We start from the raw sequence: 57,476 nt of genomic DNA, 5'->3' as shown, positions 1-57,476 counted from the left end.
GCCGCTGCTGCGGCCGCCGCTGCGGCAGCTGCCCAAGGAAGGCCTGCGCCTCCTGAGCCCCCGTACTCTCCTCCGCCCGCCGGTTCGCCGTCAGCGTTCGGACTTCGTCATCCCTTCGCAAGCTATGTGCCCATTACGTCCGGGTTTGGTTGGCGGGCAACCCCGCCCGGAACCATCGATTTCTACGGCACGGGTGGTTACATGCACACGGGCATCGACTTCGGTGCACCCTGCGGCACTCCTGTTTACGCAGCAGCCGCCGGTACTGTCTTCAACTCTGGTTGGAACTCGGCAGATGGCGGTGGATGGCGGGTCAAGCTGTCCCACGGGGTGGTGCAGGGCAACTCCCTGACGACCATTTACTACCACAACAGCAGCATTGTGGTGTCCAACGGGCAGCAAGTATCGCAGGGGCAACTCATTGCGTACTCGGGAAGCACAGGTAACTCGACGGGGTGCCACGCACACTTTGAAACCTGGTTGAACGGCGCCGCAGTGGATCCGATGACCCTCCTCTAGTGGCCCGACCCTTCGTCAGGGATAAGGGCCGGCGGGCTCTGGCGTACACTAGTTGAAATCCGCATCTAACAAGGAGTTCTAGCGTGCCCAAGGAAAGTGGCCGTAAGGTAGTGGCCACCAATCGGAAGGCCCGGCATAACTACCATGTCCTGGATACCTATGAGGCCGGCATTGCGCTGATGGGTACCGAAGTGAAATCCCTCCGTGAAGGCCACGCCTCCATGGTCGACGGCTTCTGTACCTTCTACAATGACGAGCTGTGGATGGAGGGCATCCATATCCCTGAGTATCACCAGGGGAGCTGGACCAACCATGCCGCGCGCCGCCGTCGTAAGCTTTTGCTTCACCGCGAAGAACTGGACAAGATCTCCCAAAAGATCCGCGAATCCGGCTTCACCGTGGTGCCCTTGCAGCTTTACTTCCTGGACGGCCGGGCGAAGGTTGAAATAGCCATAGCGCGAGGTAAAAAGGACTACGACAAGCGCCAAACGCTTCGAGAGCAGCAGGATAAGCGCGAATCGTTGCGCGAACTGCGGGAGCGCAACCGCCGCTAGGTTCGAACGTAGATGCACCCGCCCAGGACTTGTGTCGCGGGAATGATCTTCCGGGTGCATGCGTTATGATGGATAGTCCGGTAGGGATTTTATCGCTTGATGAATGCCTTGCCGGTTTGGTAACAGAATACGGGGATGATCGGTTTCGACGATGTTAGTCGCGACAGGTGAAGCGGGCCGAGGATGCAGAATTATCTCGTAAACGCTGTCTGCAAACCAATAAGTGCCGAATCTAAGCGCACTGACTTCGCTCTCGCTGCCTAAGCAGTAAGACAGTCCGTCAGCCCGGGGTTGCTATCGCCCCGGTTCCTGGCGTCATTTAGATAGCCACTGCTGTTTGCCTTCGTCATTGAGGTAAACGGGACTTTTAGATGACTGGGCCCGGATCAGCCACCTGTTCGCAGGATGGCTGGGGCCGAGAAAATCCGACGCGAACTGCGCCCGGAGAAGCCCTGACAAAACGACATCGGACGGGGGTTCAATTCCCCCCATCTCCACCGGAAAGCCCTCGGATCCTAGTGATCCGGGGGTTTTTTCTTTGCCTGAACCTGATCGCACATACCGTTCACCCACGGCGTAGGGGAACGTGGACTAGCTGCCCTAACTTGGCCGTTGTACAGGGTAGGCACTGAACTGTACTGGACAGGACGTGCACGGCACCGCGGTGGCAGGAGGCATGTGATGAGTACCGAGCCAGAGTTTGAAATTCCGGATGACGGCCGGGATGCAGAACTTCCTACAGAGCAGGATGATGACGCGCCCTTGGATGCGTACTCACAGATCGTCATCCGGGTTGCGGACTCTGTCACTCCGCACGTCGCCGCTATTGAGATGACGAGTGCGCGCCGGAACGGGCAGCTGCGTGTGGGCAGTGGATCGGCTGTGGTCTTCACCGGCGACGGGTACATGCTCACCAATGCCCATGTGGTGGCGGGTATCCAGTCTGGAAGAGCGGTGTTTGCGAACGGCAAGCAGACCGACGTAGAGCTCGTGGGGGCGGACCCGTTGTCTGACCTTGCGGTGGTACGAGGCCTCAAACCCACGCCGCCACCCGCCATTTTGGGTAACGCCGATTCGTTACGTGTTGGCCAACTGGTGATCGCGGTGGGCAATCCGCTGGGCCTTGCGGGATCCGTGACTGCCGGCGTGGTCAGCGGCCTGGGACGTTCCATCCCTGTCCGTGCAGGGGAGCACCGGCGGGTGATTGAGGATGTCATCCAGACTGACGCTGCCCTTAATCCGGGCAACTCCGGTGGTGCCCTGGCCGACACCCGTGGCCGCATCGTGGGCATCAACACGGCCATTGCTGGACTGGGCCTTGGACTCGCCGTACCTATTAATAGGACAACCCAACGGATTATCGCCTCCCTGCTCAAGGATGGGAGGGTGCGCCGCGCCTACTTGGGTTTGGTGAGTACGCCGATCCCGCTCGATGCCAGTGCGGTGGTGCGGACTGGCCAGAAAGAGGGCCTCCGTGTGGTGGAGGTCATCGCCGGCTCGCCTGCGGAATTATCGGGGCTCCAGCCAGGGGACCTGGTGCTTCGGGCCCAGGGCAGGGCTGTATCAAGTGCAGAGAGTCTGCAGAAGTTGCTTTTTGCCGAGGCCATAGGCGAACCATTCCCCTTGACTGTGCTGCGGGACGGCAAAACGGTACAGCTAATGGCCGTTCCCTCGGAGATGAGCCAGCAATGACGAGCCAGCAACAATGAGCCGAGCCTAGGCCTGATCCTCGCGGACATCGACCACGCCCACAAAGCGGCTGCCGACGCCTTCATATTCGCTGCGCACGTCACCAAGGAACAGTTCCGGCAGTTCACTGTTCTTATGGTGCCCACAAAAGACGAACGAGAAGTTGGGCCACCATTTTTTGGGCCGCACCGCCTCTGAGTACCCGCACACTGCGCAGGTCAGATGCACCCAAACTGGCCGTTTGCCCGTCCGGTTGGCACGTGACTGGACCAGCCAGGCTGGTGGATTGTCCTGGAGGCTACGAAGTTCCGCTTCTGACAGCCGTGACGGGATGCCGTGGCGCTGGGCCATTTCCATGGAGATATCAAGGGCCAATGCTGCGTCACGTCTACTAATCACTGTTTAACGATACGGGACTTCGCCATGGACGAATGCCGCGTAAGCTGTCCACATGACGGACGCAGCGGCCTTGCTGCCGAGAACGCCCCTTCAAAAGCGCGTGCTCGTGGTGGCTATTGTGGCTTCTTTTATCGCCATCCTGGACGGCTTCGTGGTGAACCTCGCATTGCCGGCCATCGGGCGCGAACTCGGCGGTGGCCTGGTCATCCAGCAATGGGTGGTGGATGCCTATCTGTTGACCCTCGGGGCCCTCATCCTTGTCGCCGGTTCATTGTCGGACCATTTTGGGCGGGCGCGGATCCTCCAATGGGGGCTGGCGGGCTTTGCGCTGACCTCGGTGATGTGCGGCCTGGCATGGAACGGGGAGGTCCTGGTGGTATCCCGCGCACTTCAAGGTATCGCGGGCGCCCTCCTTGTGCCCAGTTCGTTGGCCATGATCATTACGTCGTTTTCGGGCCCCTCCCAGTCCAAAGCCATAGGCCAATGGTCCGGGTGGACGAGCGCCGCTGCCATCGTGGCACCACTGATTGGCGGAGTCTCCGTGGACCTGCTGTCGTGGCGGGTGATCTTCTTCATCAACGTCATACCTGCTGTCGCTATCTGGCCCATGCTTGCAGGCCTTCGCGCGTCGGATGCGGCCAGGGACAAGAGCAAGCGAATCGACTACCTCGGCGCCGTGCTGGCCATGATTGGGCTAGGTGGTCCCGTCTATGCATTCATTGAACAGGGCCGGATGGGTTGGATGAGCGTCCAGGTATGGCTGCCGCTCCTAGTCGGTGCCATGGCGATGGTGTTGTTCCTGGTCCACGAGGCCAGGACCAGGGAGCCGATGTTGCCGTTGAGGCTGTTTGCCATAAGGAACTTTGGTTGGGGCAACCTTGCAACGCTCGCGATTTACGGTGGGATATCGCTGGGATTCTTCGTCCTGGGCATCTATCTCCAGCAGGTTGGGGGCATGGGGGCTACCATCGCGGGAATCGCCCTGCTTCCGGCGACCGTCATCCTGATGCTGACTGCGTCCTACTTCGGTGGGCTGGCTGGAAAGTATGGTCCTCGATGGTTCATGACAGTGGGGCCGCTGTTATGCGGTGTGGGCTTTCTGATGTCCCTCTCCATCCAGGAGCCTCTGAATTACTGGACCCAAGTGTTGCCGGGGCAGATCGTCTTCGGCGTGGGACTTACCACTCTCGTTGCGCCACTCACCGCCGCAATTCTAGGCGCGGTACCGCAAGAGGAGGCAGGGATCAGCTCCGCGGTAAACAATGCCGTGGCACGTATCGCAGGTCTGATCTGCATTGCCTTTGCCGGCCTGATCGTTGGTCCGGTGTTTACACGGGAGGGCTTGTACAATGCCTTGATTGTCACAGCGGCCCTGTTCGTTGTCGGGGGCGTGGCGTCCGCCGTCGGGATCCGTAACCCGCTTACCGAAGCGGCAGTTACCGCTGACAGCGCCCCGGATACAGCGTCCGACGACGGCGGGTCGGCCGGCCAGCGCAGCTAGCCGATGCACTGTGCATAGTCAACGCGGCACAGTCAGCGCAGCACAGTCAGCGCGCGGGAAGCACGCAGCCTTCGTGGACTTCGGCGCTTTGGACCCAAAGTGCCGCTGTAACTTCGTCCGCGAGATCGAATTCGCGCCGCTGGGGTCCGCTGCCAATCCGGACCACCAAGGCTCCGCCGAATGGTTTGCGCCCCACCACCTCCACAGGAGCATCCAAGGTGATCTCTTCCGACGCGAGATAGCGAAGAAGATCTGGATTTTCGTCGCTGATTCGGGTGATGCGGCCTGAGTGGCCTTCGTCCAACTCGATCATGCGGTACGCGTGAGGGAGTTCCACCGATCCGTCAGCCGAAGGAATCGGGTCGCCGTGAGGATCCCGGAGGGGATGGCCAAGCTTGGCGGCCATGCGCTCGATGAAGGTATCGGACACCGCGTGTTCCAACATCTCAGCTTCATCATGGACTTCGTCCCAGCTGTAACCGAGTTCGTCAACGAGGTAAGTCTCAATCAGGCGGTGCCGCCGGACCATGGACAGCGCCAGTCGCATGCCCTCCGGAGTCAGCCTGATGGCACTGTAGGGTTGGTGGTCCACCAGGCCTTGGTCCTTGAGTTTGCGGACCATTTCAGACACCGAGGAATTGGCAACGCCAAGCCGCAGGGCAAGCTGCGAGGACGTAATCGGTTTGTCCTGCCACTCCGTATAGGAGTAGATGACCTTAACGTAGTCCTCGATCGAGGAGGAGGGCGTACTGGTCTTCACACACCTAGCCTACCGTGGCGGGACGCCGTGGATCTTGCGTGCCCGCCAGGTGGTCGTCAGGTACGGCAACCCAACTAGTTGGCCTGGGGTATGGCCGAGATGATCGAAGAGGTACCACTCCAGGTTTCCCATGACCTTTGCGCGGGTGGCTTCATTTGCGCGGAGGTAGTAGCTGCGCGATTTTGTGAGCTCCATGATGTCCTCCGGTGACACCGCGTCCTCCCAGCTGGTGAGATGGCTCTCCAAGTCCGTGAATTCCGGTCCGATAACTGGCCGGAAACCGGGCTTGTGCACATCTCCGGCGTGCATGATTCGTGACAACCTGTGAACCCAGGGCACGGAAGTGTCCAGCTGGTTCCAAATGAGGCCAAGGACTCCATAGGGACGGAGGATCCGGGCAATCTCTTTGCTGGCTTTCATCGGGTCACACCAATGCCATGCTTGGGCAACGCTGACGACGTCGAATGCTGAGTCCGCCAGCCCTGTGGCCTCGGCTGTACCCTCCAACACCTCAACGCCGGGATAGGACTTTCGAAGTTGCTCCAGCATGTCTGTGGAAGGATCGACGGCGGCCACCTGCAGGCCGCGTTCCACGAGCAACGCGGTGAATTTTCCTGTGCCTGCACCAATATCAGCTGCGGATTTCGCTCCAGGAGGAAGAAGCCAATCCACTGAGTCTGTGGGATATCCGGGCCGAACCCGATCGTAGTGTTCGCCGCCGTCCTGGAAGCTCTGGCCCAGTTCGTGGCGTCGCGTGGCATGCAGCTTGGGACCACCCGGCCTGCCAGCGCTGCTGGAAAGAAGGCTGCCGGAAACACTTCCGCCGGAATCCCGAGGGGAACGCACGGCCACGCACTGACTCCTTTACCGCGAACGCCATTTACCCTACGAATTTACCTCACGGGCGACAATGAAGATCCCGGCCTGGGCCAAGGCACCGCTGACCAAACTGTGGCAGTGTTTAGTCGATCGTGCAGGGTGCAGCCCCTGCGGTGCCCGGGGTGTTTGGTGCCCATTCCGGATAGGTGCGGTGGTCATTGGCCGGTACCCATCGGCCCTCATCCACTACATAGTCCCAACCGAGACCCGTGCGCTTGAGTTCTTCGATACCAGCGAGCAGTCGTGTGGCATCCTCCAGACGCGAGCCTACGCCGAAGCTGGCTCGCAGCGAGCCTGAAGGGAGGCCGAGCCGCTTGAGGAGGGGATGGGCGCAGAAGCGCCCGTCACGAAGTCCTACGCCGTGTTCGGCGGCGAGGTAGGCGGCGACCAGCCCGGCGTCGAATCCTTCCACGGAGAAGTTGACCACGCCGATGGTGTCCTCGGAGTCGCTGAAGATCCGGTGAACGGTCACGCCGTCGATTGCTTCAAGTCCCTGTACGAGGTATGAGCGGATGGCAGCTTCATGGGCGTGCCAGGCCTCTTGATCCAAGTCGGCGAGCACCTGCGTCGCACGGGCCAGTGTTGCCGCGCCGAGGACGTTGGGGGAGCCGCCCTCATGGCGTGCAGGACCGGAAGCCCAGCTGACCGAGTCCAAGCGGGCTTCACGAACGGCGCCACCGCCAGCAAGGTGGGGAGTGCCGGCGTCAAGCCAGTCAGGACGACCCACAACAACACCGGCGCCGAACGGAGCGTAGAGCTTGTGCCCGGAGAACACGATGTAGTCGACGTCTGCTGCGGCGATGTCGATGCGGCGGTGGGGGGCAAGCTGAGCGGCGTCCACCACAATCCGGGCTCCGTATTCGTGCGCAAGTGCCGCGAGCTCCGCGATCGGCAGGATTTCACCGGTCACGTTCGAGGCCCCCGTGACCGCCAGCAGTGACACGCCGCCTTGGCTGAGTTCCTCGCGGAGCTTGGCCACGGTAGCTGTCAGTGTCGAGGCAGCTACGACACTGCGGTGAGGGACACCCTGCCAGGGGAGGAGATTGGCATGGTGCTCGATGTCCAGGTAAAGGACCTCGCCCGTTGGCTTTCCGTCCAGCTGAGGGAGGCAGCCCGCCAACAGGTTCAGTGAGTCCGTGGTGTTCCGGGTGAAGATCACGGAATCGTCGGGACGGCCCCCAACGAACTCCCGGACGATGTCGCGGGAATTCTCGTAGACCGAGGTGCTGATCTGGGAAGCGTAGCCCGCGCCGCGGTGGACACTGGCGTAGTAGGGGAGGATCTCGTTGAGATACGCAGAAACGATTGTCAAGGCTGGAGCGGATGCTCCGTAGTCAAGGTTGGCGTAGCGGACGTGGCCACCCTGGATCAGGGGAGCTTGCAGCTCTGCACCTGTGACGGCGGCCAAGGGCCTGCCTGCAGCGGCTTCGTGCCTTGCTTCTTCGACCACAAGGGACGTCAGAACGGTGGAGTTGAACGTAGCAGTGCTCATGGGACCTCACTCAAGAGGGACCCCCTACGGGGATCCGCGCTTGCCGCATCCGTTCCGGACCGGCCGGGTCGTCACCCGGGGCACCCCACCGCGAATGGAGGGTTGCCGGCCAGCAAACCGGGGTTTAGCGCTGGCACTCGTGACCTGTAAAGAGGTTAGTTCACGCCTCTGGCCTGTTCCAAAGTCGCCCGCTTTGTTAAGCACATTGTTACGAAGGGTCTTCAAACTGGGCTTTGGGCGAAGAAAAGACGGCGGATGCCCCGAAAAGGAGGCACCCGCCGTCGAAAATTCTGTGCAAAGCCTGTTTGCTTGTTGGTGCTGCTGGGTCAGAGGAGGTCATCCAGGGCAGGGTTGAGCCGCTTGAGGACCTCTGAATGCAGGATGGAGTTGGTTGCCAGGGCGTTGCCGCCGAAGGGGCCGTCCTCGCCTTCCAACGAGGTGAACCGGCCGCCGGCTTCCGTCACAATGGGAACGAGTGCTGCCATATCGTAAAGATTCAACTCTGGCTCGCAGGCGATATCCACAGCCCCCTCGGCAACCAGGCAATAGGACCAGAAGTCGCCGTAGGCGCGCGTGCGCCAGATGTCTTCCGTCAGCCCCAGGAATTCGTCCAGATTGCCGCGTTCCTTCCAACCGGAGAGGCTGGAATATGACATTGAGGCATCCGCCAACCGCGACACGTTTGACACCTTGAGCCGGGTGGCTGAAGCCAGTGAGCGGCCCATATAGGCGCCCATGTCCTTTGCTGCCCACCAACGCTTGCCCAGCGCGGGAGCGCTGACAACCCCAACGACCGGCTCGCCTTCGTCAACGAGTGCAATCAGGGTGGCCCACACGGGAACGCCCCGAACGAAGTTCTTGGTTCCGTCGATGGGGTCGATGATCCAGCGCCGGGAGCCGTGGCCGCTGCTGCCGAACTCCTCGCCGAGGACGGCGTCACGGGGGCGGGAACGCGACAATTGGCCACGGATGGCTTCTTCCGCAGCCTTGTCGGCATCCGTCACGGGCGTGAGGTCAGGCTTGGTCTCGATCTGCAGATCCAAGGCCTTGAAGCGGTCCATGGTTTGGGCGTCCACGGAATCCGCCAGCACGTGGGCCAGTCGCAGGTCGTCGTTGTAGCTGGAAACGGGTTGGGTCATGCCACCAAACTATCGTGAAACGTTCCCCGCAGTTGGATCGTGGTGCACCGACACTTAGTTGACGGTACCGAGTTCCTTGGTCTCTTTCGCTTCCAAACGCGGGTCCGCGCCCAGCAGTCGCCGGAGCGAAGACAAGCGGGCCACTCCGGAAGGACCGGCATGTCCCTCGTTCACCCACGCGTCAAGTCCGCAATTGATGGCGCTGGCATCGTGCTTGCAACCGCGGTCGCAAGTTTCGGTGCCAGGTTCCAAATCGGGGAAGGAATGCAGGATGCGGTCGGGGTCCACGTGTGCCAGGCCGAAGGAGCGGATACCGGGTGTATCGATGATCCAGCTACCGGGAGGTGCGTCTGCCAGCTTCAGGGCCAACGCCGACGACGACGTGTGCCGGCCCCGCCCGGTGACGGCGTTGACACCACCGGTAGCACGCTCGGCTCCTGTGAGGGCATTAACCATGGTGGACTTGCCGACGCCCGAATGGCCCAGCATGACAGTCACTTTTCCATCAAGGTGGGCCCGCAATTCGGCAACGGCGCGGCTGTCCAGCCGCGCTGACAGTCCGTCGTCCGAGCGGGCGTCAATGCCGGACGCTTCATCGTCTGCCGTACGGCTGATGATGATGGGAAAGTCCAGGCTGAGATAGTTGGACAACAGCTCGGCAGGGTCCTTGACGTCTGCTTTGGTGACGAGCAGCAGGGGCTCGATACCGGCGTCGTAGGCTGCAACCAAGGCGCGGTCGATAAAGCCGGTTCGGGGCTCCGGATTGGCCGCGGCGACCACCACCACAAGTTGGTCTGCGTTGGCCACCACCACTCTTTCGATGGGGTCGGTATCATCAGCGCTGCGCCGGAGCAGCGTCCTGCGCTCCTGTATGCGGACCAATCGGGCAAGGGTATCCGGCTCTCCCGATACATCGCCCACCAAAGCGACAAAATCGCCGGGAACAACAGGGTTTCGTCGGAGTTCACGCGCGCGTGCAGCGATGATAATGCGTTCATCAGAGGAGTCTTCCCCAACGATGGCGGTGTATCGCCCGCGGTCCACCGTGATGATCCGGCCGATGACCGCGTCATCATGACTGGGGCGGTCCTTGGTGCGGGGCCTTGATCCTTTTTTGTTCGGACGGATCCGGACGTCGGATTCGTCCCAGGAGCTTGCGTCGCGGCCCATGGTCAGTTGCTGGCCTCACTGGTGACGGTTTCATCGTCGCCTGTGCCCTGCTGCAGCATGGCCTCCCACATCTGCGGAAATTCGGGCATCGTCTTGGACGTGGTGGCGATATCCTCCACCTGAACGCCCTGAACGGCGAGCCCCAAAATAGCGCCCGCTGTAGCCATGCGGTGGTCGGCGTAGCTGTGTACGACGCCTGGATGCAGGGTGGCAGGGCGGATAATCAGGCCGTCAGCTGTTTCTTCCGCGTCTCCGCCGAGCCGATTGATTTCAGCGGCCAGCGCGGCGAGCCGATCGGTTTCGTGGCCACGAAGGTGCGCGATGCCGGTCAGCCGTGAAGGACCTGTAGCCAGTGCGCACAGCGCAGCGACCGTGGGCGCGAGCTCACTGGTTTCGTCAAAATTGGCGCCTTTGATTTCCGGGCCACCCTTTACCGTGAGCGTACCGTTTTCCAGCGTTACAGTGGCACCCATCTCAACCAGGATGGTACGCCACAGGTCACCCACCTGGGTGGTTTCGGTGGGCCAGTTGGGGATCCGGACGGTACCGTGGGTTGCGAGGGCTGCGGCAAGGAACGGGCCGGCGTTGGAAAGGTCCTGTTCGATCCGCTGATCGAAGGCATGAATGGGGCCAGGTGCCACTCGCCAGTGGTTGGGCACCGAATCGTCCACCTTGACGCCGACTCCACGAAGGACGGCAACGGTCATATTGATGTGGTCCAGGCTGGGAACCGGCTTGCCGACGTGTTCCAGATGAAGGCCTTCGGTGAACCGGGCGCCCACCAGCAGCAAGGCCGAGACGAACTGGGACGATGCGCTGGCATCGATCACCAGGTGGCCACCCCGAACCTCGCCAGTGCCATCCACCGAGAAGGGAAGGGCCGACGGCGTCCTGCCGCCTTCGGTGGCGACAGGAACTCCGAGAGCGAGCAGTGCTTCGATGATGGTCCCCATGGGCCGCTTCCGGGCATGGGGATCGCCGTCGAACATGGTTGGACCATTGCGTAGCGCAGCTAAAGGTGGAACGAAGCGCATGACCGTACCGGCAAGGCCGCAATCGATGGAAGTCGCCGCCCCCGAAGCTGAAGGATCCATGGGCGTGATCTCAAGGTCCGGTCCATAATCGCCGTCGCCGGGTACCTCGGTAACGGTGGCGCCCAGTTGCCTGAGCGCCTGAATCATCAGCACGGAATCGCGGGAGTGAAGGGGGGCTCGCAGCCGCGAAGGGCCGTCGGCCAATGCTGCAAGGACCAGGAAACGGTTGGTGAGCGATTTTGAGCCCGGCACCGTCACTGTGGCATCCACTGGCTTGGTGGCGTACGGAGCCGCCCAAAGGGGCAGGGTTTCGACGGAGTGTGTTGGACCCGTGCTTGATGCGGTGGTACCTGTCATGCTTCCTTATGCTCCAACTGCGTTGTCAACGGCCTTGCGTACTGCTTTGTCTGCCCGTTTGAGCTGCTTGCCCGTGACCTTCCTGGCGTCGGCAGCCAGATGTTCGGCCCGCCATGCGAGGCTGGGGCGGCCTTCAGTATCGACAGAAGCCAACAAAACGCCGCCGGTAAGGGAAATGTTCTTCAGGAGTTGGGCCCGGCGTGCGCTCCGGCCGTCCTTGGTGCTGATGTCGGCTGAGCGCCACTCCACGTAGGAGTTCAGTGCCGACGTCAACGCCAGAACCGTTGCCGCGAAGCGGGAGAACTTGCCGAGGCCGAGCAGGGCGCCTGCACCCAGTTGTGCGCCGCCGATAACGCGGGCCAGGACCTTCTCATCTGTCGGGAAGGGCAGTGACTCCGATGCACGGCGAAGGACCGGCGACAGTTGCTTGGCAGTGTCGTCCGCGTTCTTGAGCTTGTCCAGACCTGCAATGACGAAGCTGGACGCGAGCATCGGCCGCGCGAGAAAACGGATAACAGACATGTCTTGCCTCCTGGATGGCTTGCCACGATATTCATGACGATATTCAATACGTGCTGTGTTCAAGGGGTGCAGTCTGCTCTAGTCTTGCATCTTTGCGGAATATTTACCCAGCGGCTGCCGTTGTGAACAAGAGGAACGGTGAAGACCGGGCCGCGGCAAGGCGTTGCCGCTTCGCTGAACGGAGTTGGTTTTTTGACCTTGGTTAGGGACCGTGTGGGTCTCCTGGAGCCCGGGTATCCTGCGCAGCCGGATTCCCGGAAGCTGACAGTAGACTTGGCAACGATGAGCACCATTGAACCGGCCGCAGCGGCCATGTACGAAGCAGCCGATCCGTCCGCGGAGGACGGCGCAGCAGACGCATCGGCACTGGCCGACGTCGATCTCGCCACGGAAACTCCCGAACAGCGGCGGGAGCGCTTCGAGCGCGACGCCATGCAGTACGTGGACCAGCTGTATTCAGCGGCAATGAGGATGGCGCGGAATCCCTCCGATGCCGAAGACCTCGTCCAAGAGGCTTACACCAAGGCGTTTTCGGCTTTCCACCAGTACAAGCCGGGGACCAACCTCAAGGCTTGGCTATACCGGATCCTGACGAATACCTACATCAACCTCTATCGGAAGCGGCAGCGCGAACCGCTGCAGTCCAACTCGGACACGATTGAGGATTGGCAGTTGGCAAAAGCTGAGTCGCACACCTCGTCCGGGTTGCGATCCGCAGAGGCTGAAGCCTTGGACCACCTGCCCGATTCCGACGTCAAGAGCGCGTTGCAGGCCATTCCGGAGGAATTCCGGTTGGCTGTGTACTTCGCCGACGTCGAGGGATATGCCTACAAGCAGATTTCCGAAATCATGAACACCCCGATCGGCACAGTCATGTCGCGGTTGCACCGCGGCCGCAAGATGCTGCGGGACATGCTGGCGGATTACGCCGCAGAACGGGGCTTCAAGGCCCACACCGAAGACCAGGCTGCGGCCGGGAGCAACAATCAGGAGAAAGAGCAATGAGCGACTGCCAGGGATTGGGCGATTGCGACGATACACGGATGCAGCGGATCTATGAATACCTCGACGGCGCATTGACGCGCGAGGACCTCACAGAGATCAAGCAGCACTTGGACACCTGCGAGGAATGTGCTGAGCAGTATGACCTTGAGTGCCTGATCCGCACCATGGTCAAGCGCTCGTGCACGGAGTCCGCGCCGGAGAACCTCAAGAACTCAATACTTGACCGGATCCACTCCATCAAGCCGGTGGAGGCCTGATCCAACGCCGCTGTTCCAGCAATGGGGCCAGGTAAAGCGCCCAAACGCCAGGGGCCCCGGAAACCGAATGGTTTCCGGGGCCCTTGCTGTTAAGCCTTGACGCTAAGCCGATGGCTTAGGTGTTGGGACGCTTGCCGTGGTTCGCGCCGCCGCGCTTACGGTCACGACGCTTACGTGCACGCTTGCTCATAGCTGGCCTCCTTCGATGATTGATACTCAATAGAGCTGCCCTCCAGTTTCGCACATCCGGGCGTTCGCTCGCGAACCGGGTTGGACGACTGTCAGCTCCGCAGCGAATTCCTGATTGAGATGCGGGCTTGGTCCAACACTGCGCGCACTGTCTCAAGGGTTACGGGATTCAGCGGGTGCGAGGCGCTGTGTTGACGCAACTCCACGCGGATGTCATCGCGGAATGATTGGACCAGGAGCTCGGCCTCTTTGAGCATTCGGTGACCCTCAGGGGAAAAGCCCGCCGTCCTGCTTTGGAAGGTGGCGGCCGTCGCAGTGCTGCGCGCGGCCTCAGCCGTAGCGGCGAGATCCGCCTTCAGGCCACGCATGTTGGTTCTAATGTCTTCCCGAAGGTTGTCGGCCAGTCGACGCACGGAGGCTGAGATATTATCCTCGACGTCGGCAAGCTCCTGCCGCCGTCGGTTCAGCTCCGCCAGTCCTGTTTCGGTGATGAAGTACTTGGTGCGGCGGCCCTCGGTCTCTGTAGCTACAAGGCCTTCCTCCTCCAGTTTCCCAAGACGAGGATAGATCGTCCCGGCGCTGGGGGAGTAGGTGCCGCCGAACCGGTCACCCAGGGCCTTGATCAGCTCGTATCCGTGCTTGGGTCCTGACTCAAGCAGCGCCAGAAGGTACAAGCGCAGGGCGCCATGCGCAAAAACAGGAGGCATCAGAGACCCGCCTCCCCAGGCACCGGGTGGTCATTTCCCGAGGCTGGCGCTGTGCCATGCATGATGTAAGTCTTGCCGGAGACTGTGTTGGTCCGCACGAGCATGAGCCTCTCATCCGGACCGACGATGGTCTGCACCTTGCTTCCGGGCTGGGCATACATCTGGTCATCAATGATGACGGTGCCGCTGGCGGACTTGGCAACGATGTCCAGGCCGACGTCGTGCGGCAGCCGGATGGTGAGGTCCCCTGACACCGAATTGGCTCCGAGGTCGTTGGTGTAGTCGTGGAGGTCGAAGCTGAGGTCACCGCTCACGGTGCTTGCCCTGACGTTCTTGAACTTGCCCGAGGCGGTGACTTCACCTGAAACGCTCTTGGCGGTCAGGACGCCGTCGTGGTTTCTGGCTATGACTTCGCCACTGACGGTGTTGACGTGCAATTCACCGCTGGTGTCGTCGGCCATGACCGAGCCCGAAACTGTGTTGAGCCGAATCCGTCCCTTGACGCCGGAGACCATGCCATCGCCGTTTACTGTTCCCGCTTCGACGTCCACTCCGTGCGGAAGCGCGATCCCGACTACAACGGAGTTGGTGCTGGTGTTGTTGACGGTACCCATCAGGTTTCGAAACCAACCTTGTGGTCCCTGGAGTTGGTGGCGTACCTCCAGACGGCCGTTCACCAGCGTGACGATCAGGGGGTCGCCGCTGATTTCGCTGACCTCGATCCGGACGAAGGGTTCGTCGTGGCTGACGACGTCGAACCTTCCCTTGACTATTCCAAGTTTGAGCGAGTGGACATCGTCCACATCAATAGTTTGTGGGCCGGTCACGGTCCAAAGCTCGTCAGACATGATCCCTCCAAATTGCGATATATCGCGTTGATGAAAACACGATATATCGCGAATAGGGGGAACGCAATGGTTTGCTGGGAGGGCTACTCCGGCTGGGCGATGTTAAGCCACTGGAACCAGCCGCGGTGCAGCACGAGCCACGCGATCAATCCGTAGCCAGCCTGTCCGGGTGTCCCTCCATTGGCTGCGAGGTCCGTCCTCCATTGCTCGTGGTTCAGCAATGGAGAGAAAGTGTCAACGTAGTGGTGGTTGCGGCGGGTGGTGACATCGGCAAATGCTGTGTTCAAATCGGCCAGGCGTTTGTTGCGCGCGGGATCGAGAGTGGGTGGCGGGCCCACCACGAACACTTCAACGCCACTGTGCGAGGCCCCATCAAGGATATTGGCCAGGTTCAACCGGCTGCGTGCCGTGGAAAGCCCGAACTCCAGGTCACGGCCGGAGAGTCCTATGACCAATCGGTTCTCGTGCGAGTCGCTGAAACGGCGGCCGGCTTCGTCCTGCCATCGCGAGGCGAGTCCCTCGGTGCCTTCCATGGGGCAGGGGAGTGAGAAGCTTTCCACCACGACGGTGTCCTGGGGCGTGCGGGCCAGCACTCTTCCGAGCCAGCCCAAGGCGCGGGGGTCACCCAAGCCGGCGAGCAATTCATCTCCTACAGCCGCGATACGCAGCTTCCTGTCTTCCACGGTTACCTCTTCACACTCGTTACGGTCCTTGCACGGCTTTTGGATCTGCGGCCGGCTTGATGAACCGGGTACCTGTCCCATTAAACAGAACTGCCCGGCCGGAAGTGCATTGACAGCACCTCCAGCCGGGCAGTTTCTTGGCTACTTGCGTTCGAACGCCTGCTTGATCAAGGCATCCTGCTCAGCAGCGTGACGCTTCATGGAGCCTGCGGCGGTGGACGCAGATGCCGGACGCGACACGAGGCGGAGTTTGCGATCCAGCTCCGGTGCCAGGTTCAGGCCCATGAACGGCCACGGACCCTGGTTGGCGGGCTCGTCCTGGGCCCAGACGATGTCAGCGTTCGGGTACTTGGCGAGCTCTGCATCAATTTCGGCCTTCGGCAGCGGGTACAGCTGCTCCACGCGGATGATGGCAGTCGAGGTGTCCCCGGACTTCTGTCGGTTGGACAGGAGGTCGTAGTACAGGCGGCCGGAGACCAGGATGACCCGGTCCACGTTTGCAGCCTCTACCTCGGGATCGCTGATGACTGGCCTGAACCCGCCGGTAGTGAAGTCCTCGACGGCGGACGCGGCGCCCTTGAGGCGCAGCAACTGCTTCGGCGTGAAGATGATCAACGGCTTGCGGGGACGGCTGTAAGCCTGGCGACGCAGCAGGTGGAAGTGGGACGCTGCCGTGGTGGGGTTGGCGACGATCATGTTGTCCTCTGCACAGAGCTGCAGGAACCGCTCGATGCGTGCAGATGAGTGGTCAGGACCTTGGCCTTCGTAGCCGTGCGGCAGCATCAGCACGAGCGAGGAACGCTGTCCCCACTTCTGCTCAGCGGAGGAAATGAATTCGTCGATGATGGTCTGCGCACCGTTGACGAAGTCACCGAACTGGGCTTCCCACAGCACGAGGGCGTCGGGGCGCTCCACCGAGTATCCGTATTCAAAGCCCATGGCCGCATATTCGGACAGCAGGGAGTCATAGATCCACAGCTTGGCCTGGTTGTCCGAGAGGTTGCCCAGGGGCAGCCACTCATTGCCATTCGCGCGGTCGTGGAACACTGCGTGACGCTGCACGAAGGTACCGCGGCGCGAGTCCTGGCCGGCCAGCCGGACGGGGACGCCCTCCATGATCAGCGACCCGAAGGCCGCGATCTCGCCAAAGCCCCAGTCAATGCCGCCTTCACGGGACATTTGCTCACGCTTCTCCAGGAGCTGCTTGAGCTTGGAGTGAACCGTGAAGCCCTCCGGGATCTCCAGGTGGGCCTTGCCGATGCGGGCAAGGGTCTCGGGGGAGATGGCCGTGGAAGCCGGTGAGTTGGTTCCGAAGTCCGCCTGCTGGGCAATCGGGCGCTCGATGTCCGAGACAGCAGCAGAGTCAGCCGTGATGATCGGGATGGGGGAGGTCTGCGCTGCATGCGTCTCAGCAAAGACCCGCTCAAGGCGTTCCTGGTAGTCGCGGAGCAGCTGCTCGGCTTCTTCCTCGGTGATGTCGCCACGGCCGATCAGCGATTCGGTGTACAGCTTGCGGACCGAACGCTTGGCTTCGATCAGGTTGTACATCAGCGGCTGCGTCATCGAGGGGTCATCACCCTCGTTGTGACCACGGCGGCGGTAGCACACCATGTCGATGACAACGTCCTTGTGGAAGCGCTGGCGGAACTCGTAGGCGAGCTGCGCAACACGCACCACGGCTTCGGGGTCATCGCCATTCACGTGGAACACGGGGGCCTGGATCATCTTGGCAACATCCGTGGAGTACGTGGACGAACGCGAAGAGGACGGTGCCGTGGTGAAGCCAACCTGGTTGTTCACGATCACGTGGATGGTGCCACCCGTGCGGTAACCACGCAGCTGGGAAAGGTTGAGGGTCTCAGCAACAACACCTTGGCCTGCGAAGGCAGCGTCACCGTGAACCATGATCGGCAGGACCGGGAAGGACTCCCCTTGGTCCAGGCGGTCCTGCTTGGCGCGGACGATGCCCTCGAGCACGGAGTCGACTGCTTCAAGGTGGGACGGGTTGGCGGCGAGGTAGACCTTCGTCTGCTTGCCGTTGTCCGAGGTAAAGGTGCCTTCAGTACCGAGGTGGTACTTCACATCGCCGGACCCCTGGACAGAGCGCGGGTCCTGTGTGCCTTCGAATTCACGGAACACCTGTGCGTAGGTCTTGCCTGCGATGTTGGTGAGCACGTTCAGGCGGCCACGGTGGGCCATGCCGATCGCGACTTCGTCCAGGCCGTCGTCGGCAGCGTCCGAGATGACAGCGTCAAGGAGCGGAATAAGTGACTCGCCGCCTTCGAGGGAGAAGCGCTTCTGCCCGACGAACTTGGTCTGGAGGAAGGTCTCGAAAGCCTCGGCTGCATTGAGTTTTGAAACGATGCGCAGCTGCTCTTCGCGGCTCGGCTTGGAGTACGGGTGCTCCAGCTGGTCCTGGAACCACTTACGCTCCGCAGGCTCCTGGATGTGCATGTACTCGATGCCTGTGGTGCGGCAGTAGGCATCCCGCAGTACACCAAGGATGTCGCGGAACTTCAGCTGCGGCTTGCCGCCGAAGCCACCTGTGGGCCATTCGCGGTCCAGGTCCCAGAGCGTGAGGCCGTAGGTCAGGACATCAAGGTCAGGGTGCTTGCGCTGTACGTACTCCAGGGGATCCGTGTCTGCCATGAGGTGGCCACGCACACGGTAGGAGTGGATGAGCTGCTGGATGCGGGCAACCTTGTTGATCTCATCTGCAGGGTCAACCTGGAGGTCAGGGCTCCAACGGACGGGTTCGTACGGAATGCGGAGGGCTTCAAAGATTTCGTCGTAGAAGTTCTGCGCACCAAGGAGGAGCTGGTGGACCAGCTTGAGGAACTCGCCGCTGCCTGCGCCCTGGATGACCCGGTGGTCGTAGGTGGATGTCAGCGTGAGGATCTTGCTGATGGCGTTCTGGGCGATGATCTTCTCGCTGGCACCCTGGAACTCGGCCGGGTAGTCAAGGGCGCCGACGCCGATGATGGCTGCCTGTCCCTTGGAGAGACGTGGTACTGAGTGAACCGTGCCGATGCCGCCGGGGTTGGTCAGGGAGACCGTGGTGCCGGCGTGGTCATCCGCCGTGAGCTTGCCGTTGCGGGCCCGCTTGATGAGGTCCTCGTAGGTGTGCCAGAACTCGGCAAAGTCCATGGTCTCGGCCTTCTTGATGTTGGGAACCATCAGGAGGCGGGTGCCATCGGGCTTGGGCATGTCAATGGCGATGCCAAAGTTGACATGGGCGGGCTGGACAGCGCTCGGCTTGCCATCAATTTCGTCGTAGTAGACGTTCATTGACGGGAACTGGGAGAGCGCGCGCACAACCGCGTAGCCAATGAGGTGGGTGAAGGACACCTTGCCGCCGCGGGCACGTGCAAGGTTGGAGTTGATGACAACGCGGTTGTCGATCAGCAGCTTGGCAGGAACTGCCCGGACACTCGTGGCCGTAGGCACCTCAAGGCTGGTCACCATGTTGGTAGCGATGGCCTTGGCCGGTCCGCGGAGGACGGAAACGACGTCTTCCTCGGGAGCGGTGGGAGCCTTGGTGCTCTTGGGCAGCTGGGCAGGAATCGGCTGTGCGGCGTTGCCGCCGACGGGCTTCTTTGCTCCGTCCTTGGCAACCGTGGCGGGGGCTTTCTTCGCCGGAGCCGGGGCTGCTGCTTCAGCAGGGGCAGCGGTTGCAGGGGTGGTGGCCGGGGCAGCTTCGGGGGCGGCCGGCGCCGGTGCCGGTGCCGCTTCAGCCGGAGCTACGACGGGAAGAACTTGGGTGGGGGGATTGGCAGCGGCTGTGGCTGCGGAGGTTCCGTTGGAAGAAGTGCCGTCACCGGTATCGAAGGATTCGAAGAGCGGCCACCACTTGGCGTCGACCGAATTCTTGTCCTGCTGGTACCGCTCGTACAGTTCGTCAACGAGCCACTCGTTTCCGCCAAATTCCTCTGGTAGACGGTGGCTGGGCTGCTCTGGCACTTGAAATACGCCTCTTCCATGAGTTTTGATTTCCCGCTGGCCAAGGTCGCTTTTCCGCAACAATGCACCAGGGTCCGGGTCCCGCGAACTCAGACCTTTGTCAGTCTAGTTAGGATCGTTGGTTAACTGCCAATAGTGGTGACCTAAATCATGTTGAGGCCGACGTAATGCCCAGGCGCCCATTTTTCCTTCAGCGCGTCACCACTGCATGGGCCCGCAGTACCTGCCCTGTAGACTGAAACCCTTATGGACAGTAAATCTAGGTGCCGGCCTGGGAACTGTCGGGGGAGCCGATCAGGCAACTCCGCACAGCGCGCCCCTCGAGCCGGCAACACCCGTTCACATGCCCATCACGCGCCGGCTTTCCAAGCCGGTGGTGCCACGGACCATGCGTCTGCGGCACCCGATCAGCCTCCGCCGGGGCGAATCTCCCCCTTGGGGGCAAGTTCCGCACTGCAAGCGCCTGCCCTTGGAGGGAAGCGCTAAGTGGAATGGTTTCTCCTCCTTGCCGGCTTTGCCCTGATTCTTGGCACCGGCTTTTTTGTAGCAGTTGAGTTTTCCCTCGTTGCCCTGGACCAGGCGAGCGTTCAGCGCGCAGTTGACAACGGCGACCACGGCGCAGCTCCGCTGCTGAAGTGCTTGAAGTCCCTGTCCACCCAACTTTCCAGCTGCCAACTTGGCATCACGCTGACCACGCTCTTGACGGGTTTCGTTATGGAGCCATCTGTGGGGCAGCTCCTGGTGGGGCCGCTGGGCCTGCTGGGCCTCAGTCCGGAGGTCGCACATTCCATAGCCCTTGTTCTCGCAATGGCCTTCGCCACTTTGTTGTCGATGCTCCTGGGCGAGCTGGTACCCAAGAATATGGCCATCGCCCTTGCATTCCCGCTGGGCAGGAAGCTTGCCAGGCCACAACTGATTTTCACGGCGGTCTTCAAGCCGGCCATCGTGGTGCTGAACGGCTTCTCCAACAAGGTACTGAACTTGTTTGGGCTTGAAGCGAAAGAGGAAATCTCGGGAGCCCGGACTCCCGCTGAGCTGGCTTCACTGGTCCGGCGTTCCGCGGAGCTCGGCACACTGGACGCAGGCACAGCAAACTTTGTGGCGAGAACCTTGAATTTCTCGGGCCGCACTGCAGCGGACGTCATGACGCCGCGCATCCGGATGGAAACGATTGATGCCGACCAGCCTGTGAGCGACATCCTCGACGCCGCGCGGCGAACCGGATACTCCCGTTTCCCGGTGATTGGTGATTCGGCTGACGACATCCGCGGCGTGGTCCACATCAAGAAAGCAGTGGCTGTGCCTGCCGATCGTCGGGCGAAGCTTCAGGCCGGGGCGATCATGACGGACGTACTTCGCGTTCCCGAGACCATCCATTTGGATGCCCTCCTCTCCGAACTGCGCGAAGGAAACCTGCAACTGGCTGTCGTTCTGGATGAATATGGTGGCACTGCAGGGATAGCAACCCTGGAAGATCTGGTTGAGGAAATCGTGGGGGAGGTTTCCGATGAACACGACAAGGTCCGGCCCGGCCTTTTGCAGAGCGCATCCGGTGACTGGTACTTCCCTGGCCTGCTGAGGCCGGATGAGGTGTCCGAACAAATCCCCAACCTGACTGTTCCCGATGAGGCCGCCTACGAAACCGTTGGCGGTTATGTGATGAGCAAGCTTGGGCGCATCGCGAAAGTTGGTGATGTGGTGGAGGCCGGCGGCGGCACGCTGACCGTGACCCGGATGGACGGTCGGAGAATTGACCGGATCTGCTTCCACCACATTGAAGAAGACGAAGCGACGCTTGAGGACACGCAGAATGACCGCCACGAAGCAGGTGCCGTATGAGTGACTGGGCGGGAATTGCCTGGCTCGTGGTTCTTTTGATCGGCAATGCTTTCTTCGTGGGTGCGGAATTCGCGGTCATGTCCGCACGCCGCAGCCAGATTGAGCCTTTGGCGCAAGCTGGATCAAAGCGGGCGCAGACTACGCTGCGGGCCATGGAAAGTGTGTCCCTGATGCTGGCCTGCGCGCAGTTGGGCATCACAGTGTGCTCGCTCTTGATTCTTCAGGTTGCCGAGCCCGCCATCCATCACTTGTTGGCGGAGCCCCTTGAGATGGTTGGCGTCCCGATGGAGCTGGCGGATGTTATCGCCTTTGCCATTGCCCTCCTCTTTGTCACGTTCCTGCATGTGACGTTCGGAGAGATGGTCCCCAAGAACATCTCGGTATCCGTGGCGGACAAGGCGGCACTGCTGTTGGCGCCGCCGTTGGTGTTTATCGGCCGCATGGTCAAACCGGTGATCTGGACCCTCAACTGGCTTGCAAACCACATCCTCCGATTGATGAAGATCGAGCCCAAGGATGAAGTGTCGTCTTCGTTCACCCTTGAGGAAGTCCAGTCGATTGTGCAGGAATCCACGCGGCATGGCCTGGTGGACGATGACGCCGGCTTGCTCAGTGGTGCCCTGGAGTTCTCTGAACACACGGCGTCGCACATCATGGTTCCGTTGGACAAGCTGGTGGTCCTGAGGACAGCGTCGACTCCCGTCGAGTTGGAAAAGGCGGTCAGCCGTACGGGCTTCTCACGTTTCCCCACGGTGGACGACGACGGCGAACTTGCCGGATACCTGCACGTCAAGGACATCCTCTCCATACCTGAGGAGGGTCGCCGCCATCCGATTGCCGAGGGGCGGATCCGTTCTCTGGCGAACCTGTCCCCTGAGGATGAGATTGAGCAGGCGATGTCTGTGATGCAGCGCACCGGATCGCATCTGGCCCGTGTGGTTGGACCTGGAGGCGCGACACAGGGCGTGTTGTTCCTTGAGGACGTGATCGAGCAGTTGGTGGGCGAGATCCGCGATGCTACCCAGGCGACGGGTATCCGCCGTCTTGGTGGTCCGCAGACCCAGCAATAGCGGGAAATTGTGGCTGGCGCCGACCACCCGGGTCGGTGCCAGCACTGCTAAATAGGAATCATTCCCATTTAGGGCTAAACTGAACCCGACCAGTAAATGTTTTTGATTCTCATTTGAGTAGATCCGAGGTTTCCGTGCGTCGTTCTGTCGCCCGCATGTCATTGGCCGCTTCTGCCGGCTTTGCCGCCCTGTTGCTTTCATCCTGTGCCGGTAGCGCTGGGGCTGGAGCCCCATCGTCATCGTCGGGAGCCATTGAAGTGGTGACCTCCACGAATGTTTACGGGGATGTCGTGAAGGCCATCGGCGGAGACAAAGTCAACGTGAACGCGATCATCACCAAGACGAGCCAAGACCCACATTCTTACGAAGCCAGTGCGCAAGACAAGCTGGTCATCTCCAAAGCCAAGCTCGTGGTGGAGAACGGCGGAGGCTATGACGAATTCCTCCACAAAATCGCCGATGAGACCAACGTTGGCCACGAAAATATGATCAGCGCAGTTGAGGTCTCGGGGTTGGCTCCGGAAGAGGAAAGCCACAGCGAAGCTGCGTCCTCCGAGGAGGGCCACAACCATGACCACGGCGAGTTCAACGAGCACGTCTGGTACAGCCTGGACACGATGGGCAAATTGGCTGACGCGGTTGCCGGCAAACTCAGCAGCCTGGACGCTGCATCTGCTTCGACCTTCACCGCCAACGCCAACACGTTCAAGGCGAAGCTGACCGAGCTCAACGGGAAGCTTGCTGCCCTGAAGGAAGGCAACGACCACACTCCTGTGGCGATCACCGAACCCGTTCCTTTGTACCTGCTGGCAGCGGCCGGACTGGAGAACAAGACGCCGGAGGCCTACAGTGCAGCGATTGAAGAGGGAACCGATGTTCCGGCGTCGGTCCTGAAGGAAACCACAGACCTGGTGGGATCCGGAGGTGTCCGGCTGCTGGCGTACAACGAACAGACGGAAGGGCCGCAGACCGAGTCCGTAAAGCGGGCTGCCGAGACGGCGGGGGTGCCTGTAGTGAACTTCACCGAAACCTTGCCGGAGGGCAAGGGCTACGTGCAGTGGATGACAGACAACGTGGAATCCATCACGGCCGCGCTCAAGAAGTAGATTTCCTGACATCCCATTGCGGTGGGGGCTCCGTCGGCGTCCTAAGATATTCAGGATGGCTGCGGGGCCCTCTGTCTCTCACCAGCACAGAAACCTGTAGCAGCACAGGCGCCACTGTAAGGTGCAACCACCAGTTGCGTTCGCCAGCCGTTCGCCGGCAACGCATGAATCGAGGACAACTTTTGACACCCGTAGTGAGCCTCCGCGGAGCGAGCCTTCAGTTCGGCAAGAGGACACTCTGGCGCGATCTTGATCTCGACATACATCCGGGGGAGTTCTTTGCCGTCCTCGGGCCCAACGGAAGCGGTAAGACCAGCTTCCTGAAGGTTCTCCTGGGGCTTCAGGAACTGAAGTCAGGAACGGTTGCCTTGGGCGCGCATCCTGTGGAGCGAGGCAGCAAACGGATTGGTTACATTCCCCAACAAAAGTCCTTCGCGCCGGACACGCCTTTGCGCGCACGTGACCTGGTAGGGCTGGGCATTGACGGCCACCGGTGGGGTATGCGGGTGGCTTCAAGGAAGGTAAACCAGCGGATCGACGAACTGCTGGAGCTGGTGGGAGCCTCGGACTACGCGAAAGTGCCGGTGGGGCAGTTGTCTGGTGGAGAGCAACAAAGACTTCGGGTGGCCCAAGCCCTGGCTACGGAACCACAGGTACTCCTTTGTGATGAACCCTTGCTGTCCTTGGACCTGCATCATCAGCAGGGCGTCAGTTCACTCATCAACGAACAATGCCATGCCCGGAACAGTGCCGTCGTTTTCGTGACGCACGAAATCAATCCCGTGATCGACTACGTTGACCGCGTGCTCTACCTGGCCGGCGGCCATTTCCGTATAGGGACGCCACAGGAAGTGATGACCACCGAAGTCTTGTCCGAGCTGTACAACAGCCACGTGGAAGTCATCCACACCAACGGAAGGATCGTCGTCGTCGGGCTTCCGGACGCGACCACGCACTTTCATGACGACGCGCACGCCACGGCTGGGCAGGAGTTCTAAATGGACCTCAATGGCATCCTGCAGACCATCTTCAACTTTGAGAACTATGGCGAATTGCTGGCACTGGTTCAAAACTCCATTTGGGCCGGCGCTGTCCTTGGACTTCTTGGCGGACTCGTCGGCACGTTCGTGATGAAGCGGGACCTGGCGTTCGCCGTCCATGGCATCTCTGAACTGTCGTTTGCAGGTGCGGCTTTTGCCCTGCTGATCGGTGCCGATATCATTTTCGGCTCGCTGATCGGCTCAGTGGCTGCGGCACTGCTGCTGGGACTCATGGGTGTGAGGGCCCGGGACAAGAACTCGATCATCGGCGTGATCATGCCGTTCGGGCTTGGCCTGGGCATCTTGTTCCTTGCCCTGTACGAGGGCCGGGCCGCCAACAAATTCGGACTGCTTACCGGGCAGATAGTTTCCGTGGACACTGTCCAGCTCCAGGCACTCGCAGGAACGGCAGTCCTGGTGATGATTGCCCTTGGGGCAATCTGGCGCCCGCTCAGTTTTGCCAGCGTGGACCCGGAAATGGCTGAAGCCCGTGGTGTTCCCGTTCGGGGCCTGGCGATCGGATTCATGGTGCTGCTGGGGGTCAGTGTGGCTTTGTCCATCCAGATTGTGGGCGCACTGCTGGTTTTGGCGCTGCTCATCACACCGGCCGCTGCCGCGCTGCGGGTTACCACTTCACCACGCCTGGTGGTGCTTTTGAGTGTTGTGTTTGCGACCGCTGCCACGGTGGGTGGAATTCTGCTTGCCCTTGGCAGCCGGATTCCCATCAGCCCTTATGTCACCACGCTGTCATTCCTTATTTACGTAGTGTGCCGTGTGATCGGGCGGGTGCGTGCCAACCGTGGCCTCAACGGCCGCGTATCGCGGGACCAGCCTGCCGGCGCTCTCTAGAGCTTTCCGGCGGCCTTCCTGGCTGTGCATTCAGGGCACAGTCCAAAGATCTCCACGGTGTGCGCCACCTCGGTGAAACCATGCTCAGCGGCTGTTCGGGCCGCCCAGGTCTCAACAGCGGGGGCCTCAACTTCCACTGCCTTGCCGCAGTTCCTGCAGAGCAAATGGTGGTGGTGTCCAGTGACGGTGCAGCGGCGGTAGACGGCTTCGCCCTCCCCGTTGCGCAGGACATCAATGAGTCCGTCGTCGGCAAGTGACTGCAGGATGCGGTAGGCCGTGGCAAGGGATACGGAGATGCCCTTGTTCTGCAGGAGCCGGTACAGTTCCTGGGTGCTGACGAAGTCGTCCAATTCATCCAGCGCCGCGCTGACAGCCAGGCGTTGCTTGGTGACGCGCTGCTCCTTGACGCCTGTTACCGCCGGCGAGGCCGGGCCGGTGGTGGCAGAATTGGTGCCTTGTGGCATTGAAAGACTCACTTCCCTGGAAACGCTGGCAAACCCCAATTTTACCAGTAGGGGAGGCTTGGAAACTGTCGGCAGCCGCCCCTAGGCTGTCACCATGAAGCTCACCAAGTTCACGCATGCCTGTATCCGGTTGGAGAAGGACCGGCGGGTCCTGGTCATCGATCCCGGCACCTTCTCTGAGTCCGAAGAAGCGTTGGCAGGTGCGCACGCTGTCCTTGTAACGCATGAGCACAACGACCATATTGATCGGCCGGCCGTGCTGGCGGCCCTGCGCAGCAACTCTTCGCTTGAGGTCTATGCGCCGGCAGGTGTTGCAAAGTCCCTCACCGAGGCTGCAGGGGTGGACGGAACCGGATCCGAAGCGTTGGCCGATCGCATCCATACGGTCGAACCGGGGTCCGATTTTGAGGCTGCGGGGTTCCCGGTGCGGACCTTCGGTGGCCAGCATGCAGTCATCCATGCCCAGATTCCCGTGGTGTCCAACATCGGCTACCTGGTGGATGGGAACGTCTTCCACCCTGGGGATTCATTCGTGGTTCCGGACGGTATCAACGTCCAAACCCTCCTGGTGCCCATCCATGCGCCATGGTCCAAAGTGGGGGAAGTGGTGGATTTTGTCATCTCTGTGCGCGCGCCCAAAGCGTTCCCCGTCCATGATGGTCTGCTTAACGAACTGGGTCGCGGGATCGTGGAAGGCCACGTCACACGGATCGGTGCCCGTTACGGAACCGCCTACACGCGACTGGCGCCCCGTGAGTCAGTAGAGGTTTAACCGGTCCACACACCGGTTTCGTGGAATCGCTCCAACACCGCTTCATACGGTGCAGGGTCCAGTCCTTTGCTGGCCAGCCACCCGGCGTCGTTATAACTGCCGACATAGCGGTCGCCGCCGTCGCACATGAGCGAGACGATGCTTCCCTTTCGCCCTTCCGAGACCATCTGCGCCACGAGTTGCCAGACGCCCCAAAGGTTGGTGCCCGTAGAGGGCCCTGCATGCAATCCGGTGAGCCTACGCAGGTGTCGCATGGCCGCCACAGAGGCTGCGTCCGGGACTTGGATCATGTGATCAATGACAGCCGGGACGAAGCTCGGCTCCGCGCGGGGACGGCCGATGCCTTCGATGCGGGACGGCAAACCCGTGGCGGCGGCGGCATCGCCATCACGCCATGCCGGGTAGAACGCAGAGTTCTCCGGGTCCACCACTGCAAGGCAGGTGTTGTGCCTGTTGTATCGCAGGTAGCGACCAATGGTCGCGCTCGTGCCGCCGGTTCCTGCGCCCACCACGATCCATGCGGGAACCGGATGCTCTTCACGGGAGAGCTGCTGGAAGATTGATTCAGCGATGTTGTTGTTGCCCCTCCAGTCCGTGGCGCGCTCGGCGAAGGTGAACTGGTCCATGTAGTAGCCGCCGGACGTTTTCGCGGTCTCCTCCGCCACGGCGTATACCTCTGAAGGGTGATCCACCAAGAGGCAGGCGCCCCCGAACTCCTCGATAAGGGCGATCTTTTCAGGGCTGGTGGTCTTGGTCATGACAGCGATGAAGGGCAAACCAATGAGCCGGGCGAAGTACGCTTCTGAGACCGCCGTGCTGCCGCTGGAGGCTTCCACGATAGTAGTGCCCTCCGTGATCCAGCCATTAACCAGTCCGTAGAGGAACAGCGAACGGGCCAGGCGATGTTTGAGGCTGCCTGATCGGTGCGTCGACTCGTCCTTGAGGTAGAGGTGGACTCCCCAATGTTCAGGCAGTGGGACTGCGTAGAGGTGCGTATCTGCCGAACGGTTGTTCTCGGCTTCGATCTTGCGGATGGCCTCGCTGGCCCAAACCCTGTCCTGAATGCACGAATTGCTCACCGGACAAGCGTACCGGCGGGGCGTAGAACACAAGACTAGGCTGGAAGACGGGCATAGGTAGCACAGCGCCCACGCAGGCTTAGCTGAAGGAGAGCAGATGACCATTCTGATGGAGGCGTCCGAAGTACACCGGCGACTCGCGGCGGGGGAGCGTACCGTGCTCCTGGACGTGCGTTGGGTTCTGGGCAGGACGGATGGGCACAGCCAATATCTGGAAGGCCACCTGCCAGGGGCGGTTTTCGTGGACCTGCCCAGCGAACTCGCGGACCACGCACAACCTGCCCTGGGCCGGCACCCCCTTCCCTCCAGCGAACGCTTCCAGCTTGCCGCGCGACGCTGGGGGATCAACGACGGCGACACCGTGGTCGCTTATGACAACAGTGGCAGTATGGCCGCGGCCCGCGCCTGGTGGATGCTGCGGAATGCAGGCGTGGAAACCGTCTACCTGCTCGACGGCGGACTGGCCGCCTGGCGTGCGGCAGGTCACCCTGTGGAGGCAGGCGAGGTGACGCCCGCCGTCGGGAATGTCACCCTGGCCGACGGCAAAATGCCCACTATCACCGAGGAGGAAGCCGCGCACTGGCATGAGCGGGGCGTACTGCTGGATGCGCGCGCCGGGGAACGTTACAGGGGCGAAATCGAACCTATTGACCCCCGCGCCGGACACATTCCGGGCGCTGTCAGCGCACCAACTACCGATAACCTCACCGCGGAAGGCACGTTCCTGCCAGCGGAGGAACTGCGCAGGCGCTTCGCTGGATTGGGAGCGGATGTCCCGGGCAACATTGCCGTCTATTGCGGGTCCGGCGTCACGGCTGCTCACCAGGTTGCCGCCCTCGAAATTGCTGGACACACAGCGGCACTTTTCCCGGGGTCCTTCTCGCAATGGTCAAACAATGCCGCGAATCCCGTCGCCGTTGGCAGTGAACCATTCGAGGATGAATATGTGGGGAACACCGGAGACACTGCTAGCGCGCACGGCCAAAGTGGCACGAGCGCTGCTGCCGGGAGTAGCGTCGGATCATGACCCCTGGACGTCCCGTGCCCCCGCCCTTGGCGAAGCCGATCCCAATGGACACAGCGAAGCCAATCCCAATGGACACAGCGAAGCCAATCCCAATGGACACAGCGAAGCCAATTCCGATGGATACAGCAAACCCTGTTCCTGCGCAGTCATCGGATCCTGAAGGGTCCACGCTCGCGGCGGCTTTTGGTGCGACCTCGCCGGACAGTGGGTTGGTACCGCTTACTGTCGCGCGCCGTGCGCCCAAGGAAGACGATGTGGAGATCGCGATCGAGTTTTGCGGTCTTTGCCACTCCGATGTTCATGCGACACGTGGCGAATGGCGTTTGCCACCATATCCGCTGGTTCCGGGCCATGAGATCGTCGGCAGGGTAACGCGGGTGGGTGCTGCTGTGCAGGATTTCGCTCCGGGTGACCGCGTTGGCGTTGGCTGCCTCGTGGATTCCTGCCGCGAGTGCGAGAGCTGCCTGGACGGGCTGGAGCAGTACTGCGAGCGGGGCAATATTGGCACGTACGGAGTTCCGGACCCGCGCAATGGCAACGCAATCACCCAAGGAGGATATTCGACGTCGGTGGTGGTTGACCGGCGCTTCGTGCTACGCATCCCCGAAGCCCTGGACCCTGCGGCAGCCGCCCCTCTGTTGTGCGCGGGAATCACCACATATTCGCCCTTGAGGTACTTCGACGTCGAAGAGGGAGACTCGGTGGGAGTTGTGGGGTTGGGAGGCTTGGGCCACATGGCCGTCAAGATCGCGAAGGCCATGGGCGCGGAGGTTACCGTGTTCACCACCTCTGAAGCGAAGTTCGACGCCGCACGGGAATTGGGAGCGGACCACGTGGTGTTGTCCAGGGATGAAGAAGCCATGGCGGGCGCGAACGGGAGCCTCGACGTCATCATTGACACCTTTGCTGCGCCGCATGACCTCAACCCCTACTTCCGCACGCTGCGGCTTGATGGGGCACTTTTCCAGCTTGGGCTCCCGGCCGAAGACATGCCGCCCGTCAGCCCGGGACTGCTTATACGCCGTCGGTTGGCCTATGCAGGTTCGCTGATTGGCGGGATCGAGGAAACCCAGGAGATGCTCGACTTCTGTGCCGAGCATGGAGTTGCCAGCGACATCGAGATCGTAGGCGCCGACCAACTCAACGAAGCCTATGACCGTATGGTGGCCGGAGACGTGAAATACCGGTTTGTACTGGACACCGCAACACTTCAGGAACCGTCAGAAAGGGCAGATGCATGAGCACGCTGTTCACCAAGATCATCAACGGGGAAATCCCGGGCCGTTTCGTGTGGAAGGACGAGGATGTTGTGGCGTTTCTGACAATCGCTCCGATAACGCCGGGACACACACTGGTGGTGCCTCGTGAGGAAGTGGATTCCTGGACGCACGCCAGCCCGGAGCTTTTAGCCAAAGTCATGGACGTTGCCCAGAGGATCGGGAAGGTCCAGGAAGATCTTTTCAGCGCCAAGCGCGTGGGTGTCCTGATGGAAGGCTTTGAGGTGGACCACTTGCACGTCCACATCTGGCCGGCCTATTCGATGGCGGACTTTGAGGTACACAACGTGGACCATAATCCGGATCCTGCCGTCATGGATGCCACGGCTGTGAAGCTCCGCGGGGCCTTGCGGGCTGCCGGCCACGGGGACTGCGTACCTGAAGACTAACCGTCAGGCTGGCGCCAACGCCTGGTTCAGCACCGTTCGGATGCGCTTCTCGGAGACAGAGTAGGCCGTGCCCAACTCGACGGCGAAGAGACTTACACGCAACTCCTCGATCATCCAGCGCACCCGGGTTAATTCCGTACCTGCCCTGCGTCCGGGGAGCAACGCGGAGACGGCGTCGTCGTAGTCATCCTCCAGCGCCTGGACGATCGCCATATTCAGTCCGTCGCGCTGAACGTTGCCAGGAAGCTTCTCCAGCCGCTTCTCAATCGCCTGCAGGTACCGCGGAAGCTGGCTCAGCTGTGCGTAGCCCGTCTGTGCCACAAAGCCCGGAAAGACCAGCTGTTCCAGCTGACTTTTCATGTCATTGAGGGCGCTGATGAGCGGCAGGCTCGCACTGGACTTCAGCTGCTTTTGGATCCGGCGGGTGCTCGCCAGGATGCGTTCGACGACGGCCGTTACCGTAAATACGGTATCGATCAGCTCAGCGCGGACTACTTCATACAACGCATCGAAGGCTTCCTGGTCCCAGGGCAGGGCCTCTGGCGTCAGTTTGTCGATGGCAGCGAGGGCGCAGTCAGCGATCAGGGCACTGACGGAGCCGTGCGGATTTTGGCTGAAGGTCAGCTTCTCGGTATTGCTGAGGTGCTCCAACACGTACCGGTCCGGGGCAGGGATCCGAAGGGCCAGAAGCCGGATCACCCCGCCACGCATTGCCGCTTCCTGTTCCTGGCGGGTTTGGAAGACGCGGAGGGCTACAGAGATACCCTCATCCACGATCGCCGGGAAGCCGGTGACAGCGTGGCCCTTCACCGTTCGGGTTACCTGGCGTTGCACGGTTCCGAAGTCCCATTCGGTGATACCAGTGCGTTCGGCCACCGCTCCTTGGGCAGGCTGGGCGCCGGCACGCACATCAGGACTGCTGCTGGTCCCGGCCGCGGAACCGGCGGTCTTGCCGTTTGAGGCGCCCGGCGCTCCGGCTCTTGTGCCAGCCTTGCCGGGGGCCGTCGTCGCTGGTGTAGCACCGAGCGATTCGGCGATTGCCCGACGTGTGGCCGGGGCCAGTTTTTCCTGTAGTTGTGCGAGGTCCTTGCCTTCGTCGAGGACCTTGCCCTTGCTGTCCACCACCTTAAAGCTGACGCGAAGGTGCGGAGGCACGGCTTCCCAGTTCCATGATCCCGGTGGGATGACGTGTCCGCGGAGCCGGCGAAGAACCAATTCCAAGGAGGGCTCGAGCTCGTCAGTGGCGGGATCGAAGTCTCTTTCCAACGCCTCCGTAGCCTGCCGGGCGACGTCAGGGGCAGGCACGAAGTTCTTCCGAACCTGTTTGGGGAGGGATTTGATAAGCGCTGTGATCAGTTCTACGCGTTGTCCCGGAATCTGCCAGCGGAACGGAGCGTCGTCGAGTTGGTTCAGGAACAACACCGGAACTTCGGCGGTGACACCGTCCGAAGGATTCGGAGCAGATCCAGGAGCCACGGGGTGGAACTCGTAGCTCAGTGGAAGTTCGAAGCCCTTGTGCAGCCAAGTTTTGGGGTAGGCCGAGTCATCGAGGGTCTCGGCGTCCTCGCTCATCAGCAGCGACTGATCAAAATCCAGCAGCGCTGGATCGGCTTGGCGGGCCTCCTTCCACCATTTATCAAAATGCCGTTCAGACACGACATCCTTGCCCACCCGGGCGTCATAGAACTCGAAGAGGGTCTGGTCATCAACCAGGATGTCGCGCCGGCGCATCCTGGTTTCAAGCTCCTCGATCTCCTGCAGGAGTGCGCGGTTGCGGTGGAAGAACTTGTGATGGGTCTTCCACTCGCCTTCCACCAGCGCGTGGCGGATGAAGAGTTCACGGGACAGTTCCGGATCGATGCGGCCGTAGTTGATCCGACGGTTCGGGATGATGGGCACGCCGTACAGCGTGACTTTCTCGTGGGCCATGACGGCACCTTGCCGGGAGGACCAATGGGGCTCGCTGTAGGAGCGCTTCACGAGGTCCGGGGCTACCTGTTCCACCCACAAGGGATCGAACCTTGCTGCGACCCGTGCCCACAAGCGGCTGGTTTCCACCAACTCGGCGGCCATGACGAATGCAGGCGATTTCTTGAACAGGGCAGAACCGGGGAATATTGCGAAGCGGCTGCCGCGGGCGCCGGCGTATTCGCGCTTGCGCTCATCAAGGAGGCCGATGTGGCTCAGCAACCCTGACAGCAGGCTGATGTGAATTCCCTCGTGGTTGCCTACGGGATCTGCTTCACGCTTATTGTCCAGCGTGATACCCAAGGGCTTGGCAAGTTGTCGGAGTTGGGTGAAAAGGTCCTGCCACTCCCGGACGCGGAGATAGTTGATGAATTCGTTGCGGCACAGCCGACGGAACTGCGTTGAGGACAGCTCGCGTTGCTTTTCCTGGATGTAGTTCCAGAGGTTGAGGAAGCCAGTGAAGTCCGAGTTCTCATCGCGGAACCGTGCATGCTTCTCAGAAGCGAGTTGCTGTTTGTCGGTTGGCCGTTCGCGCGGATCCTGGATCGTGAGGGCTGCGGCCAGAATCATCACTTCGCGGACACAACCGCGTTTGCCGGCTTCGACAATCATGCGGCCGAGTCTCGGGTCGACCGGCAGCTGGGCCAGCTTCTGCCCGACGGCGGTCAGACCACTGCCGCTCCGACGGTTACCGCGGGGATCCTTGGACGCAGGCGTGTTCGAAGTCGCCGGGCTGAGGGCGCCGAGTTCGCGAAGGAGGGTGACGCCGTCGTTAATGGCGCGTGAATCAGGCGGTTCCACGAACGGGAAGTTCTCAACATCCTTGGGACCGCGGGCAACGCCCATGGCCGTCATCTGCAGAATGACGGCGGCCAGGTTGGTCCTCAGGATTTCCGGGTCCGTGAACTGCGGACGGGACTCAAAGTCTTCTTCTGAGTAGAGACGGATGGCGATGCCCTCGGAAACGCGGCCACACCGTCCGGATCGCTGGTTGGCCGAGGCCTGGGATACACGTTCGATGGGAAGGCGCTGGACCTTGGTCCGGTGCGAATACCGCGAGATGCGGGCCGTGCCGGTGTCGATCACGTATTTGATGCCGGGGACAGTCAGCGAGGTTTCCGCCACGTTGGTGGCGAGGATGATGCGTCGCTTTCCACCTGGATTGAACACGCGGTGCTGCTCCTGAAGGCTCAACCTGGCAAAGAGGGGGAGTACTTCCGTACCTGCCAGGCGCCGGTTGGTCTGGATGCGGCCATTGATGGCCTCGGCAGCGTCGCGGATTTCCCGCTCGCCAGAGAAGAACACGAGGATGTCGCCCGGTGCCTCCTTGGCCAGTTCGTCTACCGCGTCACAGACCGCATCCAGCGGGTCCCGGTCCTCTTCCAGTTCGTCATCGGAACTGTCCTCGTCCGCCCCGGAAGGCTGTGACAAGGGCCGGTACCGGATCTCTACTGGGTAGGTCCGGCCGGAAACCTCGATGATGGGGGCGGGGGACTCCTCCGTGCCAAAGTGCTTGGCGAAGCGTTCAGGATCGATCGTGGCCGAGGTGATGATTACTTTCAGGTCCGGGCGCTGGGGGAGAACCCGCTTCAGATAGCCCAGGATGAAGTCGATGTTGAGGCTGCGCTCGTGGGCCTCGTCGATGATGATGGTGCTGTACTTGCGCAGGAGTTTGTCCCGTTGGATCTCTGCCAGGAGGATGCCATCGGTCATGAGCTTGATCTTGGTCGATGCACTGACCTCGCCAGTGAACCGGACCTGGAAGCCAACTTCCTGTCCGATCTCGACGTCCAACTCGGACGCTATGCGCTCTGCCACAGTCCTGGCCGCCAGCCGGCGTGGCTGTGTGTGCCCGATCAGGCCTTTGTCGGCCAGGCCCAGTTCCAAGCACATCTTAGGGATCTGGGTAGTTTTGCCCGAGCCGGTTTCGCCGGCAATGATGGTCACCTGGTTTGCGGCGATCGCCGCCATCAGATCCTCGCGGCGCTCGGATACCGGCAGCTCAGCGGGGTAGGAAATATGAAGTGTCATGGCTGCTGCCAGTCTACTGTGGCTTCGCGTCAACGTCCGCTGTCGCATTCACATGTCCGCCAGCGCGCGCGTCCTCCAGCTCATATGTCCGCAGTATCGCCGCTGTCCCCCAGATGAACTACTGCAAGCCGCGCACAGAGACGCCCGTCGTTCAGGAAATCCTGGTGAATTCCGTGAAGGACGGGCGTCGGGTGGACAAATCTTGGCTGGACGCTTCCAGTGGGCTGGCGGGAGGCTAGTAGATGCGGGGATTCCAGTACGGAGTACTTGGAGCATCAAAGGCGCTCCAGGGTTCCTTGGAGTTGATGGGTGGGTTGTGGCCGCGTCCGTCCTTCAGGAGGGCGGTAACGGTGGCTGCGACGGCGGTGATGAGGACGATGAAGAGGATGATTCCGAAGATTTCCATGCCTTCAGTCTTCTCTTGGCGGCAGCCAAGAAACAGTGGCAGAAATGCCCCATTTAGACAATTTTCTGCCACACTGGAGATATGTTGAAATCAGTAGCCGTCATAGTTGTTCCCGACTTCTCGATCTTCGAGTTCGGTACCGCTTTTGAGGTCTTCGGCATTGACAGGTCCGACCGCGGTGCAGGCGTACCTGCTTTCGACTTCAGGGTGTGCGCACCGGAGCCGGGAGACATCCGGATGAAGTCCGGGCTCTCGCTGCATGTCAACCACGGCCTTGAAGCTGCGGCCGATGCGGACCTGGTGATCATGGCGCCCTTCGGGAGGGACCAGGAGATCCCGGAGCCGGTCCTTGAAGCACTCCGGGCGGCTCATGCCCGCGGCGCCTGGGTGATGTCCATTTGCTCCGGCGCTTACGCCTTGGCGCGGGCAGGCCTGCTCGATGGGCGCCGATGCACTACCCATTGGCACTACTCGCAGGAGCTGGCGAATCGCTACCCTGCAGCAGTGGTGGATGAGAACGTCCTCTATGTACAGGACGGAACCATCATTACCAGCGCAGGAACTGCTGCCGGTATCGATGCATGCCTCCATCTTGTGCGTGTAGAGCTGGGAGCCAGCGTAGCTGCCGCGATCGCGCGTGACATGGTAGTCCCACCCCATCGCGACGGCGGCCAAGCGCAGTTCATTGACCGGCCAATGCCCCGGTGTGGTTCAGCGCCCATGGAGGAACTCCTGCGATGGATGGTTGAACACCTCGACGAAGAACACAGCGTGAACGAGTTGGCTGCGCGGCTGCACATGTCGCCCAGAACATTCGCGCGCCGCTTCAGGGCGGAAACGGGGACTACACCCGCGGCTTGGTTGAACTCCCAGCGGGTCCTGCGGGCCCAGGAACTCCTGGAGTCCACGGAGCTGAATATCGATGAGATCGCGCGGGAGGCAGGGTTCGGGCATTCCGTACTGCTGCGCCACCATTTTACGAAGGTGTTGGATACGAGTCCCCAGAGTTACCGAAGGGCCTTCCGCGGGCAGTTGGCCGAGGCGATCTAGCGGCGGGCCCCCAAGCGGCCGCGGGACTCGGAACCTTCAGCCTTGGCACACTCCACCAGTTCCTGCCAGGGCCCCGTGACTGCGCGCTCGGGTAGCGTCGCCCGCCGTTGCCCTGCCCTGATGGAGTACATGAATCGATCCGGTTCGTTCACAGTCCTGGCTTGGCTCTTCGCCTCGTCCCAGGGACATGCCTCAACGATCGGCATCCAGCGCTCTTTGTCATCGTCAGACACTGCCTCCACGCTCCAGACGCGTGTCATCGCGGCTATGCCCCCACTGCGCTGGACGGTGATTTTCATGACCGGCTACTTCTCGTTTGACGTACTGGCGGCAAGCCAACGACGGCGGGACTGCCCGGGGGCCGGACGGTCCCGCCGGCTGGTCTAAACCTTGACCTTCACAGTCTCCCACGCCTTCAGGACGGCGTCATGCTCTACTGAGCCAACGCCAAAAAGTTCTTCCGCGGTAGCCGCAGTCGTCTTGGCGAACTTGCCAAAGGTACAGGCTGACGGCAGCGACCCGCTGGTGAGTGTCCCATACCAGATCTGCCCTGGCGCACCCCATGCATTGCCGCCCAGCTCGGAGGCGACAAGGTAGAACGCCCTGTTCGGGATGCCCGAATTGATGTGCACTCCGCCGTTGTCTGCGCTGGTCCGAACATACGTGTCCATGGAGTCCGGCTGCGGGTCCTTGCCCAGGATGTCGTCGTCGTAGGCGGTGCCGGGGGCCTTCATCGAGCGCAAGGCCGCACCTTGGACCTTGTCGGTAAAAAGGCCCTCGCCGATCAGCCAGCTGGCTTGCTCGGTAGTTTCCTTCTTCAGGTATTGCTCCACCAGTACACCGAAGACATCTGACATGGACTCATTCAGGGCACCTGCCTGGTTGCGGTAATTGAGCCCTGCCGTAAATTGCGTGACCCCATGAGCCAGTTCGTGGCCGATGACGCTCACTGACTTGGTGAAACGCTGGAAAATCTCCCCGTCGCCATCCCCAAAAACCATCTGGTTACCATCCCAAAAGGCATTGTCGTACAGATTGCCGTAGTGAACGGTAGCGTCCAGGGCCAAGCCGGCCCCATCGATGGAATCCCGGCCGAAAATCTCGGCATAAAGTCGGTGCGTACTGCCCAAACCGTCATAGGCCTCATCGGCAGCGGCATCCCCAATAGGCGCAGCGCCTTCCTTGCGGACTACCCGGCCGGGCAGGTTTTCCGAGGTGTCGGCATCGTAGATGGTGCGCTTTGGCGGGCTGGGCTTTGCCGCCACGACACTGGGGGGAGTAGAGGGCGCCGGGGCGGCACGAACCGCCTGGAGGTCCTTGATGTGCAGGAGCGATTCCTTTGCGGCGCGGGCGACAGCCCAAAGCCGTGGTTCGCTCTGGGCGGCAATCCTTCGAAGCATGTAAGGCGGAACGATTGAACAAAGCACGGCAACCCCTCTGGCTCTTGGCGACTGGCAACTGTGATCAGCCTAGGAGCGGGGGCTGACAATTTTGGGGTGTTCGCCCGGCAAGCCCTGAACTGATAGTGGCGACCCGGGTTGAGGCGGCCGGAATGCGGGCTGGAATGCAAAGATACCCCGCCAGTTGGACTGGCGGGGTATCGTGTGTGCCCTCGATAGGATTCGAACCTACGGCCTTCTGCTCCGGAGGCAGACGCTCTATCCCCTGAGCTACGAGGGCATCCAGGGTTCCCTCCGTTGCCGGTGGGACGTCCTAGAGCTTAGCAGCCACCGAGCCCCAAAAGAAAACGCGGCATGATCTTTAGCGCCCTGCACCCCACGGCGCTGCTGTACCCACGCTCAGTACCCCGCAAACGAGTCAACGTGTACCCGCCGCGCACCTGCACCGCGCGCGGCGGCCCGCAGGGAATCCACGCTCGCCGGGGAACCGGAGACATAAACCTCCCGGGCGGCGATGTCCGGTACCAGTTCCTTCAGGCGCCGTGCATCGATCCTGGAGGTTCCGGCGTCGTGCATGAAATCGGGGGGAGTGGAGCCGTCCGCGAGCCGGGCGATTACCTTTGCGCCGGATGCCGCCAATTGCTCACAGGCGGCGAGTTCATCGCGCCCGTGGGCAAGGTAAAGGACCACGGTGTCACGGGCTGCAGTATCGGACGCAAGGTGGGAAAGAAAAGGCGTGATGCCAATACCTGCGGCAATCAGCAGGACCGGCCTACCGGCGTCGCGGGGGAGCACGAAGTCTCCGCCAACCGCCGTGGCGGAAATCATGTCACCAGGCCTTAGCGCCAACAACGTCTTCTTCGCGGTGGACAAGGGTTCGGCAGTTCCAACGCCGAAGGTCACTTCTGGAGCACCCGGGGGGCTGGTGATGCTGAAGACACGGCGGCGGCCCTTGCCGTCGGACCCTGAATGCGGAAGGTTCAGTTCCATGAATTGACCGGCCGCATGCCGAACGGGGCGCCGAGGCTCGAAGCGGAACTCCCTGGTCCCCGGCGTTAGGGCCCGGGATCCCTTGAATGTCAGTTGCACGCGGCCCCGCTGGCCCAGGAAGAAAGCGATGAGGTTCCCCACCAGAAGCGCGAGTTCAGGGGAATTGGCCACGAAGCCCAAGTTGTAAGGAACTGCGAAGACAACGCCCACGACGCCGGCAAGCGCCAACTGCTGCCAACGGCGTGGGGGGAGCGTGAGCGGCTCGGTAAGCATGAAGCCGACGAAGAAGAGCAAGGGGCGCTGGGCCAACGGCTGCCACAGGGCCTGGCCGAAGGTCATGCCGCGGCCCAACAATTCGACGCAGACGATACTGGTGGCCACTAGCAGGAAAACGGAAGCCATCAGCATTTTCCGTGTGCGGTACAGGACCGCCAGGACGCCAGGAACAAGGAGCCACAGCATGGCAGGCGTTGCGGCCCACCACGTGGCTATGTTCAGTCCGGTTAAGCCCGTGATAAAAGCCCCCGCAGCCGCCGGGTTGAAAATGTGGCGCCCACGGAAAGCCAAAGCATACTTCGAAGCGCTGGCCAGGACACAGGCCAGTGCAACACCCAGCATGTCAGTGGGGACGAATGTGGGCCAGAACAGGAAATAGAGGAGCAGGCCAGTAATGAGTGAAGACTCTGAATGTGGCGTGGTCCGGAAAAGCAAGGCAAGCAGGCGGTTCGATCCATAGGTAAGCCCCAGGCACAGGCACAAGTGAACCAGCATCTGTGGCAGGCCGAACGTCAGCCACCCCAAGACGTTCAGAAGCAGGCTGTAGGCCACCAGTACCCCGAGAACCCACAAAATCCAGCGGTACATCGTGAAGCGTCCCAACCAGGTGTCCAGTCGCGACTTCATGGCATTCATGTGAACAGTCTCCCTTCAAAACCAGCCGAAAATGTGGCAGTCCCATTCGAAAACACCCGCAGCCAGGAAAAATCGAATTCAACCTCAAGTGCGGCAGGTTCCACCATGAAGAGTGCCGTGGCCAGGGCATCGGCCACCATCGCGCTCGCGGCCATGGTCCAGGTGGCCACTGTGGTTTGGATAGGTTGCCCAGTGATTCCGTCCAGTACATGGTGCAGGCCGTCGCCCCACGCCCGGCGGTTGGACGCGGAGGCGCAGAGGGCGGAATTGTCCAATTCCACGGTGCCGATTGCCTGCTTGGGGTTATAAGGATGCTCCAACGCCACAGTGACGGGCAGGCTTCCGGAATGCAGCATGTCCCCGCTGCCATCCACCAGGAAGTCCAGGTAGCCAGCTGAACGGAGGACTTCACCGAGCAGATGCACGAGCTGTCCTTTTCCTGCGGCGCCAACATCCAACACCAGCGGGACCTTGCCCGAAACCGTGGTTCCCGACCATTCAAGGACGTCTTCCCACTTGGCTGCACCCTCAGGAGCGCCTGAAGGAACCAAGGTGTAGCCGGCATCATAACCAAGACGGTTCAAGCTATTGCCGATCAGGGGTGTCATGGAGCCGCCACTTATCCGGTACAGCGTCTGGTAGACGTCGCGGAGGGCCACAGAGTGCCCGGGCAATGAAATGCTGCCGGGACCGCGCTGCAGAGCGGACACCAGGGAATCCGGCCTGAACCGTGAATAGGTGTGGTCGTAATCCGCCACCGTTGCAAGCAGTTGGCGCTGCACTTCAGGCGCAAGGATCGACGACGTCGAAATCTCCCAGTGCGTACCGATCCCTTCGAAGCTAAATCGGCTCCAGCCCGGATGCGGCATGGCTGCTACTTTGCCTGGGACTTGATCTGCTCCACGGCATCGTTGAAGCCGCCGGAGGTCAAGGAGGAACCGGCCACCTTGGAAACGTTTAGTTCGTCGATGTCTTTGCCAACTATCTGTGACGCGATACCGCTGGCAAACTCGCCCTGGAACTTCTTGGTATTGGGGTTGGAGGGGTGGACGGTGATATTCACTGCCTCCACCTTGTCCCCGGCCAGCTTGAGCTCAACGCCAACCGTCTCCTGGCCGTTCGGCGATGTATATGTTCCATCGGCGCTGTACGTGCCGTCCCGGTACGTGGAGTTGCCTTTTCCAGCCGAACTGGAGGAAGAAGGACTGCCAGTAGAAGCCTGGCCGCCATTCTGGGTAGCGGGTGTCTGGGTTGACGGGGCTTCCGTTGTAGGGGCACAGGCAGCTGCGGTCCCAATAATGGAAACGCTGGCAAACCCGACGTAGAGGCTCTTGCGGAGTGGCGTAGTCATGTTCTGCTCGTTTCAACTGGACAAGATGTGATCAACATGCGGTCAGCGGATGGTTTGGGTCTCTGGATGACCCTTAAAGCCACCTCTTACGTCTTCACAACGTTGAAATCAGCGTAATGGTTCAGTCTGTGAGTGCCGCCGGCAGTTCATGCAGAGGCGCTGTGTCCAAGATATCCACATAAACGGGCCTTAATTCCTCGAGTTCGCGGCCCCCCGGTAGGCTGGATGGGTGACTCCCGAAGAACTCTCTGCTGCCATATCCACCTGCCTTAAGGACGCCGTCTCTGCCGGCGAAATCGCCTTGGCGGAATCCGCTGTCCCCGACGACGTCCGGGTGGAGCGCCCCAAGAACAGGGACCACGGAGACTGGGCCACCAATATTGCCCTGCAATTGGCTAAGCAGGCCGGTACGAATCCGCGCGAGTTCGCGGGAATCCTCAGCCACCGCCTGCAGGAAATCGCCGGCGTGACCGGAGTCCAAATCGCAGGTCCGGGCTTCCTGAACATCACCGTTGATGCTGCTACTGCAGGCGCGCTTGCCAAGGCAATCGTTGAGGCGGGTTCCACCTACGGGACCAACCAGGCGCTCGCAGGACATGTTGTGAACATGGAATTCGTTTCGGCCAACCCCACGGGGCCCCTTCATATCGGCCATACCCGGTGGGCCGCCCTGGGCGACGCGATCGCGCGTGTGCTGCGGGCGTCGGGAGCCGACGTCACCGCTGAGTACTACATCAACGACGCCGGTTCGCAGATGAACGTCTTCGCCAACTCAGTCCTTTCCCGGCTCCACGGCCGGGGCGTCCCAGAGGGCGGCTATCCTGGCGAGTACATTCGCGAACTAGGCGATGAAGTACTCAAAGCCCACCCGGATATCCGTGAACTCACGGACGAGGCTGCCCTGCCGGTCATCCGTGCTGCCGCCTACGAGGCACAGATGGCGGATATCAAAGCAACGCTGGCAGATTTCGGCGTGGAATTCGACGTCTTCTTCTCCGAGAAGGAACTGCACGACGCCGGTGCCATTGAATCTGCCGTTGCCCGGCTCCGCGAACAGGGCCACGTCTTCGACGACGGCGGCGCCGTTTGGCTGCGCACCACTGACTTCGGCGATGACAAAGACCGCGTCATGATCCGCGCGAACGGAGAACCGACGTACTTCGCCGCCGATGCCGCGTACTACCTCTCCAAGAAGGACCGCGGTTTCACCGAGAAGATCTACCTTCTTGGCGCCGACCACCACGGCTACATCAATCGCCTCAAAGCTATTGCAGCGTGCGCGGGCGACGACCCCGAAGTAAACATTGAGGTTCTCATTGGACAGTTGGTGTCCGTCAACGGCGCCAAGTTGTCCAAGCGCGCGGGCAACATCATCGAACTCAAGGACCTCATTTCCTGGTTGGGCAAGGACGCGGTGCGCTACTCCCTTGCCCGGTTCCCTGCGGACTCGCCGCTGACACTGGACCCGGAACTGCTCAAGAAGAACAGCAACGAGAACCCCGTGTTCTATGTGCAGTACGCCCATGCCCGCTCCAGGGGAACCGCGCGCAACGCCGCCGAAGCCGGGGTCGATCGCTCTGTGTTCGACGCATCGCTGCTGGACCACGCCACGGAGAACGAGCTTCTCTCCTATTTGGGCAGCTACCCCTCCATCGTGGCCAAAGCAGCCGAGCTCCGCGAACCGCACCGCGTAGCCCGCCATCTTGAGGTCATCGCCGGTGCCTACCACCGCTGGTACGACGCCTGCCGTGTCTCCCCGCAGGGTGAGGATCCGGTGTTGGACGTGAACCGGACCCGGCTGTGGCTGAACGACGCCACCAGCCAGGTGCTGGCCAACGGACTCGGACTGCTGGGCGTTTCCGCGCCGGAACGGATGTAAGGCCATGACCACAAACACCGCACCAAATTCACCCCAGGCCTCTCCGCTTGCCCCTGAATGGCTGGCCGTCCCGGAGGACCTTAACGTCCTTCAGGCACCGATGTGGGCAGCCGGTGTGGAGAAGAACGACGTCGGTGAGGTCACTATTGACGGGATTTCAGTCAGCGACCTCAAGGAACAGTTCGGCACGCCTTTGTTCGTGATGAGCGAATCTGACTTCCGATCCCGTGCCCGTGCCTTCAAGGACGCTTTCGACGACGCCTTTGCCGACATCTGTGGGGGAGTGGACGTCTACTACGCGGGCAAGTCCTTCCTGTGCACGGCAGTGGCACAGTGGGTAGCTGAGGAAGGCCTGCGCCTGGACACCTGTTCCGGAGGCGAACTGGCTGTTGCCGCCCGCGCCGGAATCCCGGGGGCCAACCTGGGCCTGCACGGCAACAACAAGTCCGATGCCGAGATCAACCGGGCACTGGACATGAAGGTCGGCAGGATCGTGGTGGATAGCCTCGACGAATTGGAACGAGTCGCCAAGATTGCTTCCAGTCGCGGCGAAATTGCCAAGGTCATGCTGCGCCTGACACCGGGTGTGCACGCCCACACCCACGAATTCATCGCCACAGCGCACGAGGACCAGAAGTTTGGCCTCTCCATGGCTGAGGACTCCACCGAGGAAGCAGGCCTGTCCGCCGCTGAGGAAGCCGTTGCCGCCGCGACGTCGTACCCGAGCGTGGAACTCCTGGGGTTGCACTGCCACATCGGTTCCCAGATCTTCGAGGCGGACGGATTCGCGCTGGCTGCCGAAAAGCTCCTCGGCTTTCAGGCAGCGATGCAGGCCAAATACTCCGTCATCCTGCCGGAATTGGACCTCGGGGGCGGCTACGGTATCGCCTATACGCCAGTGGACACGCCCCGCCCTGCAGCGGAAATCGCGCAGGCGATGGCCGCCGTCGTGCGTTCAAAGTGCGCGGAACTCGGCATCGAAGCGCCCCGCGTTTCCATCGAACCCGGACGCGCGATCGTCGGGAGCACCACGTTCACCTTGTATGAGGTAGGCACGCTTAAAACTGTTCGCGTGGACGTTCCGGGCACGGAAAAAGGTCTAGAGAACGTTACGTATCCGCGTCGGTATGTGTCGGTGGACGGTGGAATGAGCGACAACGCCCGTCCGGTGCTTTACGACGCGGATTATTCGGCGATTTTGGCTTCCCGTGACTCCGATGCAGCTCCGCAACTGTCCCGAGTAGTGGGCAAACATTGCGAGAGCGGCGACATAGTTGTTAGAGATGTATATCTGCCCGCGGATGTGGCAGCCGGTGATTTGCTCGCAGTACCGGGTACCGGCGCCTATTGCTGGGCCCTCTCCAGCAACTACAACTACCTGGCCCGGCCTGGCGTTGTCGCTGTCCGCGACGGAGCCGCCAGGCTCATTGTCCGCGGGGAAACCGAAGAAGATCTCTTGAACCGCGACATGGGAGTGGCGAATGTCTGAAGTGCGAACCCTGAAGGTGGCCCTGCTGGGCTGTGGCAATGTAGGGGCCCAGGTCGCGCGCATTCTTATTGACGACGCCGAGGCACTGGCCGCCCGCAGTGGCGCGCGCCTCGAGCTGTCCGGTATTGCCGTGCGCAACCTCGACTCGCCGCGCGACGTCGAACTGCCGCGTGAACTCTTTACCACAGACGCCGAGACCCTCGTCAAGGACGCAGACCTCGTCATCGAGCTCATGGGCGGCATTGAACCCGCACGTACGCTCATCGTTACCGCCATCCAGAATGGCGCCTGCGTCGTCACCGGCAACAAGGCACTGCTCGCGCAGGACGGCCCCACTCTCTACGAAGAGGCGGACAAGGCCGGCGTTCAGCTGTCCTACGAAGCTGCCGTTGCCGGTGCTATTCCCATCCTGCGCCCGATCCGCGACAGCCTCTCCGGCGATCGCATTACGCGGGTTCTCGGGATCGTGAACGGGACCACCAACTTCATCCTTGACCAGATGGACACCACTGGTGCCCAGTTTGCGGACGCCCTTGCCGAAGCACAGCGCCTCGGTTACGCCGAAGCTGACCCCACCGCCGACGTCGAGGGCCATGACGCAGCTGCCAAGGCCGCCATCCTGGCATCGTTGTCCTTCCATACAAGGTTCTCCTTGGACGACGTCTACTGCGAAGGGATCACCAAGGTCAGCGCTGCGGACATCGCTTCGGCCAAGGAAGCCGGCTTCGTCATTAAGCTTTTGGCCATCGCCGAGAAAATCGAAGCCTCAGAGAACGGCAGCGGAATCTCGGTGCGCGTGCACCCCACGCTCCTGCCACGCGAACACCCGTTGGCAGCCGTCCGTGGCGCGTTCAACGCCGTCTTCATCGAAGCCGAAAACGCTGGTGAGCTGATGTTCTATGGCCAGGGTGCAGGCGGGACTCCCACTGCCTCTGCTGTGTTGGGTGACCTCGTCTCCGCTGCCAGGCGCCTGGTCCTTGGCGGTCCCGGCCGCACGGAAACAACTACCGGGCATGTTCCGGCACTGCCTATTGATGCCTCCAACACCAGCTACTACATCGGCCTGGACGTAGCAGACCAAGCAGGTGTGTTGGCTCGCATCGCCCACATTTTTGCGGAGAACGGCGTATCCATCGAGATCATGCGTCAAACGATCCACCGCGACTCTGCCTCGAACGTTGAGTCGGCTGAGCTGAAAATCGTGACGCACCGTGCATCCGAAGCTGCACTCGCAGCAACCGTCGAGGCCGTCAAGGGCCTGGACGTTATCAATTCTGTGACATCCGTACTGCGGGTAGAAGGGGTCTAAGTGGCTCACCAATGGCGCGGAGTAATCCGCGAATACGCTGATCGTTTGCCTGTAACGGAAGCCACCAAGGTCATCACCCTCGGCGAGGGCGGCACCCCGCTCGTCCACGCACAGAAGCTTTCCGAGCTGACCGGCTCGCAGGTGTACCTGAAGGTCGAGGGCATGAACCCCACGGGTTCCTTCAAGGACCGTGGCATGACCATGGCCATTACGGCAGCCGTCGAAGCCGGCGCCAAAGCTGTTGTGTGTGCGTCCACCGGCAACACCTCGGCCTCGGCCGCGGCATACGCAACGGCCGCAGGCCTCAAATGCGCTGTGCTCGTCCCCGAAGGCAAGATCTCCATGGGCAAGCTCAGTCAGGCGATCGCGCACGGCGCCACGCTGCTGCAGGTGGACGGCAACTTCGACAACTGCCTGGACATTGCCCGCAAGCTGGGCGAGTCATACCCGGTCTTCCTGGTGAACTCGGTCAACCCTGCCCGTATCCAGGGCCAGAAGACCGGTGCCTTCGAAGTTGTGGATTCCCTGGGCGATGCCCCGGACATCCACGTTCTCCCTGTTGGTAACGCCGGCAACATCACTGCCTACTGGAAGGGATACAAGGAGTACGCCGCTCCCTTCGAGACCGCCAACGGCACACTGCCGGCCGTCTCCACCAAGACGCCCATCATGTGGGGTTTCCAGGCTGCGGGTGCAGCGCCGTTCGTTGCAGGGCACCCGATCACTGAACCGGACACCATTGCCACTGCCATCCGCATCGGCAACCCGGCATCATGGGACACAGCCGTCGCTGCCCGCGACGAATCCGGTGGGCTGATTGAAGCCGTCACTGATGAGGAAATCCTGGACGCCCACCGTTGGCTCTCGTCCAAGGAAGGCGTCTTCGTCGAGCCCGGCTCTGCTGCTGGCGTGGCAGGCCTGATCAAGAAGCACGCTGCTGGTGAGGTTCCGTCCGGCAAGACCATCGTCATCACCGTTACCGGCCACGGACTGAAAGACCCGCAGTGGGCCCTCCGCACGGAGGACGGTAGCGATGTCCAGCCGGTCAAGGTTTCCAATGACGTCGTTACCGTTGCCGCGGAACTGGGACTGGAAGAAAAGTAAGAGTGGAACAAACGCAGCCCACCGCGACCGATCGTCAACTCGTCGCGGCAGGCCAGCGGCTGACCGTCAAGGTCCCCGGTACGAGCGCCAACCTGGGTCCCGGCTACGACAGCCTCGGCTTGGCCCTATCCATTTATGACACCTTGACGGTGGAAACGCTCACCACCGGAGAGCTCGAATTCGAGCTCTCCGGTGAGGGCGCCGATACCCTTCCGCGCGACTCCAGCCACTTGGTGGTGCGTGCGATCGACCTTGCCCTGGAACGTTTGGGTTTCCGGCACTCCGGCCTAAGGATCACGGCCGACAACGTTAATCCGCATGGACGGGGGCTAGGCTCCTCAGCCTCCGCAGTTGTCGCAGCCGTCACTGCAGCTAATTCCTTGGTTCCCAAAGAGGCGCAGCAGGATCTCGACTGGATCCTGCAGCTGACCAGCGAAATGGAAGGCCACCCGGACAACGTCGCCCCCGCCATTTTCGGCGGGCTGGCGCTGTCATGGCAGGACAGCGAGCAGTACAGCAGTACGCGTGCTGAAGTAGCCCAATCCGTCGTTCCTGTGGTGGCGGTTCCAGACTATGAACTCTCCACCGAAACTGCCCGCGGACTCTTGCCCGCGTCTGTGGGTCACCATGCTGCTGCGATGAACTCCGGACGTGCAGCGTTGCTGATCCACGCGCTGACCACGCAGCCGGAGTTTTTGCTGCCCGGTACCGAAGACTACCTGCACCAGAGCTACCGGGCCGAAGCGATGCGGCCCAGCGCGGACCTTATTGCGGCCCTACGGACGGCCGGTCACGCTGCCGTGGTTTCCGGTGCCGGTCCTACTGTCATGGTCCTCGCCAACGGACCCGGCGAAGCAGCAACTGTTGCCGAATTCATCGAGGCGTTTACTGCCGCCAACACACCCAACGTCGGTTGGCGTGTGATGACGCTGGCTGTGGACGTTGAAGGTGCTAGAGTGGAAGTGCACCGGCGGTAAAGCCGCGGGCAGTTCCCTGATTTTGGATCTTGGCGGTTTCGCTGTTCCTTTCGTCAACTGCGCCAACGTCTGGCGGTGCCGTCTCCTTCCGGCCTGTCTCAGGTGCCGCAGAACTCTCTCTGTTCCCTGAAAATTCAGTCGGCTGTCCGGGCAACTGGGTTCAGTGAAGACGATCAGTATCCGGCCCTGTTGGCCACAATCCATCAGGCACGGCCGAAATCACCGGCTGCAGATCTGAACTGCAGCCCAGAACAAATCATCGCGTCCAGCTCTCGCTCTGGACGCCGTCGAGGGGGAAGGATCCTTCGTGACAGAAACCACTGAGCTGGCTTCAGCTGTGGACACAACAACTTCTGCTGCTGAGTCGTCAACAGCAGCAACCACCAAGAGCAGCGGCCTTGCAGGCCTTAAGCTCGCCCAGCTCCAGGCTCTTGCCAGCCAGCTGGGGATCTCCGGTGGGTCCCGTATGCGTAAGGGGGACTTGGTTACAGCCATTTCCGCCCATCGTGCCGGGACTTCTACCGCCAAGGCCCCGGCCAAGGCATCGACGAAGGCTGCCACCGCGCCGAAGGCAGCGCCTGCTGCCGAGGTCAAGGTTGCGGAGAAGAGCGCTCCTGCCACTGAAGAAAGCACCGAAGCGCCGGCCCAGGAAGCCCCTCGTGGACGTGGACGTGGCCGTAGCCGCCGCGCCACCAGCGATGGTGTTGTGGCCGCCGCAGAGGCCGCTGCACCTGCCGAAGCACCCGCTGCGCCGGTTGCAGAGCCCGAGGCAGCGCTGGAAGGCAGCGAAGCCGCCACCGAGCGTCGCCAGCCCCGCACCCGTAACCGTCGTCGCAGCGAGACTGCTGCAACTCCGGACGAAAGCGTAGAAGCACCGGCCGCCGAGCAGCGTGAACAGCGCGCCGAGCGGACTGAGCAGCGTGAGCAGCGCGGCGAACGGACCGAGCAGCGTGAGCAGCGCGGCGAGCGGACTGAGCAGCGTGAGCAGCGCGGCGAACGCACTGAACAGCGTGCCGAGCGTACCGAACAGCGTGAACAGCGCGGCGAACGCACTGAACAGCGTACTGAACAGCGCGATCAGGCCGAGTCCGGCGATCAGACGCGTGAACGTCGTGACTCACGCGGCCGCCGCGAGGACAACAACGACCTCGAAGATACGGGCAATCGCCGCAACCGCAGGAACCGCCGTGATCGCAACGATCAGAACGAGCGCAGCGACCGTCGTGGCGGTCAGGACAGCCGGGACGGCAACACCCGCAGCGACCGCTTCCGCGACCGCAATGAACGCCGCCGTGGCCGTGCGCAGGGGCCGGATGTTGACGACATCGAGGTTACCGAAGATGACGTCCTGCTCCCCGTAGCGGGCATCCTGGACGTCCTGGAGAACTACGCATTCATCCGGACTTCCGGCTACCTCCCCGGTGCGAACGACGTCTACGTTTCGCTGGCACAGGTCAAGAAGTACAACCTCCGCAAGGGAGACGCCGTCGTTGGCGCCATCCGTGCACCACGCGAAGGTGAAGACCGCAATCAGCAGTCTTCGCGCCAGAAGTTCAACGCCCTTGTTCGTGTGACTTCAGTCAACGGCAAGACTCCTGAAGAGCTGAAGGACCGCGTCGAGTTCGCCAAACTCGTGCCGCTGTACCCGTCTGAGCGCCTGCGCCTGGAAACCGACCCCAAGAAGATCGGTCCGCGTGTCATCGACCTCGTGGCTCCGATCGGCAAGGGCCAGCGTGGCCTGATCGTCTCCCCGCCCAAGGCCGGAAAGACGCTCATTCTGCAGTCCATTGCGAACGCGATCACCACCAACAATCCTGAGGTCCACCTCATGATGGTGTTGGTTGACGAACGTCCCGAAGAAGTCACGGACATGCAGCGCACCGTCAAGGGTGAGGTCATCGCCTCCACCTTCGACCGTCCCGCAGACGACCACACCACGGTTGCCGAGCTCTCTATCGAACGCGCCAAGCGCCTCGTTGAAATGGGCATGGACGTGGTGGTCCTCCTGGACTCCATGACCCGCCTGGGCCGCGCCTACAACCTGGCAGCACCGGCCTCCGGCCGCATCCTGTCCGGTGGTGTGGACTCCGCAGCGCTCTACCCGCCGAAGCGCTTCTTCGGTGCTGCCCGCAACATCGAAAACGGCGGCTCGCTCACCATCCTGGCAACGGCCCTCGTCGAGACCGGCTCCAAGATGGACGAGGTTATCTTCGAGGAGTTCAAAGGCACCGGCAACATGGAGCTCCGCCTGTCCCGCCAGCTGGCAGACAAGCGAATCTTCCCGGCCGTGGACGTCAACGCGTCCGGCACACGTCGCGAAGAGAACCTGCTCTCGCCGGAAGAAGTCAAGATCATGTGGAAGCTGCGCCGGGTCCTTTCAGGCCTTGAGCAGCAGCAGAGCCTTGAGCTGTTGACGAACAAGATCCGGGAGACGCAAAGCAACGTCGAGTTCCTCATGCAGGTTCAGAAGACGACGCTTGGAGCGAAGTCGGATAACGATAAATAGCTGCTTTACTGAGCCGCTGATTCTGCTGCCCCCGCCCCTACGCGTGGCGGCCAAGTCCTTTCGGACTTGACCACCACGCTCCGGCAGGCCCGAAGCCACTCCCGGGGCAGCAGAATCAGCGGCTCGTTCCGTTTTCGGCTCGCCTTCGCGGGCTGGCAAAATTACCCGACGGCGGTCGTGTCACCTTCCGCTGTTTGCGCCACTAAACTTGTGCGCAGCGTTGAAAGGTCGTTTGAAAATGTTTGAGTCCGTACAGGGATTGCTTGATGAGCATGCTGCTATCCAGGCGCAGTTGAGTGATCCTGCTGTTTATGCCGATCAGTCTGCTGCCCGGAAATTGGGGCGGCGTTCTGCCCAGCTCCAGGGCATTGTGGAGGCGTACAACAAGTGGCGCGCACTCAATGACGACCTCGAAGCCGCCAAGGAAATGGCTGCCGAGGATCCCGATTTCGCCGCAGAGGTAGAGGTGCTGCAGGAGCAGATTCCTGCTGCCCAGGAGAAGTTGCGCCGTCTGCTGATTCCCCGTGATCCTGACGATGCCCGCAATGTCATCCTTGAGGTCAAGGGTGGCGAAGGCGGCGACGAAGCTGCGTTGTTCGCCGGTGACCTTCTGCGTATGTACATGCGGTACGCCGAGTCCCGGGGCTGGAAGACCGAGATGATTTCGGCCACGGAGTCTGACTTGGGTGGGTACAAGGACGTATCCGTGGCCATCAAGGGCAACTCGAACGACCCCGCAGAGGGCGTCTTTGCGCGGTTGAAGTTCGAAGGCGGCGTACACCGGGTACAGCGCGTTCCGGTGACAGAGTCGCAGGGCCGTATCCACACATCCGCGGCCGGCGTCCTGGTGCTTCCCGAAGTGGATGAACCCGAAGAACTTGAAATCAACCAGAACGACCTCAAGATCGACGTCTACCGTTCCTCCGGTCCCGGTGGCCAGTCCGTGAACACCACCGACTCCGCCGTTCGCATCACCCACTTGCCTACGGGCATCGTAGTGGCCATGCAGAACGAAAAGTCGCAGCTGCAGAACCGCGAAGCCGGTATGCGCGTGCTTCGTGCCCGGCTCCTGGCCCACCAGCAGGAACAGATCGACGCCGCCAACTCCGAACAGCGCAAGTCGCAGATCCGTACGATGGACCGCTCGGAGCGCATCCGCACCTACAACTTCCCGGAAAACCGCATTGCGGACCACCGCACCGGGTATAAGGCGTACAACCTCGACGCCGTCATGAATGGTGATCTGGAACCCGTCATCCAGTCGGCAATTGAAGCGGACGAGCAGTCGCGCCTGGACGCTCTGGGCGAATAGCAAGGCCCGGGAAGCCTGCCGATTTCCAGCTATCGGGTACAGAATTCGGGGTACAGATATGACGATTTTCCCAGGCCAGAGCCTCGCGGACGCCGTTCGCGAGGCCACCGCGGTTTTATCCGACGCCGGAGTCCCTACCCCGCGCGTCGATGCCGAACTTCTTGCGGAGCACCTGTTGGGCGTGGGGCTGGGCCGGTTGCGGGCGATGCTCCTTGGTGATTCGCCCGCCCCTGAAGGCTACGCCGAACTGGTGGCTGAGCGTGCCGGGCGCGTACCGCTTCAGCACATCACCGGCGTCGCGTATTTCCGCCATCTTGAACTGCGGGTGGGGCCCGGAGTATTCATTCCCAGGCCCGAGACGGAATCCGTTGTCCAGCTTGTCATCGACCACGTGGCCGGCATGTCCCACCCCAAGATCGTGGACCTCGGAACCGGTTCCGGGGCCATTGCCGGTTCAATCGCCCACGAGGTTCCCGGAGCTGAAGTCCATGCCGTGGAGTTCAGCACTTTCGCCCATGCCTGGGCGAGCAGGAACCTTGAACCGCTGGGCGTCTCGCTGATCCAGGGTGATCTTAGGGATGCCTTGCCCGAACACAACGGCTCCTTTGACGTTGTGGTGTCCAATCCTCCGTACATCCCCGCAGAGGCAATCCCGAACGAGCCGGAAGTTGCGCTGCATGATCCGCCCGAAGCACTGTACGGCGGGGGAGCGGATGGCATGGAACTCCCGACGGCGGCAGCAGCCACTGCGGGCCGTCTCCTGAAACCTGGCGGCTACTTCGTGATGGAACACGCAGAAGTCCAGGCGGACTGGATCAGCGGCATGCTGCGTCGAGCAGGACGTTGGCAGGACATCACCACGCACTTTGACCTCAACGGCAAGGAACGGGCCACGAGCGCTGTGCTGGCAAACAAGGCTCCTGATGAGTGAAAGAATAGCGCTGTGACCACAACCTACAATTGCACTTCCGATGACCAGCGGGCTGAAGGACTTCGACACGCGCAGCGTGCCATCAGCGAAAAGAAGTGCATCGTGCTGCCGACGGACACCGTGTACGGGATTGCAGCTGACGCGTTTTCCCCCTTGGCCGTGACAATGTTGTTGGCTTCCAAGGGACGTAGCCGGCAAATGCCCCCACCGGTCCTGATTCCGCGCATCAACGCCCTGGACGGACTCGCGAGCGATGTATCTTCCGACGCCAGGGCCTTGGCACAGGCGTTCTGGCCCGGTGGCTTGACGCTCATCCTCCACGCCCAGCCGTCTTTGGATTGGGACCTGGGTGATACCAAGGGCACTGTGGCCCTGCGGATGCCTGACGACGAACTCGCACTGGAGCTTCTGGGCCTTACCGGGCCGTTGGCTGTGTCATCGGCCAACCGCACGGGCCAGGAAGCAGCGCAGACCGCGTCCGAGGCGCGGCTCCAGCTGGCAGATTCCGTGGAGGTTTACCTTGAAGGCGGCTTCCGGCCTGTGAAGGGTACTGCTGCACTGCCTTCTACCATCGTGGATGCAACCTCCGAACCCTTCCGGGTGGTTCGTCAGGGGGCCATCTCGCTGGAACGCTTGCGTGAAATTGTTCCTTCCGTCCTTGGCGTTGGCGAGACTGCACCTTCCGTTGCTCCGGCAGCAGAAACCGAAGCAGCAGCACAGGAAAACCCTGTCTCCGAAGTGGCCGCGGCGCAAGACGCACCCATCGAAGTAACGGAAGCACCCGCCGTCGAGGACCCGGCGCCTGCTGTACCAGCATCGGCACCCGACGCCCCACGTGAAGCCAAACCCGAATGATTCCGGACCGCCAGCGCGTCCCCGTCCTAGACGTCGACGCGACTCCGCTGCGCGTCAATGAACTGATCGATGCCCTGGACGGACTCATCTCCACCGGAACCACCCGTACTGTGCTCGGCCACAATCTTCACAGCATTACGCTGTTCCACTCGTGTGCAGATTTCCGTTCACTTTACGATCAAAGCTCGATCGTCCTCCTTGACGGCGCTCCTGTAGCCATGCTTTGGGGATTGGCCCACAAACGGCAACTGAAGCCCCTGGGACAAGGCCCCATGGCCTACCGGCTTGGATCCATGGACTGGATCCCGGCTCTTGGAGGAGTGAAGGGGCTGGAACGGGTGGCCGTGATCGGTGCCGGACGGGCTGCAAATACGCAAGCGGTGGCCCGGCTGCGCACGATTATTCCGGATGCAACGGTAGATGGTATGCCCGGCGAAGGATGGGACGAGGCTTTGGAAATGGCTGTCGTGGAGTGGTTGGACCGCTTCCGTCCTCAGCTGGTGCTGCTGGGCCTTGGCATGCCGCTCCAGGAGACGGTCCTGCATCGACGACTCACCCAGTTTCCACCCGCCGTGTATTGTGCCGTTGGCGGTGCCATTGAACAGGTGGCCGGCGTCCAGAAGCTTGCGCCGCGTTGGCTCGGGCGCCTTGGGCTCGAATGGGCGTGGCGCCTGGTTCTCCATCCCGGCCGTGTTGCCTACAGAGTTTTTGTTGAACCGTGGAAGCTGGCGGGCCTGCTGGTTCGGCGCCACTTCCAGCCATCCCAGACCAAAGGCAAGTAAATGACGTCCAAACCCGTTGTGGTCGCCGTTGTGGTGACCTTTAACCGGCGTGAACTCCTTGAGACCACCCTGGCCGGCATTACCGCCGGGACCGAGGTGCCGGACGCCGTCGTCGTCGTGGACAATGCGTCCACAGACGAAACTGCGGAATTCCTCAGGACCTATCGGGGCGCTGTTCCCACGGACGTTGTGACGCTCAATGCCAACGTGGGCGGCGCCGGGGGATTCGTTGTGGGTATGGAGCGTGCAGTCCTGGACCACGGTGCCGACCACGTCTGGATCATGGACGACGACACCGAACCGCAGCCTGGGGCACTTCGTGAGGCGCTGGATGTGTCCGAGGCTTATGAACAGGAGACCGGGGAAGCTCCTGCGTTCATCGCCAGCCGGGTAGTGTGGACGGATGGGCGCGACCACCCCATGAATCGCATGCGTCCACGTATCGGTGCCAGTGAGGCGGCGCGCAGCACCGCTGCCAGGATCGGGGCGGTTCAGATCCGCAGCGCATCCTTCGTCTCTGTCCTGATTCGCGCTGAGGAGATCCGGCGTCACGGACTGCCCATAGCCGACTACTTCATCTGGAACGATGACCTCGAATACACGGCAAGGGTTTCGCGCCGGGGAACTGCCCTGGCTACCAGTGCGTCGGTAGCCAATCATCACACGAAAGTGTTTGGAGATGCAGGGGCGGACCCCGGCCCTCGTTTCTACTACGAAGTTCGTAACAAGCTCTGGGTTTACACCAGATCCAACGCCTTGGCCCCTTGGGAGAAGGTCCTCTTTACCGGAGCTTCGCTGCGTAATTGGGCCAAGACCATTGCTGCGTCGTCAAACCGCAAAATCCTGCTGGCGGGCTTGTTCAAGGGCCTGCGCCACAGTTTGAAGGCGCCCCGGTCCAACGCCGAAGTGCTCAAGGGGATCTACGCCCTGCGAAACGTCCAGGAGCCTGCCAAGTAGAAGGCAGCCGCTTGGCTGCAGCACATCAGCTGTACCTTTGCGGCTGCGTCACGCCGGTGGTCACGACCGTTGGCATTAGTATCGTGACTAGAGTCCACAGAAATCCCAGCATCATTTGGCACAGCCGGTGCAGGCATGGCGACGGAGTAGTTCCATTTATCGACAGACAGAAATCCACACCTTGACCTGCCCGGAACTACACGGCTTTTCAGCGATGCACCGGCTGCATCCCTTGGTCCGTGTAGCTGATTCCGGCATTGCGCTGCTTTCAGGAGCCGCGTCATGATTATGTACCTGCTGATGGCGCTCACCGCTGCATTGGTGTCCTATGCCGGAACATGGGGAGCCCGCGTACTCGGGAACAAATTACGGCTTTACCGTCCCATCCGCAGCAGGGACATGCACTCCGCACTCATCTCAAAACTGGGCGGGCTTGGCATCTTTGCAGGCTTTTTTGTTGCACTTGTCGTGGCAAGCAACTCGTTCTTCGTCAAGGACATTTTCAGGCATAACGATGCTCCGTGGGGCATATTGGCCGGTGCAGTAGTGATCGTCGCAGTGGGAGTCGCGGACGACATCCTGGACATCCGCTGGTGGATCAAGCTCCTGGGACAGGCAGCAGCGGCTTTCATCGTCGCCATTTGGGGCGTGAGGATGTCTGTGGTTCCGTTCATCCCCGAACCGATCCTGATTGACTCCGAACTCGTCCAGATTGTCCTGACAGCAGGGCTGATTGTTACCACCATGAACGCCGTCAATTTCATTGATGGGCTGGATGGACTGGCTGCAGGTGTAGCCACCATCGGAGGCGGCGCGTTCTTCCTCACGGCGTACTGGGTGCACCGGAACAACCCATCCACGGACAATTCAGACCTTGCGACACTCCTGATGGCGATCCTGGTGGGTGGCTGCATCGGATTCCTGCCGCATAACTGGTTTCCAGCCAAGATCTTCATGGGGGACTCCGGTGCCATGCTCATCGGTCTCCTCATGGCTTCAGCCGGCGTAGTGGCCACGGGGCAAATCGGGTCTGGGCTCTACGACCGCGCCAACGGCATTCCGACGATCATTCCGATCCTCCTGCCCTTCGCCGTCCTCTCCCTTCCGCTCCTGGATTTCGGGATGGCTGTGGTTCGCAGGACCGCCCGGGGACAGTCTCCTTGGTCCGCAGACCGTGGGCACCTCCACCACAAGCTGGTGGACCTCGGCTACTCGCACCGCACCGCCGTCGTCATGCTTTATGTCTGGACGTGCATCCTGGCGTTCGGCGGTGTGGCGTTCGCGGTGTTCCCTTGGCAGATTGTGTTGATCGTGGTGGTCGTAGCTGCTCTCGTCATGGCCGCCGTTACGGCATGGCCGTACTTCACGCGGAACACGGCGGGGCCGGGGGAGCGCTCATGACTTTCGGTTATGGTCACAGTTCTATCTCATGTAGAATTCTTTCTGCGGACAGTCACTCGCCCGTAACCCCACTTTGAGAATATGGCACCCGTGCCACGAGGATTGGTATCCCCATGACATCCAACGCCGATTCCGGACGCCCGTCCGGTAAACGTGTTGTTGGAGTTTCCGGGGAGACATCCAACCTGTGGCTCCGCTTGCTGCTCTTGAGCTCCGCAGCTGCCTTGGCCGGATTGATCGTGACGAGTATCGTCGCAGCGTTCCTGAATGGTGGCCTAGGCGCGCTTTCAGCAGCATTCGGTGCCGCGCTGGTCATGCTCTTCTTTGCGATCAGCCTTCTGATCGGTCATTTTGTTGGCCGCAATAATCCTTCCGGCGCTGTCGGCCTGTTCGTAGCGACGTACTTCGTAAAAGTCGTCGGATTTGCAGTGGTCCTCTTTGTTATCGGTACTCCCGCCTGGTTGCACGGCCGATGGTTCATCATCGGCGCAGTTGTGGCCGTCGTCCTTTGGCAGGCTGCGGAGATTTACGGTTTCAGCAAAGCCCGCCTGCAGATCTACAACGATCCTGCGGATGAGAAGGGCGGTACGGATGTCTCTGCGTAAGCGTAATTCCCAGCTGTCGAGCCACACTCCATCCCAAGGTGCCGCCAACGATTCTGCCGACGCCGGAAACGACGGTGGATACAACGCCGGCATCGCCGTCTTCAGCTACATCGTTGGCGGGATCATTGTCTGGAGTTTGATAGGCTGGGGTTTGGATAATCTGTGGGGGACCCGCTGGATTGTGCTCCTTGGCGCTCTGCTGGGAGCCGCAGGAGGGTTCTATCTTTCCCATATGCACGGCCTCACCAGGCAAAGCTCTTCTTCTGGCGAGAGCAACGCAGACAGCGGTCCGTCCACGGACGGGGACAGTAATGCCAAATAATTTCACACGGAATATGGATGCGTCGAGCGCGTCCGGCTTCCAACCAATGCCCAATGATGGACACAGCAGAGAGGAAACGCGTTGATCGCGCTTGCGCTCCCCGCCCAGGATTCGGGGTCATTCACCCCACCCGGAATCGACGAAATGCACCTGCCGGCAATCCTGCCTTGGGGTGCGCACGATGGCTTCTCCAAGCAGATGCTGCTGGTGATCCTTTCGGTCGTCATTATCGCTACATTCTTCATCCTCGCTGCGCGTAAGCAGCAGCTGGTTCCCGGCAAGCTGCAGTTCGCAGGCGAAATGGCCTATGGCTTCGTCCGCAACAGCATCGCCAAGGACATCATCGGCGGCAAGGACTTCATC

Annotated in this window: 52 protein-coding genes, 1 tRNA gene, 1 other RNA gene and 1 riboswitch (2 of these 55 only partly in view); of the genes, 32 read left to right on the top strand and 22 right to left on the bottom strand. The window is 61.4% G+C overall.

The features are described from left to right. From LDN90_RS16680 to LDN90_RS16665, 4 genes are all read left to right on the top strand, one after another. On the top strand, positions 1-519 hold the 3' portion of the coding sequence (locus LDN90_RS16680) for a M23 family metallopeptidase (protein ID WP_223949316.1). It extends 897 nt beyond the left edge of the window; the window shows 519 of its 1,416 coding nt (coding positions 898-1,416); its start codon lies beyond the left edge, outside the window; the stop codon is at positions 517-519. Between the two features lie 83 nt (positions 520-602). Next, positions 603-1,073, top strand: coding sequence for an SsrA-binding protein SmpB (gene smpB / locus LDN90_RS16675; protein WP_026540087.1), 471 nt, complete (start codon positions 603-605; stop codon positions 1,071-1,073). 131 nt (positions 1,074-1,204) lie between these two features. Then, positions 1,205-1,573, top strand: a transfer-messenger RNA (tmRNA) gene (gene ssrA / locus LDN90_RS16670). Between the two features lie 181 nt (positions 1,574-1,754). Beyond that, positions 1,755-2,765 carry a trypsin-like peptidase domain-containing protein gene (locus LDN90_RS16665; RefSeq protein WP_223946400.1) on the top strand — a complete coding sequence of 337 codons (1,011 nt, stop codon included), beginning with the start codon at positions 1,755-1,757 and terminating at the stop codon, positions 2,763-2,765. Positions 2,766-2,789: 24 nt separating this feature from the next. Here LDN90_RS16665 and LDN90_RS16660 read toward each other — a convergent pair whose 3' ends face one another. Further along, a complete protein-coding gene (locus tag LDN90_RS16660) occupies positions 2,790-3,119 on the bottom strand; it encodes a hypothetical protein (protein WP_216924171.1) in 330 nt (109 codons plus the stop codon). 94 nt (positions 3,120-3,213) lie between these two features. On the opposite strand from LDN90_RS16660, the gene LDN90_RS16655 reads away from it, so the two are divergent. Continuing rightward, positions 3,214-4,662 carry an MFS transporter gene (locus LDN90_RS16655; protein ID WP_223946399.1) on the top strand — a complete coding sequence of 483 codons (1,449 nt, stop codon included), beginning with the start codon at positions 3,214-3,216 and terminating at the stop codon, positions 4,660-4,662. Between the two features lie 46 nt (positions 4,663-4,708). Here LDN90_RS16655 and LDN90_RS16650 read toward each other — a convergent pair whose 3' ends face one another. The 7 genes from LDN90_RS16650 to LDN90_RS16620 all read right to left on the bottom strand — a co-directional run bounded on the left by LDN90_RS16650 (position 4,709) and on the right by LDN90_RS16620 (position 12,015). After that, positions 4,709-5,422 carry a metal-dependent transcriptional regulator gene (locus LDN90_RS16650; RefSeq protein ID WP_216923998.1) on the bottom strand — a complete coding sequence of 238 codons (714 nt, stop codon included), beginning with the start codon at positions 5,420-5,422 and terminating at the stop codon, positions 4,709-4,711. A 9-nt stretch (positions 5,423-5,431) separates the two neighbouring features. Continuing rightward, positions 5,432-6,187, bottom strand: a complete 756-nt coding sequence (locus tag LDN90_RS16645; RefSeq protein WP_223949315.1) for a class I SAM-dependent methyltransferase — start codon at positions 6,185-6,187, stop codon at positions 5,432-5,434. Positions 6,188-6,383: 196 nt separating this feature from the next. After that, entirely contained in the window at positions 6,384-7,793 is a 1,410-nt protein-coding gene (locus tag LDN90_RS16640; RefSeq protein ID WP_216923997.1) for an aminotransferase class V-fold PLP-dependent enzyme, read from the bottom strand. 31 nt (positions 7,794-7,824) lie between these two features. Then, positions 7,825-7,938, bottom strand: a riboswitch (SAM riboswitch). A gap of 181 nt (positions 7,939-8,119) precedes the next feature. After that, the gene (hisN, locus tag LDN90_RS16635; protein ID WP_216923996.1) at positions 8,120-8,932 is read right to left on the bottom strand and encodes a histidinol-phosphatase; all 813 of its coding nucleotides are present in this window, start codon (positions 8,930-8,932) and stop codon (positions 8,120-8,122) included. 54 nt (positions 8,933-8,986) lie between these two features. Further along, positions 8,987-10,102, bottom strand: a complete 1,116-nt coding sequence (rsgA, locus tag LDN90_RS16630; RefSeq protein ID WP_223946398.1) for a ribosome small subunit-dependent GTPase A — start codon at positions 10,100-10,102, stop codon at positions 8,987-8,989. 2 nt (positions 10,103-10,104) lie between these two features. Beyond that, on the bottom strand, positions 10,105-11,493 hold the full coding sequence (gene aroA / locus LDN90_RS16625) for a 3-phosphoshikimate 1-carboxyvinyltransferase (protein ID WP_223946397.1): 1,389 nt from the start codon (positions 11,491-11,493) through the stop codon (positions 10,105-10,107). Positions 11,494-11,499: 6 nt separating this feature from the next. Next, entirely contained in the window at positions 11,500-12,015 is a 516-nt protein-coding gene (locus tag LDN90_RS16620; RefSeq protein WP_216923993.1) for a DoxX family membrane protein, read from the bottom strand. A 192-nt stretch (positions 12,016-12,207) separates the two neighbouring features. On the opposite strand from LDN90_RS16620, the gene LDN90_RS16615 reads away from it, so the two are divergent. Next, on the top strand, positions 12,208-13,020 hold the full coding sequence (locus LDN90_RS16615) for a sigma-70 family RNA polymerase sigma factor (RefSeq protein ID WP_275964128.1): 813 nt from the start codon (positions 12,208-12,210) through the stop codon (positions 13,018-13,020). Then, positions 13,017-13,277 (top strand): mycothiol system anti-sigma-R factor, encoded by a 261-nt coding sequence (rsrA, locus tag LDN90_RS16610; RefSeq protein WP_216923992.1) that lies wholly within the window; start codon positions 13,017-13,019, stop codon positions 13,275-13,277. Before LDN90_RS16615 ends, rsrA begins: the two co-directional genes overlap by 4 nt. Positions 13,278-13,558: 281 nt before the next feature. Here the strand turns inward: rsrA and LDN90_RS16605 are convergent, their stop codons facing one another. From LDN90_RS16605 to LDN90_RS16590, 4 genes are all read right to left on the bottom strand, one after another. Beyond that, complete coding sequence (locus LDN90_RS16605; protein ID WP_223946396.1) at positions 13,559-14,173, bottom strand: PadR family transcriptional regulator; 615 nt, start codon at positions 14,171-14,173, stop codon at positions 13,559-13,561. Next, positions 14,173-15,021, bottom strand: a complete 849-nt coding sequence (locus LDN90_RS16600; RefSeq protein WP_223946395.1) for a DUF4097 family beta strand repeat-containing protein — start codon at positions 15,019-15,021, stop codon at positions 14,173-14,175. Before LDN90_RS16600 ends, LDN90_RS16605 begins: the two co-directional genes overlap by 1 nt. Before the next feature lie 83 nt (positions 15,022-15,104). Continuing rightward, entirely contained in the window at positions 15,105-15,704 is a 600-nt protein-coding gene (locus LDN90_RS16595) for a GDSL-type esterase/lipase family protein (protein WP_216923989.1), read from the bottom strand. 141 nt (positions 15,705-15,845) lie between these two features. Continuing rightward, complete coding sequence (locus LDN90_RS16590; protein WP_216923988.1) at positions 15,846-19,664, bottom strand: multifunctional oxoglutarate decarboxylase/oxoglutarate dehydrogenase thiamine pyrophosphate-binding subunit/dihydrolipoyllysine-residue succinyltransferase subunit; 3,819 nt, start codon at positions 19,662-19,664, stop codon at positions 15,846-15,848. A gap of 486 nt (positions 19,665-20,150) precedes the next feature. On the opposite strand from LDN90_RS16590, the gene LDN90_RS16585 reads away from it, so the two are divergent. The 5 genes from LDN90_RS16585 (at position 20,151) to LDN90_RS16565 (ending at position 25,568) form a co-directional block, all read left to right on the top strand. Further along, the gene (locus tag LDN90_RS16585) at positions 20,151-21,503 is read left to right on the top strand and encodes a hemolysin family protein (RefSeq protein ID WP_216923987.1); all 1,353 of its coding nucleotides are present in this window, start codon (positions 20,151-20,153) and stop codon (positions 21,501-21,503) included. Continuing rightward, positions 21,500-22,573, top strand: a complete 1,074-nt coding sequence (locus LDN90_RS16580) for a hemolysin family protein (protein WP_223946394.1) — start codon at positions 21,500-21,502, stop codon at positions 22,571-22,573. Before LDN90_RS16585 ends, LDN90_RS16580 begins: the two co-directional genes overlap by 4 nt. A gap of 155 nt (positions 22,574-22,728) precedes the next feature. After that, on the top strand, positions 22,729-23,679 hold the full coding sequence (locus LDN90_RS16575) for a zinc ABC transporter substrate-binding protein (RefSeq protein WP_223949313.1): 951 nt from the start codon (positions 22,729-22,731) through the stop codon (positions 23,677-23,679). A gap of 182 nt (positions 23,680-23,861) precedes the next feature. Beyond that, complete coding sequence (locus tag LDN90_RS16570) at positions 23,862-24,677, top strand: metal ABC transporter ATP-binding protein (RefSeq protein ID WP_223946393.1); 816 nt, start codon at positions 23,862-23,864, stop codon at positions 24,675-24,677. Then, positions 24,678-25,568: a metal ABC transporter permease gene (locus LDN90_RS16565; RefSeq protein ID WP_216923984.1), complete on the top strand. Its 891-nt coding sequence runs from the start codon at positions 24,678-24,680 to the stop codon at positions 25,566-25,568. Here LDN90_RS16565 and LDN90_RS16560 read toward each other — a convergent pair. Next, positions 25,565-26,032: a Fur family transcriptional regulator gene (locus tag LDN90_RS16560; protein ID WP_223946392.1), complete on the bottom strand. Its 468-nt coding sequence runs from the start codon at positions 26,030-26,032 to the stop codon at positions 25,565-25,567. The genes LDN90_RS16565 and LDN90_RS16560 overlap by 4 nt on opposite strands. Before the next feature lie 94 nt (positions 26,033-26,126). On the opposite strand from LDN90_RS16560, the gene LDN90_RS16555 reads away from it, so the two are divergent. Beyond that, a complete protein-coding gene (locus tag LDN90_RS16555; RefSeq protein WP_223946391.1) occupies positions 26,127-26,804 on the top strand; it encodes an MBL fold metallo-hydrolase in 678 nt (225 codons plus the stop codon). On the opposite strand, the gene LDN90_RS16550 is transcribed toward LDN90_RS16555, so the two are convergent. Further along, positions 26,801-27,883: a PLP-dependent cysteine synthase family protein gene (locus LDN90_RS16550; protein ID WP_223946390.1), complete on the bottom strand. Its 1,083-nt coding sequence runs from the start codon at positions 27,881-27,883 to the stop codon at positions 26,801-26,803. The genes LDN90_RS16555 and LDN90_RS16550 overlap by 4 nt on opposite strands. A 97-nt stretch (positions 27,884-27,980) precedes the next feature. On the opposite strand from LDN90_RS16550, the gene LDN90_RS16545 reads away from it, so the two are divergent. Genes LDN90_RS16545 through LDN90_RS16535 form a run of 3 tightly spaced genes read left to right on the top strand, consistent with a single transcriptional unit; the run spans position 27,981 to position 30,576 of the window. Continuing rightward, positions 27,981-28,910 carry a sulfurtransferase gene (locus tag LDN90_RS16545; RefSeq protein ID WP_223946389.1) on the top strand — a complete coding sequence of 310 codons (930 nt, stop codon included), beginning with the start codon at positions 27,981-27,983 and terminating at the stop codon, positions 28,908-28,910. Continuing rightward, on the top strand, positions 28,907-30,151 hold the full coding sequence (locus LDN90_RS16540; protein WP_223946388.1) for an NAD(P)-dependent alcohol dehydrogenase: 1,245 nt from the start codon (positions 28,907-28,909) through the stop codon (positions 30,149-30,151). Before LDN90_RS16545 ends, LDN90_RS16540 begins: the two co-directional genes overlap by 4 nt. After that, complete coding sequence (locus LDN90_RS16535; RefSeq protein ID WP_223946387.1) at positions 30,148-30,576, top strand: HIT family protein; 429 nt, start codon at positions 30,148-30,150, stop codon at positions 30,574-30,576. The genes LDN90_RS16540 and LDN90_RS16535 overlap by 4 nt, the downstream gene beginning before the upstream one ends. A 3-nt stretch (positions 30,577-30,579) precedes the next feature. On the opposite strand, the gene hrpA is transcribed toward LDN90_RS16535, so the two are convergent. Continuing rightward, complete coding sequence (gene hrpA, locus LDN90_RS16530) at positions 30,580-34,575, bottom strand: ATP-dependent RNA helicase HrpA (RefSeq protein ID WP_223946386.1); 3,996 nt, start codon at positions 34,573-34,575, stop codon at positions 30,580-30,582. Between the two features lie 235 nt (positions 34,576-34,810). Continuing rightward, positions 34,811-34,981, bottom strand: a complete 171-nt coding sequence (locus tag LDN90_RS16525; protein WP_223946385.1) for a hypothetical protein — start codon at positions 34,979-34,981, stop codon at positions 34,811-34,813. An 81-nt stretch (positions 34,982-35,062) separates the two neighbouring features. Here LDN90_RS16525 and LDN90_RS16520 point away from each other — a divergent pair, with 81 nt between their 5' ends. Beyond that, a complete protein-coding gene (locus LDN90_RS16520; protein WP_223946384.1) occupies positions 35,063-36,031 on the top strand; it encodes a helix-turn-helix domain-containing protein in 969 nt (322 codons plus the stop codon). Here the strand turns inward: LDN90_RS16520 and LDN90_RS16515 are convergent. The 6 genes from LDN90_RS16515 to LDN90_RS16490 form a co-directional block, all read right to left on the bottom strand. Further along, a complete protein-coding gene (locus LDN90_RS16515; RefSeq protein ID WP_223946383.1) occupies positions 36,028-36,330 on the bottom strand; it encodes a protealysin inhibitor emfourin in 303 nt (100 codons plus the stop codon). The genes LDN90_RS16520 and LDN90_RS16515 overlap by 4 nt on opposite strands. 84 nt (positions 36,331-36,414) lie before the next feature. After that, the gene (locus LDN90_RS16510) at positions 36,415-37,431 is read right to left on the bottom strand and encodes a M4 family metallopeptidase (protein ID WP_223949312.1); all 1,017 of its coding nucleotides are present in this window, start codon (positions 37,429-37,431) and stop codon (positions 36,415-36,417) included. A gap of 207 nt (positions 37,432-37,638) precedes the next feature. After that, positions 37,639-37,711, bottom strand: a tRNA-Arg gene (locus tag LDN90_RS16505). A 119-nt stretch (positions 37,712-37,830) separates the two neighbouring features. After that, on the bottom strand, positions 37,831-39,333 hold the full coding sequence (locus LDN90_RS16500) for an oxidoreductase (protein WP_223946382.1): 1,503 nt from the start codon (positions 39,331-39,333) through the stop codon (positions 37,831-37,833). Beyond that, positions 39,330-40,202, bottom strand: coding sequence for an FAD:protein FMN transferase (locus LDN90_RS16495; RefSeq protein ID WP_223946381.1), 873 nt, complete (start codon positions 40,200-40,202; stop codon positions 39,330-39,332). Before LDN90_RS16495 ends, LDN90_RS16500 begins: the two co-directional genes overlap by 4 nt. 5 nt (positions 40,203-40,207) lie before the next feature. Further along, positions 40,208-40,684 carry a hypothetical protein gene (locus LDN90_RS16490; RefSeq protein WP_223946380.1) on the bottom strand — a complete coding sequence of 159 codons (477 nt, stop codon included), beginning with the start codon at positions 40,682-40,684 and terminating at the stop codon, positions 40,208-40,210. Positions 40,685-40,913: 229 nt separating this feature from the next. Here LDN90_RS16490 and argS point away from each other — a divergent pair, with 229 nt between their 5' ends. The 15 genes from argS to atpB all read left to right on the top strand — a co-directional run. After that, complete coding sequence (argS, locus tag LDN90_RS16485; protein ID WP_223946379.1) at positions 40,914-42,563, top strand: arginine--tRNA ligase; 1,650 nt, start codon at positions 40,914-40,916, stop codon at positions 42,561-42,563. Between the two features lie 4 nt (positions 42,564-42,567). Beyond that, positions 42,568-44,052 (top strand): diaminopimelate decarboxylase, encoded by a 1,485-nt coding sequence (gene lysA, locus LDN90_RS16480; protein ID WP_223946378.1) that lies wholly within the window; start codon positions 42,568-42,570, stop codon positions 44,050-44,052. Further along, positions 44,045-45,361 (top strand): homoserine dehydrogenase, encoded by a 1,317-nt coding sequence (locus LDN90_RS16475; protein ID WP_216923968.1) that lies wholly within the window; start codon positions 44,045-44,047, stop codon positions 45,359-45,361. The genes lysA and LDN90_RS16475 overlap by 8 nt, the downstream gene beginning before the upstream one ends. Then, on the top strand, positions 45,362-46,465 hold the full coding sequence (gene thrC / locus LDN90_RS16470; protein ID WP_223946377.1) for a threonine synthase: 1,104 nt from the start codon (positions 45,362-45,364) through the stop codon (positions 46,463-46,465). Positions 46,466-46,467: 2 nt separating this feature from the next. After that, on the top strand, positions 46,468-47,442 hold the full coding sequence (gene thrB / locus LDN90_RS16465) for a homoserine kinase (RefSeq protein ID WP_216923966.1): 975 nt from the start codon (positions 46,468-46,470) through the stop codon (positions 47,440-47,442). 307 nt (positions 47,443-47,749) lie between these two features. Continuing rightward, positions 47,750-49,948: a transcription termination factor Rho gene (gene rho / locus LDN90_RS16460; protein WP_223946376.1), complete on the top strand. Its 2,199-nt coding sequence runs from the start codon at positions 47,750-47,752 to the stop codon at positions 49,946-49,948. 238 nt (positions 49,949-50,186) lie between these two features. Further along, positions 50,187-51,260: a peptide chain release factor 1 gene (prfA, locus tag LDN90_RS16455; protein WP_216923964.1), complete on the top strand. Its 1,074-nt coding sequence runs from the start codon at positions 50,187-50,189 to the stop codon at positions 51,258-51,260. Between the two features lie 58 nt (positions 51,261-51,318). Beyond that, positions 51,319-52,191, top strand: a complete 873-nt coding sequence (gene prmC, locus LDN90_RS16450) for a peptide chain release factor N(5)-glutamine methyltransferase (RefSeq protein ID WP_216923963.1) — start codon at positions 51,319-51,321, stop codon at positions 52,189-52,191. 12 nt (positions 52,192-52,203) lie between these two features. After that, complete coding sequence (locus LDN90_RS16445; RefSeq protein WP_216923962.1) at positions 52,204-53,046, top strand: L-threonylcarbamoyladenylate synthase; 843 nt, start codon at positions 52,204-52,206, stop codon at positions 53,044-53,046. Continuing rightward, a complete protein-coding gene (locus tag LDN90_RS16440; RefSeq protein WP_216923961.1) occupies positions 53,043-53,828 on the top strand; it encodes a WecB/TagA/CpsF family glycosyltransferase in 786 nt (261 codons plus the stop codon). Before LDN90_RS16445 ends, LDN90_RS16440 begins: the two co-directional genes overlap by 4 nt. After that, positions 53,829-54,785 (top strand): glycosyltransferase, encoded by a 957-nt coding sequence (locus LDN90_RS16435; RefSeq protein ID WP_223946375.1) that lies wholly within the window; start codon positions 53,829-53,831, stop codon positions 54,783-54,785. Between the two features lie 282 nt (positions 54,786-55,067). Further along, the gene (locus tag LDN90_RS16430) at positions 55,068-56,186 is read left to right on the top strand and encodes an MraY family glycosyltransferase (protein WP_216923959.1); all 1,119 of its coding nucleotides are present in this window, start codon (positions 55,068-55,070) and stop codon (positions 56,184-56,186) included. A gap of 113 nt (positions 56,187-56,299) precedes the next feature. Continuing rightward, the gene (locus LDN90_RS16425) at positions 56,300-56,791 is read left to right on the top strand and encodes a hypothetical protein (protein WP_216923958.1); all 492 of its coding nucleotides are present in this window, start codon (positions 56,300-56,302) and stop codon (positions 56,789-56,791) included. Continuing rightward, entirely contained in the window at positions 56,778-57,113 is a 336-nt protein-coding gene (locus LDN90_RS16420; protein WP_216923957.1) for a hypothetical protein, read from the top strand. The genes LDN90_RS16425 and LDN90_RS16420 overlap by 14 nt, the downstream gene beginning before the upstream one ends. Before the next feature lie 81 nt (positions 57,114-57,194). Beyond that, positions 57,195-57,476 carry the 5' portion of a F0F1 ATP synthase subunit A gene (atpB, locus tag LDN90_RS16415; RefSeq protein WP_216923956.1) on the top strand. It continues 519 nt past the right edge of the window, so only the first 282 of its 801 coding nucleotides appear in the window; the start codon lies at positions 57,195-57,197; its stop codon lies off the right edge, out of view.

The organism is Arthrobacter sp. NtRootA1, from assembly GCF_019976975.1.
Taxonomy (GTDB): Bacteria; Actinomycetota; Actinomycetes; order Actinomycetales; family Micrococcaceae; genus Arthrobacter; species Arthrobacter aromaticivorans.
The sequence above is the reverse complement of the archived record's forward strand: the minus strand, read 5'-3'. Positions and strand labels throughout refer to the sequence as shown.

What these genes read in the sequence shown, in the direction of transcription:
- LDN90_RS16665 (WP_223946400.1), top strand. Translation starts at nt 1,755, where the DNA reads ATGAGTACCGAGCCAGAGTTTGAAATTCCGGATGACGGCCGGGATGCA.
- LDN90_RS16660 (WP_216924171.1), bottom strand. Translation starts at nt 3,119, where the DNA reads ATGGAAATGGCCCAGCGCCACGGCATCCCGTCACGGCTGTCAGAAGCG.
- LDN90_RS16655 (WP_223946399.1), top strand. Translation starts at nt 3,214, where the DNA reads ATGACGGACGCAGCGGCCTTGCTGCCGAGAACGCCCCTTCAAAAGCGC.
- LDN90_RS16640 (WP_216923997.1), bottom strand. Translation starts at nt 7,793, where the DNA reads ATGAGCACTGCTACGTTCAACTCCACCGTTCTGACGTCCCTTGTGGTC.
- hisN (WP_216923996.1), bottom strand. Translation starts at nt 8,932, where the DNA reads ATGACCCAACCCGTTTCCAGCTACAACGACGACCTGCGACTGGCCCAC.
- rsgA (WP_223946398.1), bottom strand. Translation starts at nt 10,102, where the DNA reads ATGGGCCGCGACGCAAGCTCCTGGGACGAATCCGACGTCCGGATCCGT.
- aroA (WP_223946397.1), bottom strand. Translation starts at nt 11,493, where the DNA reads ATGACAGGTACCACCGCATCAAGCACGGGTCCAACACACTCCGTCGAA.
- LDN90_RS16620 (WP_216923993.1), bottom strand. Translation starts at nt 12,015, where the DNA reads ATGTCTGTTATCCGTTTTCTCGCGCGGCCGATGCTCGCGTCCAGCTTC.
- rsrA (WP_216923992.1), top strand. Translation starts at nt 13,017, where the DNA reads ATGAGCGACTGCCAGGGATTGGGCGATTGCGACGATACACGGATGCAG.
- LDN90_RS16605 (WP_223946396.1), bottom strand. Translation starts at nt 14,173, where the DNA reads ATGCCTCCTGTTTTTGCGCATGGCGCCCTGCGCTTGTACCTTCTGGCG.
- LDN90_RS16600 (WP_223946395.1), bottom strand. Translation starts at nt 15,021, where the DNA reads ATGTCTGACGAGCTTTGGACCGTGACCGGCCCACAAACTATTGATGTG.
- LDN90_RS16580 (WP_223946394.1), top strand. Translation starts at nt 21,500, where the DNA reads ATGAGTGACTGGGCGGGAATTGCCTGGCTCGTGGTTCTTTTGATCGGC.
- LDN90_RS16575 (WP_223949313.1), top strand. Translation starts at nt 22,729, where the DNA reads ATGTCATTGGCCGCTTCTGCCGGCTTTGCCGCCCTGTTGCTTTCATCC.
- LDN90_RS16565 (WP_216923984.1), top strand. Translation starts at nt 24,678, where the DNA reads ATGGACCTCAATGGCATCCTGCAGACCATCTTCAACTTTGAGAACTAT.
- LDN90_RS16560 (WP_223946392.1), bottom strand. Translation starts at nt 26,032, where the DNA reads ATGCCACAAGGCACCAATTCTGCCACCACCGGCCCGGCCTCGCCGGCG.
- LDN90_RS16555 (WP_223946391.1), top strand. Translation starts at nt 26,127, where the DNA reads ATGAAGCTCACCAAGTTCACGCATGCCTGTATCCGGTTGGAGAAGGAC.
- LDN90_RS16545 (WP_223946389.1), top strand. Translation starts at nt 27,981, where the DNA reads ATGACCATTCTGATGGAGGCGTCCGAAGTACACCGGCGACTCGCGGCG.
- LDN90_RS16540 (WP_223946388.1), top strand. Translation starts at nt 28,907, where the DNA reads ATGACCCCTGGACGTCCCGTGCCCCCGCCCTTGGCGAAGCCGATCCCA.
- LDN90_RS16535 (WP_223946387.1), top strand. Translation starts at nt 30,148, where the DNA reads ATGAGCACGCTGTTCACCAAGATCATCAACGGGGAAATCCCGGGCCGT.
- hrpA (WP_223946386.1), bottom strand. Translation starts at nt 34,575, where the DNA reads ATGACACTTCATATTTCCTACCCCGCTGAGCTGCCGGTATCCGAGCGC.
- LDN90_RS16525 (WP_223946385.1), bottom strand. Translation starts at nt 34,981, where the DNA reads ATGGAAATCTTCGGAATCATCCTCTTCATCGTCCTCATCACCGCCGTC.
- LDN90_RS16520 (WP_223946384.1), top strand. Translation starts at nt 35,063, where the DNA reads ATGTTGAAATCAGTAGCCGTCATAGTTGTTCCCGACTTCTCGATCTTC.
- LDN90_RS16515 (WP_223946383.1), bottom strand. Translation starts at nt 36,330, where the DNA reads ATGAAAATCACCGTCCAGCGCAGTGGGGGCATAGCCGCGATGACACGC.
- LDN90_RS16510 (WP_223949312.1), bottom strand. Translation starts at nt 37,431, where the DNA reads ATGCTTCGAAGGATTGCCGCCCAGAGCGAACCACGGCTTTGGGCTGTC.
- LDN90_RS16500 (WP_223946382.1), bottom strand. Translation starts at nt 39,333, where the DNA reads ATGAATGCCATGAAGTCGCGACTGGACACCTGGTTGGGACGCTTCACG.
- LDN90_RS16495 (WP_223946381.1), bottom strand. Translation starts at nt 40,202, where the DNA reads ATGCCGCATCCGGGCTGGAGCCGATTTAGCTTCGAAGGGATCGGTACG.
- LDN90_RS16490 (WP_223946380.1), bottom strand. Translation starts at nt 40,684, where the DNA reads ATGACTACGCCACTCCGCAAGAGCCTCTACGTCGGGTTTGCCAGCGTT.
- lysA (WP_223946378.1), top strand. Translation starts at nt 42,568, where the DNA reads ATGACCACAAACACCGCACCAAATTCACCCCAGGCCTCTCCGCTTGCC.
- LDN90_RS16475 (WP_216923968.1), top strand. Translation starts at nt 44,045, where the DNA reads ATGTCTGAAGTGCGAACCCTGAAGGTGGCCCTGCTGGGCTGTGGCAAT.
- prfA (WP_216923964.1), top strand. Translation starts at nt 50,187, where the DNA reads ATGTTTGAGTCCGTACAGGGATTGCTTGATGAGCATGCTGCTATCCAG.
- prmC (WP_216923963.1), top strand. Translation starts at nt 51,319, where the DNA reads ATGACGATTTTCCCAGGCCAGAGCCTCGCGGACGCCGTTCGCGAGGCC.
- LDN90_RS16440 (WP_216923961.1), top strand. Translation starts at nt 53,043, where the DNA reads ATGATTCCGGACCGCCAGCGCGTCCCCGTCCTAGACGTCGACGCGACT.
- LDN90_RS16435 (WP_223946375.1), top strand. Translation starts at nt 53,829, where the DNA reads ATGACGTCCAAACCCGTTGTGGTCGCCGTTGTGGTGACCTTTAACCGG.
- LDN90_RS16430 (WP_216923959.1), top strand. Translation starts at nt 55,068, where the DNA reads ATGATTATGTACCTGCTGATGGCGCTCACCGCTGCATTGGTGTCCTAT.
- LDN90_RS16425 (WP_216923958.1), top strand. Translation starts at nt 56,300, where the DNA reads ATGACATCCAACGCCGATTCCGGACGCCCGTCCGGTAAACGTGTTGTT.
- LDN90_RS16420 (WP_216923957.1), top strand. Translation starts at nt 56,778, where the DNA reads ATGTCTCTGCGTAAGCGTAATTCCCAGCTGTCGAGCCACACTCCATCC.